General features: G+C 59.3%; 52 protein-coding genes and 1 tRNA gene (2 of these 53 cut by a window edge). 23 read left to right on the top strand and 30 right to left on the bottom strand.

Going from position 1 to position 57671, the window contains the following annotated elements; all coding sequences use genetic code 11:
- Together PMA3_RS00520 and PMA3_RS00525 are read left to right on the top strand one after the other, a co-directional pair.
- A protein-coding gene (locus PMA3_RS00520) for a response regulator (protein ID WP_064675338.1) crosses the window boundary here: on the top strand, positions 1-351 show its 3' portion. It extends 642 nt beyond the left edge of the window; only the last 351 of its 993 coding nucleotides appear in the window; the start codon falls outside the window, past its left edge; it ends in the stop codon at positions 349-351.
- Between the two features lie 3 nt (positions 352-354).
- Entirely contained in the window at positions 355-1335 is a 981-nt protein-coding gene (locus tag PMA3_RS00525) for a sensor domain-containing diguanylate cyclase (protein ID WP_064675339.1), read from the top strand.
- Positions 1336-1356: 21 nt separating this feature from the next.
- Here the strand turns inward: PMA3_RS00525 and PMA3_RS00530 are convergent.
- Positions 1357-1433 (bottom strand) — tRNA-Arg (locus PMA3_RS00530).
- Positions 1434-1782: 349 nt separating this feature from the next.
- Here PMA3_RS00530 and gabD point away from each other — a divergent pair.
- The 3 genes from gabD to PMA3_RS00545 all read left to right on the top strand — a co-directional run bounded on the left by gabD (position 1783) and on the right by PMA3_RS00545 (position 6049).
- On the top strand, positions 1783-3225 hold the full coding sequence (gene gabD, locus PMA3_RS00535; RefSeq protein WP_064675340.1) for an NADP-dependent succinate-semialdehyde dehydrogenase: 1443 nt from the start codon (positions 1783-1785) through the stop codon (positions 3223-3225).
- Positions 3226-3408: 183 nt separating this feature from the next.
- Positions 3409-4686, top strand: a complete 1278-nt coding sequence (gabT, locus tag PMA3_RS00540; protein ID WP_064675341.1) for a 4-aminobutyrate--2-oxoglutarate transaminase — start codon at positions 3409-3411, stop codon at positions 4684-4686.
- A gap of 142 nt (positions 4687-4828) precedes the next feature.
- A complete protein-coding gene (locus tag PMA3_RS00545) occupies positions 4829-6049 on the top strand; it encodes an HDOD domain-containing protein (RefSeq protein WP_064675342.1) in 1221 nt (406 codons plus the stop codon).
- A 124-nt stretch (positions 6050-6173) separates the two neighbouring features.
- Here the strand turns inward: PMA3_RS00545 and PMA3_RS00550 are convergent, their stop codons facing one another.
- Positions 6174-7163 (bottom strand): GGDEF domain-containing protein, encoded by a 990-nt coding sequence (locus tag PMA3_RS00550; protein WP_064675343.1) that lies wholly within the window; start codon positions 7161-7163, stop codon positions 6174-6176.
- Between the two features lie 151 nt (positions 7164-7314).
- Entirely contained in the window at positions 7315-8502 is a 1188-nt protein-coding gene (gene desA, locus PMA3_RS00555) for a delta-9 fatty acid desaturase DesA (protein WP_064675344.1), read from the bottom strand.
- 147 nt (positions 8503-8649) lie between these two features.
- Here desA and dibA point away from each other — a divergent pair, with 147 nt between their 5' ends.
- From dibA to PMA3_RS00585, 6 genes are all read left to right on the top strand, one after another.
- Complete coding sequence (gene dibA / locus PMA3_RS00560; RefSeq protein ID WP_064675345.1) at positions 8650-10569, top strand: phosphodiesterase DibA; 1920 nt, start codon at positions 8650-8652, stop codon at positions 10567-10569.
- A 259-nt stretch (positions 10570-10828) separates the two neighbouring features.
- Positions 10829-11011, top strand: a complete 183-nt coding sequence (gene oscA, locus PMA3_RS00565) for a sulfur starvation response protein OscA (RefSeq protein WP_007941032.1) — start codon at positions 10829-10831, stop codon at positions 11009-11011.
- Between the two features lie 148 nt (positions 11012-11159).
- Entirely contained in the window at positions 11160-12173 is a 1014-nt protein-coding gene (locus tag PMA3_RS00570; RefSeq protein ID WP_064675346.1) for a sulfate ABC transporter substrate-binding protein, read from the top strand.
- Between the two features lie 171 nt (positions 12174-12344).
- Positions 12345-13163 (top strand): sulfate ABC transporter permease subunit CysT, encoded by an 819-nt coding sequence (gene cysT / locus PMA3_RS00575; protein ID WP_064675347.1) that lies wholly within the window; start codon positions 12345-12347, stop codon positions 13161-13163.
- Positions 13164-13174: 11 nt separating this feature from the next.
- Complete coding sequence (gene cysW / locus PMA3_RS00580) at positions 13175-14044, top strand: sulfate ABC transporter permease subunit CysW (protein WP_064675348.1); 870 nt, start codon at positions 13175-13177, stop codon at positions 14042-14044.
- A gap of 3 nt (positions 14045-14047) precedes the next feature.
- Positions 14048-15037, top strand: coding sequence for a sulfate/molybdate ABC transporter ATP-binding protein (locus tag PMA3_RS00585; protein ID WP_064675349.1), 990 nt, complete (start codon positions 14048-14050; stop codon positions 15035-15037).
- A 122-nt stretch (positions 15038-15159) separates the two neighbouring features.
- On the opposite strand, the gene PMA3_RS00590 is transcribed toward PMA3_RS00585, so the two are convergent.
- The gene (locus PMA3_RS00590) at positions 15160-15678 is read right to left on the bottom strand and encodes an Mpo1 family 2-hydroxy fatty acid dioxygenase (protein WP_064675350.1); all 519 of its coding nucleotides are present in this window, start codon (positions 15676-15678) and stop codon (positions 15160-15162) included.
- 84 nt (positions 15679-15762) lie between these two features.
- Between PMA3_RS00590 and PMA3_RS00595 the strand changes: the two genes are divergently transcribed.
- Together PMA3_RS00595 and PMA3_RS00600 are read left to right on the top strand one after the other, a co-directional pair.
- The gene (locus PMA3_RS00595) at positions 15763-16449 is read left to right on the top strand and encodes a Crp/Fnr family transcriptional regulator (RefSeq protein WP_064675351.1); all 687 of its coding nucleotides are present in this window, start codon (positions 15763-15765) and stop codon (positions 16447-16449) included.
- A 70-nt stretch (positions 16450-16519) separates the two neighbouring features.
- Positions 16520-16885, top strand: a complete 366-nt coding sequence (locus tag PMA3_RS00600; RefSeq protein ID WP_064675352.1) for a response regulator — start codon at positions 16520-16522, stop codon at positions 16883-16885.
- 157 nt (positions 16886-17042) lie between these two features.
- Here the strand turns inward: PMA3_RS00600 and PMA3_RS00605 are convergent, their stop codons facing one another.
- The gene (locus PMA3_RS00605; RefSeq protein WP_064675353.1) at positions 17043-18047 is read right to left on the bottom strand and encodes an AraC family transcriptional regulator; all 1005 of its coding nucleotides are present in this window, start codon (positions 18045-18047) and stop codon (positions 17043-17045) included.
- A 720-nt stretch (positions 18048-18767) separates the two neighbouring features.
- Here PMA3_RS00605 and PMA3_RS00610 point away from each other — a divergent pair.
- From PMA3_RS00610 to PMA3_RS30380, 4 genes are all read left to right on the top strand, one after another.
- Positions 18768-19349: an alpha/beta hydrolase gene (locus tag PMA3_RS00610; protein ID WP_064675354.1), complete on the top strand. Its 582-nt coding sequence runs from the start codon at positions 18768-18770 to the stop codon at positions 19347-19349.
- A gap of 56 nt (positions 19350-19405) precedes the next feature.
- On the top strand, positions 19406-20335 hold the full coding sequence (locus PMA3_RS00615; RefSeq protein ID WP_064675355.1) for a sigma 54-interacting transcriptional regulator: 930 nt from the start codon (positions 19406-19408) through the stop codon (positions 20333-20335).
- Between the two features lie 252 nt (positions 20336-20587).
- Positions 20588-21370 carry a MetQ/NlpA family ABC transporter substrate-binding protein gene (locus PMA3_RS00620; protein ID WP_064675356.1) on the top strand — a complete coding sequence of 261 codons (783 nt, stop codon included), beginning with the start codon at positions 20588-20590 and terminating at the stop codon, positions 21368-21370.
- Between the two features lie 238 nt (positions 21371-21608).
- Positions 21609-22706, top strand: coding sequence for an RHS repeat-associated core domain-containing protein (locus PMA3_RS30380; protein WP_082930238.1), 1098 nt, complete (start codon positions 21609-21611; stop codon positions 22704-22706).
- 15 nt (positions 22707-22721) lie between these two features.
- On the opposite strand, the gene PMA3_RS00630 is transcribed toward PMA3_RS30380, so the two are convergent.
- Positions 22722-23882 (bottom strand): AAA family ATPase, encoded by a 1161-nt coding sequence (locus tag PMA3_RS00630; RefSeq protein ID WP_064675358.1) that lies wholly within the window; start codon positions 23880-23882, stop codon positions 22722-22724.
- Between the two features lie 183 nt (positions 23883-24065).
- On the opposite strand from PMA3_RS00630, the gene PMA3_RS00635 reads away from it, so the two are divergent.
- The 3 genes from PMA3_RS00635 to PMA3_RS00645 are packed head-to-tail and all read left to right on the top strand — an operon-like array spanning position 24066 to position 29283.
- Positions 24066-25169, top strand: a complete 1104-nt coding sequence (locus PMA3_RS00635; RefSeq protein ID WP_064675359.1) for an efflux RND transporter periplasmic adaptor subunit — start codon at positions 24066-24068, stop codon at positions 25167-25169.
- Positions 25166-26233, top strand: coding sequence for an efflux RND transporter periplasmic adaptor subunit (locus tag PMA3_RS00640; protein ID WP_064675360.1), 1068 nt, complete (start codon positions 25166-25168; stop codon positions 26231-26233). Before PMA3_RS00635 ends, PMA3_RS00640 begins: the two co-directional genes overlap by 4 nt.
- Entirely contained in the window at positions 26230-29283 is a 3054-nt protein-coding gene (locus PMA3_RS00645; RefSeq protein WP_064675361.1) for an efflux RND transporter permease subunit, read from the top strand. The genes PMA3_RS00640 and PMA3_RS00645 overlap by 4 nt, the downstream gene beginning before the upstream one ends.
- A 15-nt stretch (positions 29284-29298) precedes the next feature.
- On the opposite strand, the gene PMA3_RS00650 is transcribed toward PMA3_RS00645, so the two are convergent.
- The 16 genes from PMA3_RS00650 to PMA3_RS00725 form a co-directional block, all read right to left on the bottom strand.
- Positions 29299-29928: a class I SAM-dependent methyltransferase gene (locus PMA3_RS00650; RefSeq protein WP_064680590.1), complete on the bottom strand. Its 630-nt coding sequence runs from the start codon at positions 29926-29928 to the stop codon at positions 29299-29301.
- Between the two features lie 127 nt (positions 29929-30055).
- Entirely contained in the window at positions 30056-31123 is a 1068-nt protein-coding gene (locus PMA3_RS00655) for a methyltransferase (RefSeq protein ID WP_064675362.1), read from the bottom strand.
- A gap of 46 nt (positions 31124-31169) precedes the next feature.
- Positions 31170-31553, bottom strand: a complete 384-nt coding sequence (locus PMA3_RS00660; RefSeq protein WP_064675363.1) for a nuclear transport factor 2 family protein — start codon at positions 31551-31553, stop codon at positions 31170-31172.
- Between the two features lie 39 nt (positions 31554-31592).
- Positions 31593-32528, bottom strand: a complete 936-nt coding sequence (locus tag PMA3_RS00665; RefSeq protein ID WP_064675364.1) for an aldo/keto reductase — start codon at positions 32526-32528, stop codon at positions 31593-31595.
- An 18-nt stretch (positions 32529-32546) separates the two neighbouring features.
- Positions 32547-33605 (bottom strand): type III polyketide synthase, encoded by a 1059-nt coding sequence (locus PMA3_RS00670; protein ID WP_064675365.1) that lies wholly within the window; start codon positions 33603-33605, stop codon positions 32547-32549.
- A gap of 448 nt (positions 33606-34053) precedes the next feature.
- Positions 34054-34698 (bottom strand): methionine ABC transporter permease, encoded by a 645-nt coding sequence (locus PMA3_RS00675; RefSeq protein WP_064675366.1) that lies wholly within the window; start codon positions 34696-34698, stop codon positions 34054-34056.
- Positions 34688-35821: a methionine ABC transporter ATP-binding protein gene (locus tag PMA3_RS00680; RefSeq protein ID WP_064675367.1), complete on the bottom strand. Its 1134-nt coding sequence runs from the start codon at positions 35819-35821 to the stop codon at positions 34688-34690. The genes PMA3_RS00675 and PMA3_RS00680 overlap by 11 nt, the downstream gene beginning before the upstream one ends.
- 2 nt (positions 35822-35823) lie before the next feature.
- Positions 35824-36633 (bottom strand): MetQ/NlpA family ABC transporter substrate-binding protein, encoded by an 810-nt coding sequence (locus tag PMA3_RS00685; RefSeq protein WP_064675368.1) that lies wholly within the window; start codon positions 36631-36633, stop codon positions 35824-35826.
- A 128-nt stretch (positions 36634-36761) separates the two neighbouring features.
- Entirely contained in the window at positions 36762-38129 is a 1368-nt protein-coding gene (locus PMA3_RS00690) for an LLM class flavin-dependent oxidoreductase (RefSeq protein WP_064675369.1), read from the bottom strand.
- Complete coding sequence (locus PMA3_RS00695; RefSeq protein ID WP_064675370.1) at positions 38129-39322, bottom strand: SfnB family sulfur acquisition oxidoreductase; 1194 nt, start codon at positions 39320-39322, stop codon at positions 38129-38131. Before PMA3_RS00695 ends, PMA3_RS00690 begins: the two co-directional genes overlap by 1 nt.
- 38 nt (positions 39323-39360) lie before the next feature.
- Entirely contained in the window at positions 39361-40602 is a 1242-nt protein-coding gene (locus PMA3_RS00700) for an SfnB family sulfur acquisition oxidoreductase (RefSeq protein WP_064675371.1), read from the bottom strand.
- A 325-nt stretch (positions 40603-40927) separates the two neighbouring features.
- On the bottom strand, positions 40928-41692 hold the full coding sequence (locus PMA3_RS00705; RefSeq protein ID WP_064675372.1) for a hypothetical protein: 765 nt from the start codon (positions 41690-41692) through the stop codon (positions 40928-40930).
- A 477-nt stretch (positions 41693-42169) separates the two neighbouring features.
- Positions 42170-42925, bottom strand: a complete 756-nt coding sequence (tcyN, locus tag PMA3_RS00710; RefSeq protein WP_064675373.1) for an L-cystine ABC transporter ATP-binding protein TcyN — start codon at positions 42923-42925, stop codon at positions 42170-42172.
- Between the two features lie 4 nt (positions 42926-42929).
- Complete coding sequence (tcyL, locus tag PMA3_RS00715) at positions 42930-43595, bottom strand: cystine ABC transporter permease (protein WP_010464804.1); 666 nt, start codon at positions 43593-43595, stop codon at positions 42930-42932.
- Entirely contained in the window at positions 43595-44389 is a 795-nt protein-coding gene (tcyJ, locus tag PMA3_RS00720) for a cystine ABC transporter substrate-binding protein (protein ID WP_064675374.1), read from the bottom strand. The genes tcyL and tcyJ overlap by 1 nt, the downstream gene beginning before the upstream one ends.
- Positions 44390-44682: 293 nt before the next feature.
- Positions 44683-45675 carry a D-cysteine desulfhydrase gene (locus PMA3_RS00725; RefSeq protein ID WP_064675375.1) on the bottom strand — a complete coding sequence of 331 codons (993 nt, stop codon included), beginning with the start codon at positions 45673-45675 and terminating at the stop codon, positions 44683-44685.
- A 299-nt stretch (positions 45676-45974) separates the two neighbouring features.
- Here PMA3_RS00725 and epsC point away from each other — a divergent pair, with 299 nt between their 5' ends.
- Both epsC and betT read left to right on the top strand, forming a co-directional pair.
- Positions 45975-46901, top strand: coding sequence for a serine O-acetyltransferase EpsC (gene epsC, locus PMA3_RS00730; protein WP_064675376.1), 927 nt, complete (start codon positions 45975-45977; stop codon positions 46899-46901).
- Between the two features lie 421 nt (positions 46902-47322).
- A complete protein-coding gene (gene betT / locus PMA3_RS00735; RefSeq protein WP_167355126.1) occupies positions 47323-49278 on the top strand; it encodes a choline transporter BetT in 1956 nt (651 codons plus the stop codon).
- A 25-nt stretch (positions 49279-49303) separates the two neighbouring features.
- Here betT and PMA3_RS00740 read toward each other — a convergent pair whose 3' ends face one another.
- Positions 49304-49564: a hypothetical protein gene (locus PMA3_RS00740; protein ID WP_064675378.1), complete on the bottom strand. Its 261-nt coding sequence runs from the start codon at positions 49562-49564 to the stop codon at positions 49304-49306.
- Between the two features lie 331 nt (positions 49565-49895).
- Between PMA3_RS00740 and mgrA the strand changes: the two genes are divergently transcribed.
- Entirely contained in the window at positions 49896-50933 is a 1038-nt protein-coding gene (gene mgrA / locus PMA3_RS00750) for an L-glyceraldehyde 3-phosphate reductase (RefSeq protein WP_064675380.1), read from the top strand.
- Positions 50934-51097: 164 nt separating this feature from the next.
- Here the strand turns inward: mgrA and tauD are convergent, their stop codons facing one another.
- The 7 genes from tauD to PMA3_RS00790 form a co-directional block, all read right to left on the bottom strand.
- Positions 51098-51940 (bottom strand): taurine dioxygenase, encoded by an 843-nt coding sequence (gene tauD, locus PMA3_RS00755; RefSeq protein ID WP_064675381.1) that lies wholly within the window; start codon positions 51938-51940, stop codon positions 51098-51100.
- A 135-nt stretch (positions 51941-52075) separates the two neighbouring features.
- Complete coding sequence (gene tauC / locus PMA3_RS00760) at positions 52076-52909, bottom strand: taurine ABC transporter permease TauC (protein WP_064675382.1); 834 nt, start codon at positions 52907-52909, stop codon at positions 52076-52078.
- The gene (gene tauB, locus PMA3_RS00765; protein ID WP_064675383.1) at positions 52906-53700 is read right to left on the bottom strand and encodes a taurine ABC transporter ATP-binding subunit; all 795 of its coding nucleotides are present in this window, start codon (positions 53698-53700) and stop codon (positions 52906-52908) included. The genes tauC and tauB overlap by 4 nt, the downstream gene beginning before the upstream one ends.
- Positions 53701-53715: 15 nt before the next feature.
- Complete coding sequence (gene tauA, locus PMA3_RS00770; RefSeq protein WP_064675384.1) at positions 53716-54693, bottom strand: taurine ABC transporter substrate-binding protein; 978 nt, start codon at positions 54691-54693, stop codon at positions 53716-53718.
- A 162-nt stretch (positions 54694-54855) separates the two neighbouring features.
- Positions 54856-56439 carry a glutamate--cysteine ligase gene (gshA, locus tag PMA3_RS00775; protein ID WP_064675385.1) on the bottom strand — a complete coding sequence of 528 codons (1584 nt, stop codon included), beginning with the start codon at positions 56437-56439 and terminating at the stop codon, positions 54856-54858.
- Positions 56440-56694: 255 nt separating this feature from the next.
- Positions 56695-57078 (bottom strand): PaaI family thioesterase, encoded by a 384-nt coding sequence (locus tag PMA3_RS00785; RefSeq protein WP_064675387.1) that lies wholly within the window; start codon positions 57076-57078, stop codon positions 56695-56697.
- A protein-coding gene (locus tag PMA3_RS00790; RefSeq protein ID WP_064675388.1) for a Tex family protein crosses the window boundary here: on the bottom strand, positions 57078-57671 show its end. The gene runs 1731 nt beyond the window's last position; 594 of the gene's 2325 nt are visible here — the last part of the coding sequence; its start codon lies off the right edge, out of view; the stop codon is at positions 57078-57080. Before PMA3_RS00790 ends, PMA3_RS00785 begins: the two co-directional genes overlap by 1 nt.

Consider the following 57671-nt stretch of genomic DNA (forward strand, 5'->3'; position numbering starts at 1 on the left):
TTTCACGACTCGGAAATCGCCGACATCGCGCAATTGATGCAGCGTCAAAGCCCCGATTATTCGGACCTGGAAATGCTGCTGGACCTCTCCAGCGTGCTGATCGGTGCTTGCTTGAGCAGCATTGCCGAACAGATCGATGTGGTGTTTTCGCAAGGCCACCCGCAGATCCTCGGCCAGCACGCGGCCATCGATGAGCTGATCCGGGTCAACAGCAAGCGCTGGAAAAAGACCCTGGCGGTGGAAATCAGCTACAGCCTGGAAGGGCACGATATTCGTTTCGACCTATTGTTGCTGTTCACGGAAGACTCCATCGAGCGGTTGACCCATAAACTCGCCTACTTGATGAACTGAGCCATGAACGAACCTATCGATCTGAACGAGTTTCACTGGTTGCTGGCGATCGCCCAGAGCATTGACGTCGGTGTGGTGGTGCTCGACCGCGACTACCGCGTGCAGGTCTGGAACACCTTTATGGAGAACCGCTCCGGGGTGCAGCCCAAGGACGCCCACAATCAGAATTTCTTCAGTCTGTTTCCCGAAATCGACCGCCAATGGTTCAGCCGCAAGGTGGAAAGCGTCGCTGCCCTGGGCACGCCAGCGTTCACCGTCTGGGAGCAGCGTCCGTATCTGGTGCGGTTCAAGAACTACCAGCCGATCACCGGCCAGGAAGAGTTCATGTACCAGAACACCACGCTGTTACCGTTGCGCTCCACCGACAGCAAAATCAATCATATCTGCCTGGTGATCTATGACGTCACCGACGTCGCCACCAACCGGCATCAGCTCCAGGCCGCCAATGCGCAATTGCAGCAACTCTCCAGAACCGATCGGCTGACGGGCTTGTACAACCGCGGTTATTGGGAGGAAAGCCTGAAAGTCGCCTATGCCCGGCACCAGCGTTATGGCAATGCCACCAGCCTGGTGATGCTGGATATCGACCACTTCAAGCAGGTCAACGACACCTACGGTCACCAAGCGGGTGACAAGGTCATCGAGCAAGTCGCCAGGCTGATCCGCGAGCATGAGCGCGAAACCGATGTGGCTGGGCGCTACGGCGGTGAAGAGTTCGGCGTGGTGCTTTCGGACACTGACAAGATCGGTGGAAAGGTTTTCGCCGAGCGTCTGCGTAAGGCAGTCGAAGGGCTGGAAGTAGTGCACAACGGCCAGAGCATCCGCTTCACCATCAGCCTGGGGGTGGCCGACCTGAGCCAGCCCTCGATCAACCACGCCGACCTGATCGCCTGGGCGGACCATGCGCTGTTTGCGTCGAAGAAGGCCGGGCGCAATCGGGTGACGGTGTATGACCACAAAAAAGCCCCAGACCCTAAGATCTGAGGCTTTCTCGTTTCTACTATATGGTGCACCAGGCGGGATTCGAACCCACGACCCCTGCCTTCGGAGGGCAGTACTCTATCCAGCTGAGCTACTGGTGCGATGCGGGCGCCATGATACTCATAAGCGGTGCGGGCGTCCATGCTGCTGAATCGCCTGTGTTTTTCGAGCCTGTAACGACTGTTTACTACGCTGATCTGAAAAAACACGCAAATACGCCGTTTTCGTTCTTTTTTTCGAACAGGCTATTGTCCTTTACCCCCTTTGATCCTAGGATTCGTTTGAGATTTCAAACGCTCTTGTCTGGGTGCTGAACCGCACGAGTCCACTCCGTGCGCTATTTATGTGCTTCAGCCCGGTGAATGATTTCCCTGACGGCAGCCTTCGAGGCGCCTTTCTACAATCATAATTCGCTCCGCGCTGGTCGCGGTGCTGTTAAGGAAAGCCGACATGCAGCTTAAAGACACCCAATTGTTCCGCCAACAAGCCTTTATCGATGGCGCTTGGGTCGATGCGGACAACGGTCAGACGATCAAGGTCACCAACCCGGCAACGGGTGAAACGCTGGGCACCGTGCCGAAAATGGGCGCTGCCGAAACCCGCCGTGCGATCGAAGCCGCCGACAAGGCGCTGCCGGCCTGGCGTGCACTGACCGCCAAGGACCGCGCGAACAAGCTGCGTCGCTGGTTCGAACTGATCATCGAGAACCAGGACGATCTGGCTCGCCTGATGACCCTGGAACAGGGCAAGCCGTTGGCCGAAGCCAAGGGCGAGATCGTTTATGCCGCTTCTTTTATCGAGTGGTTTGCCGAAGAAGCCAAGCGCATCTACGGTGATGTAATTCCGGGTCACCAGCCAGACAAGCGCCTGATCGTGATCAAGCAGCCGATCGGCGTGACCGCGGCCATTACCCCGTGGAACTTCCCGGCGGCGATGATCACCCGTAAAGCCGGCCCGGCCCTGGCTGCCGGTTGCACCATGGTGCTCAAGCCTGCTTCGCAAACTCCATTCTCCGCTTTCGCTCTGGCCGAACTGGCCCAGCGCGCAGGTATTCCAGCTGGCGTGTTCAGCGTTGTTTCCGGCAGCGCTGGCGACATCGGCAGCGAGCTGACCAGCAACCCGATCGTGCGCAAATTGTCCTTCACCGGTTCGACCGAAATCGGTCGTCAACTGATGGCCGAATGTGCCAAGGACATCAAGAAAGTCTCGCTGGAACTGGGCGGCAACGCGCCGTTCATCGTGTTCGACGACGCGGACCTGGATAAGGCCGTGGAAGGCGCGATCATTTCCAAGTACCGCAACAACGGCCAGACCTGCGTCTGCGCCAACCGTCTGTACATTCAGGATTCGGTCTACGACGCGTTCGCCGAGAAGCTGAAAGTGGCCGTGGCCAAGCTCAAGATCGGTAACGGTCTGGAAGACGGCACCACCACTGGCCCGCTGATCGATGAAAAAGCCGTGGCCAAGGTTCAAGAGCACATCGCTGACGCCGTCAGCAAAGGCGCAACCGTTCTGGCCGGAGGCAAGGTCATGGAAGGTAACTTCTTCGAGCCGACCATTCTGACCAACGTGCCGAAGAACGCTGCGGTGGCCAAGGAAGAAACCTTTGGTCCATTGGCGCCGCTGTTCCGCTTCAAAGATGAAGCCGAAGTGATCGCGATGTCCAACGACACCGAGTTCGGCCTGGCTTCGTACTTCTATGCCCGCGACCTGGGTCGTGTGTTCCGTGTGGCGGAAGCCCTGGAATATGGCATGGTCGGCGTCAACACCGGGTTGATCTCCAACGAAGTCGCGCCGTTCGGCGGCATCAAGGCGTCGGGCCTGGGCCGTGAAGGCTCCAAGTACGGCATCGAAGATTACCTGGAAATCAAATACCTCTGCCTGGGCATCTAAGTCCGGCTGGTTATTGCTGCAAACGCAAAGGGCACGAGAGCGCTGTCCCTTTGCGCGCTTCAACCGGAAATTTCTCTGTAGCCGGGAACGCTGTGGCAGTCGATCATCGCATGCTGCCGCAGTTGCCTCCCCGCCGCATTTTCCTTGAGCCACGCCGCCCGATGAGCGGCGAATGAGGACTGTATGAGCAAGACTAACGCATCCCTGATGAAACGCCGCGAAGCCGCAGTACCACGCGGTGTTGGCCAGATTCACCCGATTTTCGCCGAGTCCGCGAAGAACGCCACCGTGACCGACGTCGAAGGTCGCGAGTTCATCGACTTCGCCGGCGGTATCGCCGTGCTGAACACCGGTCACGTGCACCCGAAAATCATCGCCGCGGTGACCGAGCAGCTGAACAAGCTGACCCACACTTGCTTCCAGGTCCTGGCTTACGAGCCGTACGTAGAAGTGTGCGAGAAAATCAACGCCAAGGTGCCAGGTGATTTCGCCAAGAAAACCCTGCTGGTGACCACCGGTTCCGAAGCTGTGGAAAACTCGATCAAGATCGCCCGTGCCGCCACCGGCCGTGCCGGCGTGATTGCGTTCACCGGCGCTTATCACGGTCGCACCATGATGACTCTGGGCCTGACCGGTAAAGTCGTGCCTTACTCGGCCGGCATGGGCCTGATGCCAGGCGGCATCTTCCGCGCGCTGTACCCGAACGAACTGCACGGTGTGAGCATCGACGATTCGATCGCCAGCATCGAACGCATCTTCAAGAACGACGCCGAGCCGCGTGACATCGCGGCCATCATCATCGAGCCGGTACAGGGCGAAGGTGGTTTCTACGTCGCGCCTAAAGAATTCATGAAGCGCCTGCGCGCCCTGTGCGACCAGCACGGCATCCTGTTGATCGCTGACGAAGTGCAGACTGGCGCTGGCCGTACCGGCACCTTCTTCGCCATGGAACAGATGGGCGTTGCCGCCGACCTGACCACCTTCGCCAAATCCATCGCTGGCGGCTTCCCGCTGGCCGGTGTCTGCGGCAAGGCCGAATACATGGACGCCATTGCGCCAGGCGGCCTGGGTGGCACCTATGCCGGTAGCCCGATCGCTTGCGCCGCGGCCCTGGCCGTGATGGAAGTGTTCGAAGAAGAACACCTGCTGGACCGCTGCAAGGCTGTTGGCGAGCGTCTGGTCACCGGCCTCAAGGCCATGCAGGCCAAGTACCCGGTGATCGGCGAAGTCCGTGCCTTGGGCGCCATGATCGCGGTTGAGCTGTTCGTCGACGGCGACAGCCACAAGCCGAATGCTCCAGCGGTAGCCGCTGTCGTGGCCAAGGCTCGCGACAAGGGCCTGATCCTGCTGTCTTGCGGCACCTACGGCAACGTTCTGCGTGTGCTGGTACCACTGACTTCGCCGGATGAGCAACTGGACAAAGGTCTGGCCATCATTGAAGAGTGCTTCGCTGAGCTTTGATTTAAAGTGCTCGATGAAAGTGTGAGCTGATCGACAAAAAACCCGCTTCGGCGGGTTTTTTTTTGGTCCCCCGAAATCCTCCGCATTGTTTCGAATGTCCCACCTTGAGTAAGGTGCACGCATTTGCCAATGGAGTGTGCAGATGACCGCTGTGGTGTTACCTGCTGTACCGCGTGTGTTGATCGCCGAGGCCGACCCCTGGTCTCGTGACCTGCTCAAGCAAGTGCTGTTGAGCGTGCGCTGCGATGCGCGGCTGGATCTGTGTGCCGATGGTCAGGAAGCACTGCGCTTGCTGGCGGAATATCCCTACGACCTGGTGATCGTTGACTGGGAGTTGCCAGGCATCGATGGCTTGAACGTATTGCGCAGTGTTCGCCAGCGCAAACGCAATCCGCCACTGCCGTTCATACTGATGAGCAGCCGCAACGACAGTGCCAGCGTGCGCCAAGCCTTGCCCTTGGCGCCTGCGGCCTATCTGACCAAACCCCTGAACATGGAGAGCCTGACCCGGCGTCTGCAGGGTTTGCTGCTCACTGCTGGCGAGCAAGTGTTGTGCGATGAGCCGACGCTGGCGCCGGGCATGACCTTGGCGGTTTTCCTGGAGCGCCGACGCGAACTGGCTGATGGCGCATCCCTGATGACCGACGTGCAGTTGGCGCTCAAGCGCAGCCTCAATCCCGACAGCATCGATCTGACGCTGCTGCATGACGAGATCCGTACCGATCCGCAGATCACCGCCGTACTGATCGCCGCCGCCAACAGCGCGGCCCAATATCAGGGTGTTGCCGTACAAACCTTGTCCCAGGCGCTGCACCGTCTCGGCATTGAACAAAGCATGAACCTGGTTCTGGGGTTGGCCCTCAAGCGCAGTGCGCGGTTCAGCGATCCATGCCTGGCGGACTACGCCGAGCGTTATAGTGAGCTGTCGCGGCAAACCGCCGACTATGCGCGGTCGCTGGCGCGCTTGCTGGATCTGGATCAGGAGCGCTGTTATTGCGCCGGTATGCTGCATCGACTGGGCGAACTGGCGTTGTTGCGGTCTTTGCAGGAATGGAAGCAAGCCGGGGGTGAGCTGGATGAGCGGGAGGCGGTGGGTGATGCGCTGGCGGCATTCGGCGCGGCCTATGGTTCGGCATTGCGCACTCGCTGGCGTTTACCGCTGGAGTTGCGAGGCTTGATTGCGGCGGTCTACGAGCTCGGTGGCGGTGTTTACTCCCGTGAGGCGCTGGTGATGAACATGGCTGCTCAGCTGGCGCGTCTGCCCGGGCAGGAGGGTATTGAGGTGCTGGCGAAGAGCCGGGCGGCGCGGTTGCTGAAGATCGGAGTGCCGGAATTGACGCGTCTGCGCCAAAGGCAAGCCTGATACAAATCCACCCTGTAGGAGCGAGCTTGCTCGCGATGGTCGTCAACGATAACGCTGCAAGCCTGACACCCCGAGGTGCTCTCGGGTTCATCGCGAGCAAGCTCGCTCCTACAGGGGGGGGCCGCTAGCCGCAGATGATCCGGTTCTTGCCCTGGCGCTTCGCCTCGTACATCGCCGCATCGGCGCGGGCGAACAAGGCGTCGATGTTTGCATCCTCGGCAGTGAGGCTGGTCAAGCCCTGACTGATGGTGATGCCAAACGTCTGGTCGTCATGGCAAAAGCCCAATCGCTGAATCTCCCGCTGCAGGCGCTCGGCCACTTGCATGGCCATGTCCGGTGCGCAGCCGGGGAATACCGCCGCGAACTCCTCTCCGCCGATCCGTCCGAAGACATCACCGCGGCGCAACGAAGCGCGACCGCTCTCGGCGATCCGTTGCAGCACGCTATCGCCCACCTGGTGGCCATAGGTGTCATTGATCACTTTGAAATCATCGATATCCAGCAGCAGGAACGATAGCGGCTCGTCCTGTTTGCGCGCCTGTTCGAATTCGCGGTGGGCGCAGTCGAAGAAGTGCCGACGGTTGCTGCTCTGGGTCAGACCGTCTGTGGTAGCCAGGCGCTGCAGTTCGGTTTCGATGTGCTTCTTGTCGGTGATGTCTTCGGCAATGCCGACGATGATCATCGGCTGTCCCGGCTCGGCCAGACGATTGATGAAGCACTTGTCACTCAGCCAGCGCACCTGGCCGTCGGCGGCGATGATGCGGTACTCACGGTCTTCCACGGCGCCATTGATTAATACTTCGGCCATGCTGCGCTCGGCATAGTCCAGGTCGTCGGGGTAAATACTGTCGCGCCACTGGTTGTAGTCGGACAGTAAAAGTTCTGCGGAACGGCCGAAGATCCGCTCATAGGCAGGGCTCACATAGAGCATCTGGCGGGTTTCCCAGTTGAATGCCCAAAGCACCGCGTTGACGCTCACCAGCAGGGTATTGAACAGCTGTTCGCGTTCGCTCAGGCGCGTCACTTCGCCTTGGGCGTGGAACAGCGCCGTTAGTGTTACTGCGGCCTCGGGCCACTGCGGGAGGGATGAGTCTTGTAGGTTTCTATTGACCATCGGTACAAAATCTCAAAGGGCGTGTGCCGCTCGAGGTTCGAAAGCGGCCACCACAAAGCCCGCCTGGATGGCGAAGTGTCTTTGAGATAGGGGATTTGGAGCTAAGTTCCGAAGAGGTGCGCCCGCGAACGGGGCGCACCGATCAACGGTGTCAGACGGAAGCAGCAGGACGCAGGGAGTAGGTTTTCAACTGGTCGGCGAAGTCGCGCAGCGATTGAATTCCGCTGGCTTCGGCTTCGTGTACCCAATCCTTGATGGCGGCCAGCATGTCGTGACCATTCGAACTGGTCTTGACCCAGATCTGCTGCAAGGCCAGGCGTTTCTCGTAGATGACCTTCAGCGCCTGACTGTGCTCGAGCATGGTCTGAATGCGCATGTGGTGCTTTTCATCCAGCAGGCTGGTTTCCCGCGAGAGCAGGCGTTTGGCCCGGTGGAACTGGTGACGGACCGAGTGATCGACCTTTTCCAGCTCCTGCTTTACCAGCGGGGCGATCACCAGCTTGCGGTACTGGGCCATGATCTGGAAGCGGTTGTTGAGGATGGCCATGGCGGTGTCCATGTCCAGATTGCCTTTGCCTTCGACCCGATGGGCAATCGGCGCGACGCGCTGGACCTTGGCCAGACGGAAGAAACTGAAGACTTGTATCCATGCCCAGCCGAGATCGAACTCCCACTTCTTCACCGACAACTTCGCCGAGTTCGGGTAGGTGTGATGGTTGTTATGCAGTTCTTCGCCGCCGATCAGGATGCCCCAAGGCACCAGATTGGTCGCCGCATCGCGGCATTCGAAGTTGCGGTAGCCGATGGCATGGCCCAGGCCATTGACCACGCCGGCAGCCCAGACAGGGATCCACATCATCTGGATCGCCCAGATGGTGATGCCGATGGTGCCGAACAGCAGCAGGTCGATAACGCCCATGATCGCCACGCCCAGCAGCGGGAAACGGGTGTACAGGTTGCGTTCGATCCAGTCGTCCGGGCAGTTCTTGCCGTAGATGCGCAAGGTCTCGGGGTTTTCCGCTTCGGCGCGGTACAGCTCGGCACCTTTGCGCAGAACGGTGGACAAACCTTTGACGACCGGGCTGTGCGGGTCATCTTCGGTTTCGCATTTGGCGTGATGCTTGCGGTGGATAGCGGTCCACTCGCGGGTGTTCTGGGCGGTGGTCAACCACAGCCAGAAGCGGAAGAAATGTTTCAGGCCGGCATTGAGCTCAAGCGAGCGATGGGCTGAATAACGATGCAGATAGACCGTGACGCCAATAATCGTCACGTGGGTCATCAGCAGGGTGACTGCCACCATTGACCAGGGCGACAAGCCGAGAAAACCTTCGTACCACATAGGCTATTGGGCCCTCGATAAAGAAAAAAACAGCCGTTGCATTATCACTGAGCCTACAGATAAAACCAGTCACCCTTTCAGATAAGAGTGGCTGGATGTTTCTTTGCCCTATAATCCCATCGATTTCTAAGGGACATGGACGGCCGAATGTCTGCTACCTATCGCGCTGCTCTGCGCGCATCGCTGCTTTACCTTCTGGTTTCAATAGCCTGGCTGCAATTGAGTGCTCATTTATTGAGCAGTTTCTTCGATAGCTCCGAGGCATTGCAGCGATGGCAACTGATCAACGGTTACGCGTGGGTCGTGTTTAGCGCCGGGTTGATCTTCCTGGCTCGGGCGCGTTTGTTCCATAGCGTGGGGATCGGTGCCAGGTTGCGTGAGCGCAGCGAAGACCGGCAACGCTTGCGTCAGGCGGCTGCGGTGTTCGATTGCACCCGTGAAGGGGTGCTGGTCACCGACAGCAATGGACTGATTGTCCATGTGAATCGGGCGTTCATGGAAATCACCGGGTACCCGTGTGAGGAAGTGCTGGGCCAGCGACCGAACATGTTCAAGTCGGGCCATCACCCACCAGACTTTTACCAGGCGATGTTCGCGACACTCAATAGCGTCGGCGAGTGGAGCGGGGAAATCTGGAACCGGCGCAAATGCGGCGAGATCTACCCGCAATGGCAGACGATCCGCATCATTCACGACGATCAGGGACGGCTCAGCCAATACGTGGCAGTGTTTTCCGACATCAGCGCGATCAAGAACTCTGAACATGAACTCAAGCACCTTGCTCACCATGACCCGCTGACCGATCTGCCCAACCGCTTGCTGTTCACCGACCGCACCGAACAGGCGCTGGCTTCGGCGCAGATTCACAAGCGGGGTTGTGCGTTACTGCTGATCGATCTGGATCATTTCAAGATGATCAACGACAGCCTCGGGCACACGATCGGTGATCAGTTGCTCAAAGCTGTGGCCGAGCGTTTGCAAGCCCTGTTCGGCCAGGAAATTACCCTGGCGCGGCTGGGCGGCGATGAATTCGCCGTGCTGGCCGAAAACTGTCCACAGTTGATGCAGGCCGCAGCGCTGGCGCAGCGGATTATCGATGATTTCAGGCAGCCGTTCCTGATCGACGGGCATCAGCTGTTTATCAATACCAGCATCGGTATCAGTCTGTTTCCCGGCGACGCCTTGAGTGCCGAACAGCTGTTGCGCAACGCCGACTCGGCGCTGTTCAAGGCCAAAGGTGCGGGTCGCGATGGCTACGCCCTTTACACCGAAGAGCTGACCGCCCACGCCCAGCAACGGGTCGCGACTGCGGTTGAGCTGCGCCGTGCGCTGGAGCAGCAGGAACTGCGCGTGTATTACCAGCCGGTTCACGACCTCAGGACCCGTCGCCTGGTTGGTGTTGAGGCGCTGGTGCGCTGGGAGCATCCGCAGCGTGGGCTGGTGTCGCCGGCGGAATTCATTCCCATTGCCGAACGCACCGGATTGATCGCCCAAATCGATGCCTGGGTGATGCAACAGGCTTGTCAGCAAATGTGCCAGTGGCTGCAGGCCGGTGTGGCGTTGTCGTTTGTCGCGGTGAATGTTTCCTCGCGGTTGTTCGCTCGCCGTGAGCTGTTTCAGCAGGTGGCAAAAATACTGCACGAAACCGGGCTCGATCCGGCCTGCCTGGAACTGGAAGTCACCGAAAGTGCGGTGATGGAAGACCCTGAAGTGGCCTTGGAGCAGATGCATCGAATGCGCGAACTGGGTGTGCGGCTGGCCATCGATGACTTTGGTACCGGGTATTCGTCGTTACTGCGTCTTAAACGATTGCCGGTGCAGAAGCTGAAGATCGATCAGGGATTTGTCGCCGGGTTGCCGTGGGATGAGGATGACGCGGCGATTGTGCGGGTGATCATTGCCTTGGCGCAGAGCATGGGGATGCAGGTGCACGCCGAAGGGATTGAACAGGTCGAGCAGGCGGGGTTCCTGCTTGAGCACGGTTGCGATCTGGGGCAGGGGTATTGGTTCGGCAGACCGGTGCCGGCTGGGCAGCTGGACTGGATGCGGATGCCGGAAATCCGCTAGACACCAAAAACTTCCCGGATGCACGCCCCTGTTGTGGGAGCCGGCTTGCCGGCGAAGGCGACTTCATTGGCAATGCAAGGCTCGAGGCTGCCTTCGCCGGCAAGCCGGCTCCTACAGGGGGCGTGCAGGCAATCAATTTGGTTATATAAACATTCTTAAATAGTCTTTTTAAGAATATCCGCGCTTATCTACTATTGGTCTCACGCCGCAAGCAGTGCCGCCCGCTGCCAGGCAACCTCTCAGTCGAAGGAGCAGCACCATGAGCGCATCCCTGCGTAGCGTTGACGGACAAGACGAAGCCACCATCTTGCGTGAGATCCAGAGTGCCTTGCGCGACCTGCGGTTCGGCGCCGTGGAAATCACCGTGCACAACGCACAGGTGGTCCAGATCGAACGCAAGGAAAAATTCCGTTTGCAGAACCCGGGCAACAAGCCGAGCTGAAACAAAAGATCAAAAGATCGCCGCCTGCGGTAGCTCCTACGGGGGACAACGGCAGGAGCGGCCTCGGGCTGCGATTTTTTAACCGGCAACCGCGATCCTGAAACCCATAAGAAAAGCCATCACTTACAGAATTCCAGGAGCTTTCACCATGTCGTCGATTCGTCATTTCGCTTTGGCCGCCTTGGCCAGTGCTCTATTTGCTGGCTCCGCAGTTGCCAAGGATTACGAACTGCTCAACGTGTCGTACGACCCGACTCGAGAGCTGTATCAGGACTACAACGCCGAATTCAGCAGTTTCTGGAAGAAAGCGCATCCGGACGACAACGTGAAAATCCAGCAATCCCATGGTGGCTCGGGCAAGCAGGGTCGGGCAGTGATCGACGGTCTGCGCGCCGATGTGGTGACGCTGGCCTTGGCCGGTGACATCGATGAAATCGCCAAGCTCGGCAAGACTCTGCCGGCCGACTGGCAGAAGCGTCTGCCGGAGGCGAGCACGCCGTACACCTCGACCATCGTGTTCCTGGTGCGCAAGGGCAATCCCAAGGGCATCAAGGATTGGGGCGATTTGACCAAGAGCGGAGTGGAAGTCATCACGCCGAACCCGAAAACCTCCGGCGGCGCGCGCTGGAACTTCCTGGCAGCCTGGGCCTATGGCCTGAAAGCCAACGGCGGTGACGAAACCAAGGCCAAGGAATACGTACAGACCCTGTTCAAGCACGTTCCTGTCCTGGACACCGGTGCTCGCGGTTCGACCATCACTTTCGTCAACAACGGCCAGGGCGATGTGCTGCTGGCTTGGGAAAACGAAGCCTTCCTGGCGCTTAAAGAAGATGGCGGTGCCGACAAGTTCGACATCGTGGTGCCTTCGCTGTCGATTCTCGCCGAACCTCCGGTGGCTGTGATCGACAAAAACGCCGAGAAAAAGGGCAATACCGAGATCGCCGAGGCGTATCTCAAGCACCTGTACAGCCCGGCGGGCCAGGAAATCGCGGCGAAAAACTTTTATCGTCCACGTGACAAGGATGTCGCAGCCAAGTACGCCAAACAGTTCCCGACCCTGGAACTGGTGACGATTGACAAGGACTTCGGCGGCTGGAAAACCGCGCAACCGAAATTCTTCAATGACGGCGGCGTGTTCGACCAGATTTACCAGGCGCAGTAATCTGATTTGCCACACACGAGCCTGATGCTTGGGCGCGTACTTTGTGGGAGCGGGCTTGCTCGCGAAGGCGGTGTGTCATGCGACGTAAGAGTTGACTGGTACGCCCCTTCGCGAGCAAGCCCGCTCCCACATTGATGCGTTTAGCGAATAGTTTTTTAACCAAGGACTTTTATGTCGCGTCGTATCTCCCCCGTCATACCCGGCTTCGGGCTGACGCTGGGCTACACCTTGGTGTACCTCAGCCTGATTGTGCTCATTCCACTGGCGGCGATGTTCGTGCATGCCGCTCAACTCACCTGGGAACAGTTCTGGGCGATTATCTCGGCACCGCGGGTGCTGGCGGCGTTGAAGCTGAGCTTCGGCACCGCCCTCTACGCTGCGATCATCAACGGCATCATCGGCACGCTGCTGGCCTGGGTGCTGGTGCGCTACACCTTCCCGGGACGAAAAATCATCGACGCGATGATCGATCTTCCGTTCGCATTGCCCACTGCCGTTGCCGGTATCGCCTTGACCGCGCTCTACGCGCCGAACGGCTGGGTGGGGCAATTCGCGGCCGACCTGGGGTTCAAGATCGCGTATACCCCCCTCGGCATCACCCTGGCGCTGACTTTTGTAACGCTTCCATTCGTGGTACGTACAGTACAGCCAGTATTGGCCGATATCCCCCGTGAAGTGGAGGAAGCGGCGGCGTGCCTCGGTGCGAAACCCCTGCAGGTTTTCCGCCATATCCTGGTACCTGCCTTGCTGCCCGCCTGGTTGACTGGCTTCGCCTTGGCCTTTGCCCGTGGGGTTGGCGAGTATGGATCGGTGATATTCATCGCCGGCAACATGCCGATGAAAACCGAGATTCTCCCGCTGCTGATCATGGTCAAACTCGACCAGTACGATTACACCGGCGCTACCTCCATTGGTGTACTGATGCTGGTGGTTTCCTTCATCCTGTTGCTGCTGATCAACTTGCTGCAGCGGCGCATCGAAACCCCATAAGGAGGCGCAAAATGTCCCAATCGTCTATTGCTGCTGCTTCCTCGAACGCCTCCCGTCGTGGCAGCGCCTCATCGCGGCGGCTGCTGATCGGCCTGGGCTGGCTGGTTTTTGCGCTGTTCCTGTTGTTGCCGCTGGTGATCGTGGTGTCCCAGGGCCTCAAGCTCGGAATCGGTGCGTTCTTTACTGCGATCTTTGAACCGGATGCACTGTCGGCCCTGAAACTCACGGTGATCGCCGTGTTGATTTCGGTGCCGTTGAACCTGGTATTCGGCGTCAGTGCGGCGTGGTGCGTGAGCAAGTATTCGTTCCGCGGCAAAAGTATCCTCGTGACCCTGATCGACCTGCCGTTCTCGGTGTCGCCGGTGATCGCCGGCCTGGTCTACGTGCTGATGTTCGGCGCCCAGGGTTTGTTCGGGCCATGGTTGCAGGACCACGACATTCAGATCGTCTTCGCTTTGCCGGGCATCGTGCTGGCGACGATTTTCGTCACCGTGCCGTTCGTGGCCCGCGAGCTGATTCCGCTGATGCAGGAGCAAGGCACCCAGGAAGAGGAGGCCGCGCGCCTGCTCGGGGCCAATGGCTGGCAGATGTTCTGGCATGTCACCGTGCCCAACATCAAATGGGGCCTGATCTACGGCGTGGTGCTGTGTACGGCGCGGGCCATGGGTGAGTTCGGTGCGGTGTCGGTGGTTTCCGGGCACATTCGCGGGGTGACCAATACCTTGCCGTTGCACGTCGAGATCCTCTACAACGAATACAACCACGTGGCCGCGTTCGCCGTGGCGAGCCTGTTGCTGATCCTGGCGCTCTTCATCCTGCTGCTCAAGCAGTGGAGCGAAAACCGTATTAACCGCCTGCGCGCCAGCGCCGCGGAGGAATAAGTCATGTCGATCGAAGTGCGTAACGTCAGCAAGAATTTCAACGCGTTCAAGGCGCTGGACAACATCAGCCTGGACATCCAGAGCGGCGAGCTAGTCGCGCTGCTCGGCCCCTCCGGTTGCGGCAAAACCACGCTGTTGCGGATCATCGCCGGCCTGGAAACGCCGGATCAGGGCAACATCGTATTTCACGGCGAAGACGTTTCCGGCCACGACGTACGTGATCGCAACGTCGGCTTCGTATTCCAGCACTACGCCCTGTTCCGCCACATGACCGTGTTCGACAACGTCGCGTTCGGCCTGCGCATGAAACCGAAAAACCAGCGCCCCAGCGAGAGCCAGATCGCGGTGAAGGTCCACGAACTGCTGAACATGGTGCAACTGGACTGGTTGGCGGATCGCTATCCGGAACAGCTGTCCGGCGGTCAGCGTCAGCGTATTGCCTTGGCCCGGGCCCTGGCGGTGGAGCCGAAGGTGCTGCTGCTCGATGAGCCGTTTGGCGCCCTTGACGCCAAGGTCCGTAAAGAACTGCGACGCTGGCTCGCTCGGCTGCACGAAGACATCAACCTGACCTCGGTCTTCGTGACCCACGACCAGGAAGAAGCCATGGAAGTCGCCGACCGCATCGTGGTGATGAACAAGGGGGTGATCGAGCAGATCGGTTCACCGGGCGACGTCTACGAAAATCCGGCCAGCGATTTCGTCTATCACTTCCTCGGCGACTCGAACCGTCTGCATCTGGGTGAAGACAAACATGTGCTGTTCCGTCCTCACGAAGTGTCGCTGTCGCGCCATGAACTGGAAGATCATCACGCGGCCGAGGTGCGGGATATCCGTCCATTGGGCGCGACGACCCGGGTCACGTTGAAGGTCGAAGGCCAGAGCGATTTGATCGAAGCGGAAGTGGTGAAGGATCACGACAGCCTGACTGGCCTGGTGAAGGGTGAGACGCTGTTCTTCAAGCCGAAGGTCTGGCAGAAAGTCGCCAACCTCTAAAAGCAAAAATCAAAAGCAAAAGCTTCGCGAGCAAGCCCGCTCCCACATTTCATCCATGGTGTTCACCAATAATGTGTTCACTGGAGATCCAATGTGGGAGCGGGCTTGCTCGCGAAAGCGATTTACGCCGCAGCGTTATCCTGGCGCAAACGCACACCACCCGCCCGCGCCTCGATCTGCGCTTTCAGCTCCCGCCGCAGCCCCAGCAAAAACGCCAGCTCCACCACCACAAACAGCGGCCCGACAATCAACCCCGTCACATCATCGACAAACGCCGGCTTGCGTCCTTCATAGTGATGACCGACAAACTGAATCACCCAACCGATCACAAACATCCCGACGCCGCTCGCCAGCCAGACCAGGGTGCTTTGCTGCGCCAACACCTGACCTGCCCAAAGGCACATCCCGAGCAGCACGCTCATCAACACCCCGAGGCGCAGCTCCAGGCGCAGGTAAAACCACGCCGACGCCAGCGTTACCAACACCGCCGGTGACAGCCAGCCCCCCGCCCATTGCGGACGGGACAGCAACACCGCCACCGCCACGACAATCAGCGGAATGCCGACAAAGTGGGTGGCAATATTGCGTGGGTCGCGATGGTAGGTAGCGTATTGACTGAGATGGTCGACGAGGCTTTTCATTGTTGTTCCTCCTGTAGGGTGCTGGATCATGCCCCGGGTACACCATTCGCTCTGTCAGCCAGGCGACAATCTCAAGGAGTTTTCATGGATATGCAGGTCTGGCGTCCACGCCTGATGAGCGGCCAGTGGTTCAGCCATTTACCTGTTTCCTTACAGGATAGCCTGCTGGCAGCCGCCCATATCCGGCGTCTGCTACCGGGGCAGCGGCTGTTCCAGCGCGGCGATCCACCGTGCGGGGTGTACGCGGTGCTCGAAGGCTCGGTGCGCATCGGCGCGGTGAACGAGGAGGGCAAAGAGGCGTTGCTGAGCCTGATCGAGCAGCCCCATTGGTTCGGCGAAATCTGCCTGTTCGACAGTCAGCCCCGGACTCACGATGCGTTCGGCCAGGGGCATTGCGTGCTATTGCACATTCCGCAGGCCGTAATGTTGGCGTTGCTCGACGATCAACCGGTGTACTGGCGGCAACTGGCATTGCTGATGAGCCACAAACTGCGCCTGACCTTCATCAATCTCGAACAGTTGAGCCTGATGCCGGCCCCCGCCCGCCTGGCCCACCGCTTGCTGATGATTGCCCAAGGTTACGGCGAAACCGAATCGCCACGGCGTTTACTGCAACTGCCACAGGAGCAGCTTGCTTCGATGTTGTCGCTCTCACGCCAGACCACCAACCAGATCCTCAAGGATTTGCAGGGGCAGGGGATTGTGAATTTGCGGTACGGCGAAATCGAGATAGTGGATGCCGCGCGACTGCGGGCGTTGGCAATTATCTGAAACCTGTCGGTAGTAGTGGGCTTTGGGCGCGAACACGCCTAGCCTGTGATGACGACAATCGAGGTGTGCCATGCGTGTGCTGTTAGTGGAAGACGAGCCTGAACTCGCCAGGCTTTTAGCCAAAGGGTTGAGCGAGGCGAGTTATGCGGTGGATGTGGCCGTCAACGGGATGGCGGGCCGTCGTTTTATCGAGTCCGGCGAGTACGAGCTGATCATCCTCGACGTGATGCTGCCGGGGCTCAACGGCTGGCAGTTACTGCAACAGATCCGCAAGCTGGGCGATACGCCGGTGCTGCTCCTGACGACAAAAGATGGAATCGAAGATCGCCTGCGCGGGCTGGAGCTGCATGAAGATGATTACCTGCTCAAGCCGTTTGCGGTGAGTGAGTTGGTGAAGCGGGTGCGCAAGGTGTTGCGGCGGGATCGGGGGCGCTGAGGCGTTTCTGTGGTGTCTGATCCGGCCTCATCGCGAGCAAGCTCGCTCCCACAGTTGATCTCCAGCGGATACGAGAATCGGTGAACACCACAGAACCCATGTGGGAGCGAGCTTGCTCGCGATGAGGCCAGATCAGACACCACACCTTCCAGAGCTGTCACTGCAACCCCTCCCGAAACTGCCCCGGCGTCATCCCCGTCCAGCGCTTGAACGCGCGACTGAAGCTGCTGGTATCGGCAAACCCCAGCAAATAGCTGATCTCACTCAACGAACACTGCGGGTCACGCAGGTGCAGCAGCGCCAGGTTTTCACGACTTTCATTGAGCAGCGTATCGAACCGACAGCCTTCGTCCGCCAGATGCCGTTGCAGGCTGCGCAAGCTCAGGTGCAGGGCCTGGGCGATGCGTTCGGCGCTGGGTTCGCCTTCGGGCAATTGCTCTTCAATGGCGTCGCGCACCTTGCGCTCCCAGGTCAGGGGCTTGAGTTGCGCGAGGGTGCGCTTGAGCACCGCTTCGTTATGCTCGGCCAGTTCCGGGTTGGCATCGTCGAGGTGGCTGTCGAAATCCAGCAGGGCAAACTCCAGGCGGTCTTCATCGGCGGCGAAGTACACCGGCGAGCGAAAGACCTTGTGCCATTGATGTGAGTCGCTGGGTTCCGGGCGCCGCAGATACACCGCCAGCGGCGCGTAGTCGCGCCCGAGACGGTTGCGACAGGTGCGCACGTAAATCGCCGCGAAGGCATCGATGGCTTCGAACGCCGGGGCCGGATTGCCAGGCGGTATTTTCAGACTGAAGCGGTAGCGGTCTTCGGCGCGGATCAGTTCCAGTTCCAGGGCATCGCTGACCACCTGGTGATAACGCACGATGCGCTCGAATACTTCCCTAAGGCTGCCGCTGGCTACCAGCGCATAACCGAGCGCGTGAAACGTGGTCGGGCTGACAAAGCGCGACACCCGCAAGCCGATCGCCGGATCACCGCTGACCTGCACCGCGATTTCCCACAGGCGCGTCGTTCCGGACAACGGGTAACGGGCGTTCGGGTCGTCCATCAGTTGCGGGTCAAGCCCCGCCTGCTGGCACAGGGCGGTGCTGTCGAGGCCAAGCGCATCGAGTTGCTTGCGCAGGGCGCGGGTCCAGCTGGCGAGGGAGGTCGGTTCAGTCATGCTGATTGGCGCTTCCGGTCAACAGGTTGGCGTTCACGACTACCACATTGCAGGTGTTCACAAGGCAGGATGCGAACATCAATAACCAGAGGATGGAAGCATGGACGGTACTTCTGCAAGTCCCCTGCGACTGAATGCAGCACAGCGATCGGCGCATATCCGTCAGGAATGTTGGTTTCCCCGATTTTGTTCCTTTTGCTTGAGCGTCTGCTCGACCGAGCATCAACATGGCTGAGGAGGTCGGTTTGGCTTGGATCGAATATGCAGTATTGATCTATAAATAACTCTAAATATTCTTTTAAAGAATAAGAGGTTTGAGCAATGATGGGTTCAACGAAGCCAGGCACCAAACAGAGAGTTCATCAAACCGAAACCTTTGCACGCTAAACATTACTGGAGGCTCACCTCGCGACGTTGCAGGTGTTCTTCGCTGGATTATCAGTTTCCGGGACCGTCTCCTTGGCAGGGTGCGGTCCCTTTTTTATTCCGGGCATAAAGACCCTGGAGGAGCAGGCTTGTCAGATCGCCGCGGCGCAGCGAATGCTTTCTGTCAGGCGATAATGCTTTGCCAGAAATACCGCTTTCGCCGGCAAGCCAGCGCCTACAGGTTTTTCACTTTATATTCCGTTTTGGTCTTAACAAATAGCTTCTTATTCCTTAACGAATATAACTCTCCTCCTTATACTGACCGGGAACAGACACGCAGCAGGAGAGCTCCCCATGCGCAACGAATCCATTCGCTACCTGATTGTGCCGGGCTGGCAAGGATCGTCAGAAGATCATTGGCAAAGCCACTGGCAGAACAGCCTGCCGAATAGCGCACGGGTGGAGCAGGCCGACTGGCTGACGCCGCGTCGTGAAGACTGGGTCGCTGCGCTTGCCGAGGCAATTGCTGTGGACAGTACCCCCGTGATCCTGATCGCCCATAGCCTGGGTTGCATTACGGTTGCCCATTGGGCCGCCACTGCGCCTGTGCAGTATTTACGTCAGGTTCGCGGTGCCTTGCTGGTGGCGCCTGCGGACGTCGAGCGTCCGGCATGTGCGCCAGCCTTGCGCAATTTCGCTCCGATCCCGACCCACCTTTTGCCGTTTCCCAGCCAGGTCGTCAGCTCGGACAATGACAGCGCCGTGAGTGCGCCCCGTGCATTGGAGCTGGCCCGCAACTGGGGCGCCGAGGCGGGAATTTTGTCGGGGGCCGGACACATCAACGTGAAGTCCGGTCATCAGCGCTGGGAGCAGGGTTTTGCCTATCTCTATCGTCTGCAAAATCGTATGGAGCACCACGCGCTGCGTCGCGCTTGAACCTGATTTTTTAAAAATCGCCCCCGTCTCCTGACGGTTTTGGGCGGGAGTCTGCCATGAGTTTCGAAGCCTTCGGTCAGCCGCTGCTGACCTTTCCCGATGCAGAAAAAAGTCCCCTTAGCATTCGCGCCAAGGCGCTGGTATTTGTCGATCCGCGCTCGCGCCAGTTGCGCCAGGAGCTGGAGCAACTGGCGCCGCGTTCGATTTCCGTGTTGATCCGTGGCGAAACGGGTAGCGGTAAGGAATTGTTGGCGCGGCACATCCACCGCGCCAGTGATCGTGGGGGCTTGTTCGTTTCGGTGAATTGCGGCGCGATCAGCCCCACTTACGCCGATGCCGAATTGTTCGGTTACGCTGCCGGCAGCTTCAGCGGTTCGGCCAGCAGTCGCGCCGGCTGGTTCGGTTCGGCCAACGGCGGGACGCTCTATCTGGACGAGATCGGCGACCTGCCGTTGCCGATCCAGGTCAAACTGCTTGCCGCCCTGGAAAACCACGAAGTCACCCGCGTCGGCGCCCAGCAACCGAGTCCGGTGGATGTGCGCCTGGTGGCCGCCACCAGCATCGATCTGGCCCAGGCGGTTGCTGCCGGGAAATTCCATGAGCGGCTTTATCACTATCTCCGCGAAGGTCAACTCGAACTGCCCGCCTTACGCGAACGGGTGGGCGATATCCTGTCGCTGGCCGAGTACTTTCTCGGCATCTATAGCCAGCGTCTGGACTTGGCAGTGCCGCTGATCAGCGAGGCTGCGCAGCATGTGCTGGAACAGCACAGTTGGCCGGGCAACACTCGAGAGCTGGAAAACGTCATTCACTTTGCGTTGTTGGTGAGTACGGGCGATGAGATTTTGCCCGAGCATTTGAATTTGTCTGAAGTGCCTGCCTCGCTGGTGGCGATCGAACGGCAACTGAAGCAGATCCTCACCAGAGGCACTGCCAGCGAACAAGCAGCACTGAAACAACTCTTGAAAGACGCCGCGCTCGTGTAGGAGCGAAGCTTGCTCGCGAACCAGACAACGCGGTGTATCAGGAAGGACGCCTTCGCGGGCAAGCCTCGCTCCTACAGGGAATGAGCCAGCCAGCGCTGTATGAACAAAATGGAATATGAAAGTGAATAAAAGATATTGTTCGGGAATAAAAAATCCCGGTATTGTCCGCGTCACGCCAGCGATAGCACTTCACTGGCACCTGTATTAATAGCCGTCGTTGATGACGACCGCGATTTTCGATAAGGACACTGCATGAAAAAGGTTCTGTTGTTCACCGCACTGGCGGCTGCCCTGACGGCGGGCCTGGCCCAGGCTGGCGAGAAACTGGTGGTGGCGGCGACCCCGGTCCCGCACGCCGAAATTCTGGAACTGATCAAGCCGACCCTCGCCAAAGAAGGCGTGGACCTGGAGATCAAAGTCTTCACCGACTACGTTCAGCCGAACGTGCAGGTCGATCAGAAGCGTCTGGACGCCAACTACTTCCAGACCCTGCCGTACCTGAAAAGCTTCAACGAAGGCAAAGGCACTAACCTGGTGACCGTGATCGGCGTGCACGTCGAACCGTTCGGTGGCTACTCGAAGAAAGTCAAAAGCCTGGCTGAATTGAAAGACGGCGCAACCATCGCCATTCCGAACGAAGGCAGCAACAGTGGCCGTGCCCTGATCCTGCTGCAGAAGGCTGGCCTGATCGAGTTGAAAGACCCGAAAAATGCCCTGGCGACCCCGAAAGACATCGCCAAGAACCCGCACAACTTCAAGTTCAAGGAGTTGGAGTCAGCCATGCTGCCGCGTGTACTGGATCAGGTCGACCTGGACATGATCAACACCAACTACGCACTGGAAGCGGGTCTGAACCCGGCTAAAGACGCGCTGGTGATCGAAGGCGCCGATTCGCCTTACGTGAACTTCCTGGTGGCGCGCCCGGACAACAAGGACAGCGTCGCCATCCAGAAACTGGCCAAGGCCTTGACCAGTCCTGAAGTGAAGGCATTCATCGAGAAGAAATACAGCGGCGCGGTACTGCCGGCGTTCTGATTCGCGAGGTAAACCCCTTCAAGGTTTCAACGCCGACGGCTTTCAGTAGCGTCGGCGTTTTTTATGCAGAAGGCGAATTGCGCGATGAACCAAGCCGCAAGGCGTGATTGTCGAGAGTGGGAGCGGGTGATTGATCTGACTACCCGATGATTCCTCTGCTGGCTACCTAGCAGTTCTGCTAGGTGGCGGGGTGCCGTCGTTGGTGCACACTGACTGCCTGACGGTGAGGGGTTCTGTAATGGAAACGTTCAATTCCGGCTCGTGTCGTTATCGCTACAACGCACTGGATCAGCTGACCGGGCTTGAGCCTGTCGGGCAAGCGACGTCGCAAAGGTTTTATCGTCTTGAGCATCTGGCAACCGAGGTTCAAGGTCCCACCAGCCAGAGCGTATTGCAGCACGGCACTCAACTGCTGGCGCTGCAAACGCGCGAAGGCGACGACTTCCACAGCCAGTTGCTGGCCACCGATCAACAACGTTCCGTGTTGCGTGTCACCGACCCTGTCGGACCTGTGCAGCAGGTATACACGGCTTACGGTCATCGCCGGGTCGATCGCGGTCTTGGCAGTCTTCTGGGTTTCAACGGCGAAGCGGTCGATCCGGTCACCGGCCATTACTTGCTGGGCAACGGCCATCGGGCCTTCAATCCGGTGCTGATGCGTTTCAATAGCCCTGACAAACTGAGCCCATTCGGTCGCGGTGGGCTCAACGCGTATGCTTATTGCCTTGGCAATCCGGTGAGCTTCAGAGATCCGACAGGGCAAGCAACCGAGCAAACCTGGCAACCCTGGTTGATAGTGGCGCTGGGTGCTCTGGGCCTGGTTTCAGCGGGGGTCGGATTGTTCTCGACGGGACTCGCATTCAAGAATTTGAAGGTTACGAGCGTCCCCGCTTCTGCTGCGGCCTCGAAAAAAGCCGTCCAAGCAGGTGCCGTAGCAACCGTTGCAGGTGTTGTTGGAGCCGGAGTGGGAATGGCAAGAGCAAGTATCAACGCGGCTGATCCAAGTAGTAGCGCTCAAGATGCTCTAATCATTGCTGCCGTGGCACTGAGCGTTATCTCGCTAGCAGGCACAATCAGCTCGGTGGGTTTCAGCTTACAGGGGCACAGATTGAACAAGGCCGCAGCACTGAGTGCCGCGACCAGCGAGCCTATAGTTGCTGCGCGTAGAATACCTCGTGCGCAGCTTCTTCAGGTGGGTCCTTCAGCTCCTCCCCTAACGCCTCGCGCTGTCCCCTCAACGCTGCCCCCCATCGGTTTTGAACGATTCAGGTCTGGTCAACATGGCACTATTGGGCCGCAGCAAGCCCTGAATATTCGGCGTAATCATCAGTTCTAGCCACGCACCGATAATTTAATCCGGCCAATACCAAGCCGGCTCATCCAGCATCCGCTGCCCGACAATCCCGGTCTGGCCCAATGTCTTCTCCAGCACGATGCAATTGCATTCCTCATCCTCCTGCAACGCCGAAATCAGTCGCCGGGCATGGGACACCACCCACACCTGGCTCTGCGCCGACGCCCGGATAATCAACCGCGCCAGCGCCGGCAACAGGTCCGGGTGCAGGCTGGTTTCCGGCTCGTTCAGCACCATCAGCGACGGGGGGCGGGGCGTCAGCAGCGCGGCGACCAGCAGCAAGTAGCGCAAGGTCCCATCGGACAACTCGGCCGCCGATAACGGTCGCAACAACCCTTCCTGATAAAACTCAATGGCAAACCGTCCGCCCTGTAACGGCGCGATGCTCAATCGCGCGCCCGGGAACGCGTCACTGATCGCCGTCTGCAAAGCCTCTGGATCGCCGATTTCCCGGATGGTCTGCAACGCGGCAGCCAGATCACGACCATCGTGGTGCAGCACCGGCGTGCGGGTGCCCAACTGCGGTTGACGCACGGGCGCGTCGGCGTCGCTGCGAAAGTGATCGTAGAAACGCCAGCGGCGGATGAATTCCCGCAACTGCATGACTTCCGGCGAGGTACGAAAGCTGCCGACCTGATCGAACAGGCTGTCGAAATTCGGCGTGTGCCGGGCCAGGACTTCCCAGCTGCGACCTTCACGCGCACGAATCATCGGGCCATCGCGGTCCACCAGCAGGCTGGCCGGGCGATAGAAAGGCCCGGCCCAGATGCATTCCTTTTTGATTTCCGGGTCCAGGGAAAAACAGGAAAGGGTCTTTTCCGGCAAACCCAGCGCGATGCAATAGCTGAAATCTTCCCCGGCAAACCCCAAACGCAGGCGTTTGACCCCCTGTCGAACAGTCGCCTCTATCGGCACTTCGCCGTTGCGCATGCGCCGGCTGATGTGTTCCGGGCCGGCCCAGAAGGTTGAATCCAGTCCGCCCTCGCGAGCCAAGGCATTGACCACGCCTCCCTGGGCGGTTTCCGCCAACAGGCGCAACGCGCGGTAGAGGTTGGATTTACCACTGCCGTTGGGGCCGGTGATCAGGTTCAGCCGGCCCAGGGGGATTACCAGTTTATTGATCGAACGGTAATTGGCGACCGCGAGGGTTTTGAGCATAAAAGGACGTTCTCTGTTGCCCCGAAACGGCATCAGGATAACCCTGTTGGCGAAGTTGACGTGTAGGACCTATATGCAACTCTTGTAGGAGGAAATGCATGTCAGCGTAGGCGAAGGTGGAACCCTGTTATAAGCTCACAGTCGTATCGAACTGGCACGCCCGTACAACGCAAAGGAGTCTGCATGGCTGGTCCCGGATTGAAAAGAGTGGTCGGCCTGAGTGTCCTGGCTTTGCTGACCGCCTGCGGCGAGAAGCCCCAGGTTGAAAAGGAACGTCCGCGGGTTTTCGTGCAGGAGGTCAAGTCGGCTGACTACGCGGCCTCGGTGACCCTCACGGGGGATGTCCAGGCGCGAGTGCAGACCGAACTGTCATTTCGCGTCGCCGGCAAAATCATCCAGCGCACGGTCGATGTCGGTGATCGGGTGACGGCCAGACAGGTGCTGGCCAGGCTCGATCCGAAGGACCTGCAAACCAGCGTCGATTCGGCCCAGGCGCAGGTGGTTGCCGAACAGGCACGGGTCAAGCAGACCGCCGCCGCTTTCGTGCGCCAGCAAAAACTGCTGCCCAAGGGCTACACCAGCCAGAGCGAATACGATTCCGCCCAAGCCGCCTTGCGCAGCAGTCAAAGCGCCCTGGCGGCCGCCCAGGCACAATTGGCCAATGCCCGTGAACAACTGAGCTATACCGCCTTGATTGCCGACGCGCCGGGGGTGATTACCGCCCGCCAGGCCGAAGTCGGCCAAGTGGTACAGGCCACGGTGCCGATTTTCAGCCTGGCCCGGGACGGTGAGCGCGACGCGGTGTTCAACGTCTATGAATCGCTGTTGGCCGAACCGCCGACGGATAAATCGGTGGTGGTCAGCCTGCTCGAAAACCCGGCGATCAAGACCACTGGCACCGTGCGTGAAGTCACCCCGGCAGTGTCTGCGCAGACCGGTACCGTGCAGGTCAAGGTCAGCCTCAACGGCCTGCCGGAAGGCATGCAGCTTGGCTCGGTAGTGAGTGCCACGGCCAAGACGCCGGGCAAATCCGCCGTGGAATTGCCCTGGTCGGCACTGACCAAAAACCTCAGCGACCCGGCCGTGTGGCTGGTGGACGACGAAGGCAAGGCGCAGCTGCACACCGTCACCGTCGGCCGTTACCTCATCGGCAATGTCGTCATCAGCGCTGGCCTCAAGGGTGGCGAAAAAGTCGTCATCGCTGGCGGCCAGTTGCTGCATCCCGGCGTGAAGGTGGAGATTGCCGAAAACACGTATAAGGACTTAGGCGCGGGAGCCCAGCCATGAAGCGTCTGATGCTGGTGCTCTGCGTTGGAATGCTGGTGGCCTGTTCGAAAGAAGAACCGCCACCGGAACCGGTACGCCCGGTGTTGTCGATCAAGGTCCAGGCACTGGACGAGGAAAGTCTCGGCCGCTTTGCCGGCAGTATCCAGGCCCGCTATGAAAGTAATATCGGTTTCCGCGTGCCGGGTCGCATCGCCAGCCGTAACGTCGATGTCGGCGCCGAAGTCGAGAAGGGTGCCTTGCTCGCAACGCTTGACCCCACTGACCAGCAAAACCAGTTGCGCTCGGCCCAGGGCGATCTGGCACGGGTCCAGGCGCAGTTGATCAACGCTCAGGCCAACGCCCGCCGCCAGCAGGAATTGTTCGATCGCGGCGTCGGTGCGCAAGCCCAACTGGACATCGCCCAGACCGACCTCAAGACCACTCAGGCCTCCCTCGACCAGGCCAAGGCGGCGGTCGATCAGGCCAAGGATCAACTCGACTACGTCGAACTGCGCGCCGACCACAAAGCCATCGTCACTGCCTGGAACGCCGAAGCCGGGCAAGTGGTGACGGCCGGCCAGCAAGTGGTGACCCTGGCGCAGCCGGATATCAAGGAAGCGGTGATTGACCTGCCCGACACCCTGGTCGACCAATTGCCGGCGGACGTGGTGTTTCAAGTCGCCGCGCAACTGGACCCAAGGATCACCACCACTGCCATTGTTCGCGAAATCGAACCCCAGGCGCAAAGTGCGACCCGTACCCGTCGCGCCCGCCTGAGCCTGACTGACACGCCACCCGGTTTTCGCCTGGGCACGGCGATCAGCGTGACCCTCAGCTCCGCGATCAAACCGCGCATCGAGTTGCCGGTGAGCGTGCTGCAAGAGGTGGATGGCAAATCGCGGATCTGGGTGGTCGATCCACAGACGCAAACCGTTTCGCCGCGGGACGTCAGCCTCATCAGCCGCACGGACAGCACGGTGGTCCTGACCAACAGCGTGAAGTCCGGTGAGCGGGTCGTCAGTGCGGGGGTAAACAGCCTCAAACCGGGGCAGAAAGTGAAAATCGACGAGGACAGCCCGCAATGAAAGGGAGTTTCAACTTATCCGAATGGGCCCTCAAGCATCAGTCGTTCGTCTGGTACTTGATGTTCGTCGCGCTGCTGATGGGTGTGTTCTCGTACATGAACCTCGGTCGCGAAGAAGACCCGTCGTTCACCATCAAGACCATGGTGATCCAGACTCGCTGGCCGGGTGCGACCCAGGAAGAAACCCTCAAGCAGGTCACGGACCGGATCGAGAAAAAGCTCGAAGAACTCGACTCGCTCGACTATGTGAAAAGCTACACGCGGCCCGGCGAATCGACGGTCTTCGTGTACCTGCGCGACACCACCAGTGCCAAGGACATTCCGCAAATCTGGTACCAGGTGCGCAAGAAGATCGACGACATCCGCGGGCAGTTCCCCCAGGGCTTGCAAGGGCCGGGGTTCAACGACGAATTCGGTGATGTGTTCGGCTCGGTCTACGCCTTCACCGCCGACGGCTTGTCGATGCGCCAGTTGCGCGATTACGTCGAACAGGTCCGTGCCGAGATTCGCGAAGTGCCGGGGCTGGGCAAGGTCGAGATGGTCGGTGAGCAGGACGAAGTGCTCTATCTGAATTTCTCCACCCGCAAACTGGCGGCGCTGGGCATTGATCAGCGCCAGGTGGTGCAAAGCCTGCAATCGCAAAACGCGGTGACGCCGGCCGGGGTGATCGAGGCTGGGCCGGAGCGGATCTCGGTGCGCACGTCCGGTCAATTCGAGTCCGAGAAAGACCTGGCCAACGTCAACCTGAGGCTCAACGATCGCTTCTATCGTCTGGCCGACATCGCTGAAATAAGCCGGGGTTACGTCGACCCGGCCACGCCGCAATTTCGCTTCAATGGTCAGCCCGCCATTGGCCTGGCCATCGCCATGAAAAAAGGCGGCAACATTCAGGCGTTCGGCAAGGCCCTGCACCAGCGCATGAATGACCTGACCGCCGACCTGCCGGTGGGCGTCGGCGTGCATACCGTTTCCGACCAGGCGGACGTGGTGGAAAAAGCCGTCGGCGGCTTCACCAGCGCCTTGTTCGAGGCGGTGGTCATCGTGCTGGTCGTCAGCTTCGTCAGCCTCGGGGTACGTGCCGGGCTGGTGGTGGCGTGCTCGATTCCGCTGGTGTTGGCGATGGTCTTCATCTTCATGGAATACAGCGGCATCACCATGCAGCGGATTTCCCTCGGCGCGCTGATCATCGCCCTCGGCCTGCTGGTGGACGACGCGATGATCACGGTGGAGATGATGGTCACCCGGCTGGAGATGGGCGAAACCAAGGAGCAGGCAGCCACGTTCGCCTACACCTCGACCGCATTCCCGATGCTTACCGGCACCTTGGTGACAGTGGCCGGGTTTGTGCCTATCGGTCTGAATGCCAGTTCGGCGGGCGAGTACACCTTCACCCTGTTTGCAGTGATCGCCGTGGCGATGCTGGTGTCTTGGGTGGTGGCGGTGTTGTTTGCGCCGGTGATAGGCGTGCACATCCTCAGTGCCAACGTGAAACCCCATGATGCGGAACCCGGTCGTATCGGCCGCACATTCAATTACGGCATGCTCTGGGCCATGCGCAACCGCTGGTGGGCCATCGGCATCACCATTGCACTGTTCGCGGCGTCGGTGTTCTCCATGCAGTTCGTGCAGAACCAGTTCTTCCCGTCCTCCGACAGGCCGGAAATCCTCGTCGACCTCAACCTGCCGCAAAACGCCTCGATCGCTGAAACCCGCAAGGCGGTGGACAAGCTCGAAGCGACCCTCAAGGACGATCCGGACATCGTGCGCTGGAGCACCTACATCGGCGAAGGTGCGATCCGTTTCTACCTGCCACTGGACCAGCAATTGCAAAACCCGTACTACGCGCAGTTGGTGATCGTCAGCAAAGGCCTGGAGTCGCGCACAGCCTTGAGCCAGCGCTTGCGTGAACGGCTGCGCAAAGACTTCGTCGGCATCGGCAGTTACGTCCAGGCACTGGAAATGGGCCCGCCGGTGGGGCGGCCGATTCAGTACCGGGTCAGCGGCAAGGACATCGATCAGGTGCGCAGGCACGCGATCGCGCTGGCCACCGAACTGGATAAGAACTCGCACATCGGCGAGATCATTTTCGACTGGAACGAGCCGGGCAAAGTCCTGCGCATCGACATCGCCCAGGACAAGGCGCGGCAACTGGGGCTATCGTCGGAAGATGTGGCCAACCTGATGAACAGCATCGTCGTCGGTGCGCCCGTGACCCAGGTCGATGACGATATCTACCTGATCAATGTCGTGGGTCGCGCGATCGACGCGGAACGCGGTACACCGGAAACCCTGCAGAATCTGCAGATCGTCACACCGGGCGGCACCTCCATCCCGCTGCTGGCGTTCGCCACCGTACGCTATGAGCTGGAGCAACCGTTGGTGTGGCGCCGCGACCGCAAACCGACCATCACCATCAAGGCCGCGGTGCGAGACGAGATCCAGCCGACCGATCTGGTGAAACAGCTGAAACCGGACATCGAGAAATTCGCCGCCACTTTGCCGGTGGGCTACAAGGTCGCTACCGGCGGTACGGTCGAGGAAAGCGGCAAGGCCCAGGGGCCGATCGCCAAGGTGGTGCCGTTGATGCTGTTCCTGATGGCGACCTTCCTGATGATCCAGTTGCACAGCGTGCAGAAGCTGTTCCTGGTGGCCAGCGTCGCACCCCTGGGCTTGATCGGCGTGGTGCTGGCGCTGATCCCGACCGGCACGCCCATGGGCTTCGTGGCGATCCTGGGGATTCTGGCGCTGATCGGTATCATCATCCGCAACTCGGTGATCCTGGTGACCCAGATCGAGTCGTTCGAGAAAGACGGCTACGCACCGTGGGACGCGGTGCTGCAAGCGACCGAGCATCGGCGTCGACCGATTCTGCTGACGGCGGCAGCGGCGAGCCTGGGGATGATCCCGATCGCCCGGGAAGTGTTCTGGGGGCCGATGGCCTACGCGATGATTGGCGGGATCATCATCGCCACCTTGCTGACGCTGCTGTTTTTGCCGGCACTGTATGTGGCCTGGTACAAGATTCGCGAGCCGAAGAAAGAGGCGGCATAAAGGCGTCAGAACTGACTACACAGATCTACGCCAAACACTCGCCAACCAAGGCTGCTGCTCCCGCGGCAGCCCCGCCGGCCGGTAGTAATGCTCCAGCTCGACAAACCCCGCCTCGGTCAGCAATTGCTGCCACGCGTGAAGATCGTGATACGCCCCATAACGCGGCCCGTTCCACCCCTCCTGATTCTCCCCGCGCGGATTGGAACTGAACAACACGCCGCCCGGCTTCAGCGCCCCACGCAGTTCCTTCAACACCCGCGGCAACTCCTGCCGCGGAATGTGGAACAGCACTGCATTGGCAAAAATCCCGTCGAAACGTTCAGCCGGCAAATCGAGTTTCAGAAAGTCCTGCTGCCAGACCTCGCAACCGCTGTCCTCGCGGGCCATCTGCGCGAACTTCTCCGAACCATCGAGGCCGACAGCGGTATGACCCATGCGCGTGAACGTCTGCAAATCACGCCCCGGCCCACAGCCAAAATCAAGAATGTCGAACGGCGCCTCACCCTGGATATGCCGCAACAGGGCATCGATGTTCTGGCTGACATCGTGATCGCGGGTGCCCTCGCGAAACCCTTCGGCCACCGAGTTGTAATGGCCCAGGGTGGTGGCGGTGATCTGCTCGAGGTCGGCGGGAGTCTGTTTCATGGCAGCCATTCACAATAGAAAAATCAAGTGACCACTATAGGGCTTTCATAGATCCTTGCACCTTTTGCCGCGCGCTGGAAATCCCGATGTCATTGCCGCATGAATCGGCACGCATGGCTGATCAGGCCTAAGGAAAGGTCTGGGACGCGGGGATTTCGGGGGCAGTTTTGTAACCGATAACCGCACCGTTCGCTGCAGGGGCATCGAACCGGATTGTCTCGAGGCGAGTAAAACCGGTTTTCTTCAACCAGACGCTGTATTCGGCAGCGGTGTAGTTGCGTCCCCAGGTTTCAATCAGCATGTTAAGGCTCATCAGTGCGGCGCCTGCAGGCCCGTCCTTGCGGTCGTTCACAAACTGGTCACAGATGATCAATCTTCCGCCCGGCGGCAAGGCGGAGAAACATTTTGCGATGATCATCTGGCAATCCTCTTCATTCCAGTCAAGCAGTATTCTGGACAGTAAAATGACCTCATGCCCACAAGGCAGGCAGGGATCAGCGAAGAAGTCTCCTTCGATCAGGGCGATACGGTTTGCAAGGCCCGCCCTATCGATTTTCGGGCGGGTCAATGTGCAGACAAAGGGTAAGTCATAAACAGCCGCCTTCAATTGGGGATATCGATTGCAAAAAATAATGTCGAAGGCGGCACCGCCTCCACCCACATCGAGAAGGCGTCGGGTTGTGGAAAAATCGATTACATCCAGAAGTTTTTGGGCCGTCGTGACCGACAACGCATACATCGCTTCCCAGAAATCATGCACAAGGTCGGGATCTTCACCATCAAAGAGACTGGTTTGATTGTTCGGATCCCAGGTTTGCGGACAATTGTCATGCAATGCCTGCCTTAACTGCATCCACGCCGGATATTCACGTCGGTCGGCCATTTGAATCCAGCCACCGAAATACATCGGCTTGTCGCGAACGAGGTAGCAATCGGACAGTCGCGAGTTTGCGTAGCGGTCATCGAGTTTTTCCAGTAGTCCCAGGGCGGCGCAGGCGGTCAATAGCATTTCGGCTGGGCGTGGTTGAATCCTGTAGTGTCGGGAAAATTCAACAACAGTGATGCCCCCGGACCTGGAAAGATCAGTAAACAGATTTAGTTCATTGGCAACCGCCAGAACTTTTGACGCCCAAAACCCTGTCACAAGTGCCATGAGAGGTTGGGCGCTTGGCGTGAGTGAGGTATCTGCCGGCATTTATCAACTCTCTTGCGGTTTACTGAAATCAAGTCCGACAGCGACCTCAAAAATAACGGTTAAGCTTGGCTGCGTCATAGGCGTTTTCCCAATGTTCCACAATTCGGCCGTTGCGGAACCGCCATAGTCCGCAGAAAGGCATCTCGTGATGTTGGCCTTTTATAAAGATACGTAACATGCCGAAGACTGCCCCGAAGTGATCATTCGCGGTGATATCTTTCACGTCCATGATCAGCGTATTGTTGGTCAACTCAATCAGTTCGAGTTCTTTTTCCAGAACCGCTTTTTTCCCGACTACGTTTCTTGCGTGTCCCGGTATTTCCCGGCTAGCGGTATGCAGGATGACATCATCATCGACATACTGATCGATGCAGCTTAGATCCGCATAGATTTTATGCAGCATTATTGCATTGGGGTGCGAGCCAGACATACTGATGCTCCTGCTATCATTTTTTTGAAAAGGTACTGTTTAATGTTCAGGTCGCCAGGTTGGCGGATGTGCTTCGTCAACGGCGCTGGCAATGGCCGCCAGGTCGGCAGTACTCAATTGAATATCAGTTGCCTTTATATTTTCTTCCAGATGTTTGATGGTAGTCGTTCCTGGAATGAGCACAGTCGCCGGCGATTTATGAAGCAGCCATGCCAAGGCAAGTTGCGAGGGTGATGCGCCGAAGCGCTCTGCAATCGGAGCAAGTACGTTATCCGGACCGACGAGACCGCCATGCCCTAGTGGAAACCAGGGGATGTAGGCGACGTTATTTTTCTGCGCGTGTTTTAGCGTTGCTTCGTCAGTTCGATCCGCAATGTTGTACAGGTTCTCTATCGCGACGATGTCGACTATCCGTTGAGCTTCCTGCAGTTGAGCAATGGACACTCCGGGTTGCCCGGACAAGCCGATGTGGCGGATTTTTCCCTGTTTCTGCAGGGCGGCGAGTTCACCTAGTTGATCCTCCAGCGGCACGCAAGGGTCGATGCTATGGAGCTGGTACAGCGGAATACGCTCCATACCCAGATTTCGCAGGCTCAGTTCTACCTGTTGACGCAAATAGGCAGGTCGTCCGCAGGGAACAATGTACGGGGCTCCTGGTTCGCCGTGAATCCAGTCTTTTGGACCGGAACGAAGCAACCCCCCTTTGGTGCATATCACCAGGTCTTCTGCATAAGGATGCAAGGCGCGACGAATGATCTGTTCATTGTTTCCTGGCCCATAGCAGTCCGCCGTATCAATGAAGTTGACCCCAAGTTCGACGGCTCGCCGGAGCAACCTGACCGCTTTTTCCGGGTCGTCGGGATCGCCCCACATGCCGTAGCCGGTCAGGTGCATGGCGCCATATCCAAGACGGTTGACGATCATGTCGCCGCCAATGGTTAACTGATAAGCAGTTTGTTTTTGTTGATAGCTCATGATGTTCTCCTCGGTGTTTTATTGGGAGAGGCCATTGCCCTGCCATGTGCCCAGGACAATTTCGGCGGTTATGCCGGGCCCGAATCCAGCGATAATTCCGCGTGATCCATCGGGCAGACCCGCAACGAATTGACGACGCAACGCATCAAGAACAACAACGGAAGCGACGTTGCCGTACTCGGTGAGCGTGGCTTGACTGTGTTCGAATAAATCGAGGTCGACCTGCAAAAAGTGCGACAGGTCGGAAAGTATTCGGGGGCCGCCAGCGTGAATAATATAAAAGTCCAGTTGCTCAACGTCCCAGTCGTGAACAGAGGCCATGGCACGCAATTGGGGGGCTAACTGCTCCATGGTTCCTGGTACTCGACGGTCCAGCTGGAAGTGAAAGCCGGTGTTCTTGACCGCATAACTGATCCAGTCTTCTGTACCCAGCACCAAGCGCGATCCGTTGTGTTCAAGTCGCATTCCCCGCCCCCCTTGGCCGCGCACTACAGCAGCACCCAAGGCGTCGCCAAACAAACCGTTCGACAACAGATTGCCGATATTCAGGTCGGAAGGTTGGTAGCATAAGGAGCAAAGTTCGCAGGCTACAATCAGTACATTCGCTTCGGGATAGGCTTGGCAAAAGTTATGGGCGTGACTGATTGCTGCGCCTCCTGCGGCGCATCCAAGTTGTGCGATAGGCAGCTGTCGAGTGTCATTGCGAAAGCCCAGATTATTGATGATCCAGGCAGTAAGTGATGGCATGGTGAAACCTGTGCATGACACAAAAATGATTGCATTGATTTGTTCAGCGGTTACTTGTGCATTTTTTAATGCTGTTTCAATCACCGCCGGCAGTCGTTTTTTGGCTTCGTGGACGTAAGTGAGATTGCGCTCCTCGAAGCCTGGGTGATGCAGCGTTTTTTCGATTGACTGCACCAGGTGTCGCTTCTTGACTCCGGTATTTTTTATCAGGCGCAAGATGAGCGATAAGTTTGTATGGTGGGGATGAAGTTGACGCGCAAGCTCCAGTGTCTGCTCCATGTCGATAGTGTGCTCCGGAACGGAGATGGCTGGGCAACAGAGTACTGACATGACACGATCCCTCGTGTGGATGAATGCTGATGATCAAGTTGGTTTTTAGTTGATGCGCTGGATTATATTTTCATGGCCGTCGATACCCGGTGGTCTCCAATACAATCGCTGTTCTCATCGTTAATTTGGTTTCTTTTTGCGATAGTATCAACTGTCAAAAATGACAGCGGGTTAGTTTGATTTGGACTTATCGAGCATCGGATTAATTATAGATTCCGGATCCGGGCTACTAAACCCGATCAGTGATGAGCAGTGACGGACGAAGACCAGGCACGGAAATCTGTCGGCGCAAGCGTGCGGAATAATCTAGGAAACGTCCTGCAATTGGAAGGAATTGGCCCTGTAGGAAGCCCGTTTTTACTGTAGGAAAACTTACCTTTCGACCGTGAATGACTTGTGACGAGGGAGCAAGCTCCCTCGCCACAAAAGCCTCGCAACGCCATCAGCCTCAGCGTTTGTTAAGACTTCGCGCCAACCGATCCCCGCCTAACTGAATCACCGCCACCAACACCACCAACAACACAATCACCGTCAACATGATCTGGCTGTCAAACCGCTGGTAGCCATACCGATAGGCAATATCCCCCAGCCCACCAGCACCTATCGCCCCGGCCATGGCCGAGGAGTTGATCATCGTCACCAAGGTGATGGTGAACCCCCCGACAATCCCCGGCAACGCTTCAGGCAGCAGTACATGCCAGACGATGTGCCAACGCCGACACCCCATCGCCTGCGCCGCTTCTATCAACCCATGATCAACCTCACGCAAGCTGACTTCCGCGATGCGCGCAAAGAACGGCGTGGCGGCGATGGTCAGCGGCACTACGGCGGCCCAGACACCGTAAGTGGTGCCGACAATCAACCGGGTAAACGGAATCAGCGCCACCATCAAAATCAGGAACGGAATCGAGCGAAACAGGTTCACGAACGCGCCTAATGCGCGATTCAGTGCCGGCGCTTCGTAGATGCTACCCTTGGCGCTCGTCACCAGGATCACCGCCAAGGGAATGCCCGCCAGCAGCGCAATCAACGACGACACACCGACCATCAGGAAGGTGTCGATGAAACCTTGCAGCAAGCGATCAAACCACATAGCCCAATACCTCCACCTGTTGCGCCCAACTGCCGGCGCGTTGACGCAATGCTTCGGCTCCGAGGGACGAACCGGTTACCGCCAGCAGCAGTTGCCCGAGCGCATGGCCCTGAATCCGTTCGATGCCACCTTGCAGCAAGCGCACGCGACCGCCCAGGGCAGCGAACAGCGCCGCCAGATCCGGCTCATCCGTGGCGCTGCCGGTGAATTGCAAGCGCAGCACAACAGCGTCATCCGAAGATTGCGGCTGCGAGCGCAAACGGTTTTGCAATTCTTCCGGCAACGCGTGTTGCAACGGCGCCAGCAAGGTCTTGCTGACCTCATGCTGCGGGTTGCCGAACACCTCCCACACCGGTCCTTGCTCGACGATGCGTCCGTGCTCCAGCACCACGACCCGGTCGCAGATATCGCGAATCACCGCCATCTCATGCGTGATCAACACAATGGTCAGACCCAGACGCTGATTGATCTCGCGCAGCAGGCCGAGGATCGATTGCGTGGTCTCCGGATCCAGCGCTGAAGTCGCTTCGTCGCACAGCAAAATAGCCGGGTCGTGCACCAGCGCCCGGGCGATGCCGACACGCTGTTTCTGCCCGCCGGACAGCTGCGCCGGATAGGCTTTGTGTTTCTCTTGCAGGCCTACCAGTTCCAGTAATTCACGGACTTTCCGCTCGCGTTTTTCCTTCGGCACTCCGGCGACCTTCAGCGGCAACTCAACGTTCTGCCAAACGGTCTTGGCCGACATCAGGTTGAAGTGCTGGAAGATCATGCCAATGCGCCGACGCAGCGTTACCAGGCGGTCTTCATCGAACTCGCCGATATCGACCTGGTCGATCAGCACGCGTCCGGTGCTCGGTTGTTCAAGGCGGTTGATGGTGCGGATCAGCGACGATTTGCCGGCGCCGCTGCGACCGATGATGCCGAACACTTCACCGCGCTGGATCGCCAGGTCGATGCCGTGCAATGCCGCCACTGGACCTTGCTGGCCGTTGTAGGTTTTGCCCAGGCCGATGAAGCGCACGTGGGCGCGATTAAGGTCCGGGTGCAGTTCGGTCTGTTCGACATGCTCGGGGATAGGGCGGGGCTCTGGAGTTTCCAGTCGCCGTTGGATGGCGGCCGTCATGCTCAGCTTTCCCAGCCGGCTTGGTAGAGCTTGCCATGGGCTTTATCCAGGGCTGCGCGAACGGCGGGTGAGTGCTGATAGATGTCGACGAACTTGATCAGGCGCGGGTCGGTTTTGCTTGTCGGCTGGATCACGAACTGAATCACGTATTCCTTGTGATCGAGGCCGTCGAACAGCAGGGCCGAGCCGGCATCGAAAGTCTTCGCCAGGCGGATGTAGGCCGGGTAGCCCTGGACCAGGTCGGCGTCGTCATAGGCCCGCACCAGTTGCACGGCCTCGACCTGCAGAATTTTTATTTTCTTCGGGTTGGCGATGATGTCTTCTTCGGTGGCCTTGTAGCCGACCCCCGGCTTAAGGGTGATCAGCCCGGCCTTGGCCAGCAGTTGCAGACCACGCCCGCTGTTGATCGGGTCGTTGGCGATCGCCACGCTGGCGCCTTCGGGCAGCTCGTCGAAACTTTTGTATTTTTTCGAGTACAGGCCGACGTTATTGATGATCCCCGGGGCGAAGGGCACCAGGTCAAAACCGGCGGCGGCCTTGGCGTTTTCCAGGAACGGGATGTGCTGGAAGTAGTTCACGTCGATGTCGCCTGCGGCGAGGCTGACGTTGGGGGCGATCCAGTCGCTGAATTCCACCAGGTCGACTTGCAGGCCTTGTTTTTTGGCTTCTTCGACGGCGGCCTCCAGGGGGATGGCGAAGGCGGCGGTGGTGCCGACTTTCAGCGGTGCGTCGGCGGCGAAGAGGGTGGAGCTGAAGAGGCCGAGGGCCAGGGCCAGTGCTTTGACTGGGTGAGAGAGGTGGTTCTTTTTCATGATGGGGTTTCCAGTCAGTGCATTAAATTTTTGGTGTCTGTTCGGGCCTCATCGCTGGCAAGCCAGCTCCCACAGGGATTGTGTGAACACCCGAGAACACTGTGGGAGCGGGCTTGCCCGCGATGCTTTTAACGGCGAAACGCCGATCCCGTATGTTGCGCAGGCAAATGCGCCCCTTCGTGAAACAGCTTTTCGCGCAAAGAGCCATTGTCGTAAGCCGTCTTGTACGACCCCCGACGCTGCAATTCCGGAACCACCAGCTCAATGAAATCCACATAGCTTTCCGGAGTGACAATCCGTGTCAGGTTGAAGCCATCGAGCCCGGTTTCGGCAATCCATGATTCCAGCTCATCAGCCACTTGCCCTGGCGAGCCAACCACCGTGATGTAGCGTCCGCCAAGAGCGTGTTGCTCGAGCAATTTGCGTCGGGTCCAGTCGTTGTTTTGCAGGTTTTTGGTGGCGGACTGAATCGCGTTGCTCTTCACGTACTGGATCGGTTCGTCGATGTCGTACTCGGAAAAATCGATCCCGGTGGACGCCGAAAAATGCGCCACCCCGGCTTCGGCACTGGCATAGCTCAGGTACTCGGCATGCTTGGCCCAGGCTTGTTCTTCAGTGGCGCCGACAATCACATTCAGCCCCATGAACACCTTGATGTCCTCGGGGTTGCGACCGGCTTCGACCGCACTGGCGCGAACCTTGTCCACCTGAGCCTTGGTCGACGGTTTGTTCTGGCCGCTGATGAAGACGCATTCGGCATGGCGCCCGGCGAACTGCAAACCACGATCGGAACTGCCCGCCTGGAACAGCACCGGCGTGCGTTGCGGCGACGGCTCGCAGAGGTGATAGCCCTCGACCTGATAGAACTCGCCCTTGTGCTCGACCTTGTGCACTTTCTCCGGTTGGGCGTAGATCCGTTGCTTTGGATCGTTGAGCACCGCGCCGTCTTCCCAGCTGCCTTCCCAGAGTTTGTAGAGCACTTGCAGGTATTCGTCGGCCTGGTCGTAACGACGGTCGTGCTCGACCTGTTCGCTCAGGCCCATGGCCTTGGCGGCGCTGTCGAGGTAGCCGGTGACGATGTTCCAGCCGACCCGGCCGCGGCTCAGGTGATCGAGTGTCGACAGGCGTCGGGCGAACAGGTAGGGCGGTTCGTAGGTCAGGTTGGCGGTCAGGCCGAAGCCGAGGTTTTTGGTGACGGCGGCCATGGCCGAGACCAGGAGCAGCGGATCGTTGACCGGCAACTGAATCGACTCTTTCAGCGGTACGTCCACCGAGTTCTGGTAAACGTCGTACACCCCGACGATGTCGGCGATGAACAGTCCATCGAACAGCCCGCGCTCCAACAGTTGCGCCAGTTCGGTCCAGTATTCGATGGTTTTGTACTGAGTGGAGTTGTCCCGTGGATGCGTCCACAGGCCGTGGTTGATGTGGCCGATGCAATTCATGTTGAAGGCGTTGAGCAGGATCTTTTTTTTGCTCGTTTGAGGCGTCGCCATTAGAGGGTCCCCCGCAACGGCGGGTTTTCATCGTTGAGGTAGTAGTTGCCGACGGCGTGATACTTCCAGCGCACCGGGTCGTGCAGGGTATGCACCCGAGCGTTGCGCCAGTGACGATCCAGACCATGTTCGGCCAGCGTGGCCTGACTGCCGGCCAGTTCGAACAGCGTGCTGCCGGCGGCAAGAGAAATTTCGGTGCTGATGGCCCGGGCTTCGGCGACGGCAATCGACGCGGCGGCGACGGTCTGTGCGTCAGTCTGGGCCTGGGCCTTGTCGAGGAATTCGCCGGCGCGTTCCAGCAGCGCTTCGGTGGCGTGCAGGCGAATGCTCAAGTGACCGAAGCTCTTGATGGTCAGGGGGTCTTCGGTGGCTTTGTCGTTGCCGGAATCGATCCACGGCCGGGTCTTGGTGCGCACGAAGTGCAACGCATCTTCATAGGCGGCGCGAGCGATGCCGGTGTCGATGGCGGCATGAAGAATCTGTGCCAGCGGGCCGACGGTGGTCGGACGTTCGAAAGCGCTCTGGAACGGGATCACGTCTTCGGCGGCGACAAAGACGTCTTCGAATACCACCGAACCGCTGCCGGTGGTGCGCTGGCCGAAACCGCTCCAGTCGTCGATGACCGTCAGGCCCTTGCTGTTGCGGGGCACGAAGGCCAATTGCTGCACGCCGTGTTCATCCACCACCGAGGTCGGGATGCGTTGGGCGTAGATGGCGCCAGTGGCGTAGAACTTGCGGCCGTTGATGCGGTAACCCTCACCGTCGCGAGTCAGGCTTGTGACGCGATCGTGGGCGGTTTTTGTGCCGAGTTCGGCCAGTGCGTTGCCGAAGCGCTGACCGGCCAACACTTCTGCGTACAGACGTTTTTTCTGTTCGGCGCTGCCATTCACCCGAAGCACTTCGAGGGCATAGAAATGGTTCTGCGGAATCTGTCCAAGCGAGCCGTCAGCCTGGGCAATCAGTGCGATCACCTTGGCCAGCGTGACATTGGAAACACCGGCACCGCCGTACTCCTTGGGCACGCTGATGCCCCATAGGCCCGAGCGGGAAAACACTTCGAGTTCCGGGTGTGGCAAACGCCGTTCGCGGTCGCGCAGGGCGCTGTCGCGTTTGAAATCCTCGGCCAGGTCACTGGCGACAATCAGGGCTTGCTCATCGCTGGTTATGACCGCGACGTGGTGAGAAAAAGTCATGTGTTTCTCCAGAGATCTGGTCAAAAGGGTTCTGGTCGTCAAATCCAGGAGTGGCGAGCGGGCAGCGTGCCGTTCAGGTGATAGGTGCCAACGGCGTGGTATTTCCAGCGAACGGGATCGTGCAGGGTGTGCACGCGAGCATTGCGCCAGTGACGGTCGAGGTTGAATTCGGCGAGGGTGGCGCGGCTGCCGGCCAGCTCGAAGAGTTTTTCGCTGGCCAGCAGCGAGATCTCGGTGGTCAGCACCTTCGCTTCGGCCACGGCAATCGATGCGCGCGCAGCGGACTCGGCAGTGAGCGGTGCGGCATGGACCTGATCGAGCACCTGCCCGGCCTTGCGCAACAAGGCTTCGGCGGCGTGCAGCTCGATTTTCAGTTTGCCGATGTCGGCGATCACGTAGAGGTCATCGCTGGCCCTGTCGACCTTGGCATCGATCCATGGCCGGGCCCGGGTTTTCACGAACTCAATGGCGTCGTCGATGGCGCCCCGGGCGATACCGGCGTCGATGGCCGCTTGAATCAATTGCGATACCGCCCCCTGGGTATTCGGCTTGTCGTTGAGCTTCCAGGTATCCACCACCAGCTCGGCGTCGACCCGCACGTTGTTGAGCAAAATCGTGCCGCTGGCGGTGGTGCGCTGACCGAAACCGGACCAGTCATCCACGATGCGCAGACCGGGCGTGCCGCGCCGGACGAAGGCCAGCACTTGCCTGCCATCGTCGTTCAGCGCCTTGACCGCGACCCAGTGGGCGAACAGGGCGCCGGTCGAATAGAACTTCTGGCCGTTGATGACGAAGCCATCGCCTTCGGCGGTGATCCGCGCTTTGAGTTCAAGGGTGTTTTTGGTGCCGCGTTCCGGTCCGGCATTCCCGATCCGCCAGCCTTCGAGTACGCTTTTGAACAGCTGCTTTTTCTGTGCTTCAGTGGCGCTGCCGAGCACCAGGTTGAGAATGCCGAACTGGTTCTGCGGAATTTGCCCGAGGGCCGGGTCGGCTGCGGAAATGATCGCGAACACCTCGGCCAGGGTGACGAATGAAACCTGTGGGCCACCGTACTCGCGCGCAATGGCGATGCTGCCCAGCCCGCAGCGGGTGAACTGTTCGATTTCCGACCACGGCAGCTTGCGCTGGCGGTCACGTTTGGCCGCTTGCAGGCGGGCGACTTGCGCCAGCTCATGGGCGGCTTTGATGGCTTGGGCGTCATTGCGCAAGACTTGCGCGGGCAACAACAAGGGGGCGATGTCCAGATCACTCTGAACGATTGCATCGGCCAGACTGGACATCAGTGCCGCTCCTTGGCTGCACGCAATGCCCTGGCGATCTGCACTTGGGTGATTGTGTTCCGGACCATACCTACCTCACATCTCATGAAAACGCCGCGATCAGTGCGGCGAACGAAAACAAGAATGTCCGGTGGTCCGGTGCATATACCCTAAGCGTGTATAAAAATAAAATAAACTAACTTTAAGGAATATAGATAGAAGAGGTGGCACATATCCCTGTAGGAGCGAAGCTTGCTCGCGATGATCGTTAACGATAACGCGTGCTTACTGGCTAAACGCGGCGCTCTTGGGTCCATCGCGAGCAAGCTTCGCTCCTACAGGGATCTCAGTGTTTGCGGGCTTCGGCCGCCATGAGCAGTTCCTTCGGCCGGGCCTTCAAGTACGGGTTCGCACAACCAATCTTCAACCGGCGCGGCGGTGCCCAGCGCGAGTTGTTACCGACCCGATCGAGGATGCAGTACGTCACTTCCAGCCGAAGGTCTTCCCCGGCCTCGAGAATGATTGCCGGTGGCACCCAGACCTGGATCGGCCGGCCGACGTCGCAAGCCTTGAGAATGGGCAGGTCCATGCGCACATCGCCCCAGCGCAGGGTGATTTCGTCGTCGGCGGCCATGTTCAGGTACGGCTCGATGGTCACCGGAACGCCGCGCTTGATCTGATTCGGATTGACCCCCTGGCGGCGAATCGTCTCGGGGAGGCTCACTGGCGCCAGGCTCTGGTTTTCGTCGTCGAACATCGCGGACGGTTGGCCCCCGGGACAGTCGAGTTTGATCTGGACGCGTACGGCGGGTGACAGGGCTGCACCCTGCCCGACTTGCATGATCCGGTAGTGGATGCGGGAAGCGCCGTTGGCGATAAAGCTTTCCGGTACCCGCAGGCTGACCGTGTTGCCGACATCATGGGTACTCAGTACCCGGGAGGCCACGTAGCAGTTGTCCCAGAACAGTTCGATCAGGTCGCCTTCATCCATGCCGGGATAGGGCGCCACGTCGACCAGCAGGTGAGCCGCCGAGGTGATGTTGATACCGTTCTTGTGTGATTGCGCCAGAGAGGGCGCGGCCAGTTCGGGTTTGTTCGAGGTGCTTTTCATGGGTTCTCCTTGAAGTCGTGCAACGAAGTCCATTTCTGAAATAAAAATGCGAATTCCAAACAACAACATCGCTCATTACTTGAATTGAATAATGATTGAACGCGATGAGAATCAATTGCTGGAAGCTAGATAAGAGTGAACTTGAATAGGTGTCAATAGAACGGAATAGTCAAATACAACATCCGGCATAATTCAGAAAGTTCCTACGCGTTGAGGTTAAGAAGCCCTCTCGACCTGTCGAAGATTACCGTTAAATCTCGCGGTTTTCTGCAGATGAGGCGGTGGTTGCACGTCTGTCACCAAATGTCAGGCTCCAGAGTATTGGTTGTGGTCAATCTGTGACAGGGCCTGTAAATGTATCGCGCGCGCTGACAAGAAGTTATGCGTTGTACGCAAACATCAACTAAGTGCAGGGAGATTGATTGAAGGGAGGAGGGACTTCCATCCATGGAAGTTGACCCGTATTGCGCGGGTGGTTCAGGAGTGGGCGTTATTCAGAAATTTGCTGAGAAACTGTTTCGTCCGTTCTTCTTTCGGGTTGGCAAACAATGCCTTGGCTTCGCCTTGCTCGACGATCACCCCTTTATCGAAAAAGACCACACGGTTGGCCACGTCCCGGGCGAACCCCATTTCGTGGGTGACGATGACCATGGTGCGTCTTTCTTCAGCCAGGCTGCGGATGGTCGCCAGTACTTCGCCGACCAACTCGGGGTCGAGGGCCGAGGTTGGTTCGTCGAACAGAATCACTTCCGGCTCCATCGCCAGCGCACGGGCAATGGCCACACGCTGTTGCTGGCCACCGGACAAGCGACGCGGATAAGCGTCTTCCTTGCCCGCCAGACCGACCCTGGCCATCAGTTTTTTACCCAAGGCAATGGCTTCGGCCTGGGGCATTTTTTTCACGATGATCGGGCCTTCGATGACGTTTTCCAGCGCGGTCCGATGGGGGAACAGGTTGAAGTTCTGGAACACGAAGCCCACGTGCTGCCGCAGGCGACGCACCAGGCTCTGCTGCTGGTTCAAGGGGCGGCTGCCATCGATCTCGATGTCACCGACCTTGATCCGGCCGCTGGTGGGTTCCTCCAGGAAGTTCAGGCAACGCAGGAAGGTGGTTTTACCCGAGCCGCTAGGCCCGATGATCGCCACCACCTCGCCTTCCTTCACTTGCAGATCGATGCCGTTGAGCACCACTTGACCCTTGAACTGCTTTGTCAGTTTTTCCACGACAATCATTGGGTCAGGACTCCTGGTCGTGCCGGTTGACCCGCTCTTCCAACTTGTTCTGCAGGTGCGAGAGCACCGTGGCCAGAATCCAGTAGATCAGTGCGGCGGCAAGGTACATGGTGAACACTTCGAAGGTGCGTGCTGTGATCAGCTGCGCCTGGCGGAACAGCTCCGGCACCTGGATGGTGGCGGCCAGCGCAGTGTCCTTGACCAGCGAAATGAAGCTGTTGCCCAGCGGCGGCAATGCGGTGCGCATCGCTTGCGGGATGATGGCCCGGCGCAGGGTCTGCGCACGGGTCATGCCGATGCTGGCGGCAGCTTCCCACTGACCGCGCTCGATGGAGCTGATCGCGGAACGCAGGATTTCACAGGCGTAAGCGGCCATGTTCAGCGAGAAGCCGATCAGGGCCGCCGGCAGCGGATCGAGTTCCATGCCCAACTGCGGCAAGCCGTAATAGATCACGAACAGTTGTACCAGCAACGGCGTACCGCGAAAGAACGACACGTAGATGCGGGCGATCCAGCTCACCAGCTTGAAGCGCGACAGTCGCATCAGTGCCAGGCCGAAGCCCAGCATGAGGCCGAAGAACATCCCGCCCAGGCTCAAGATGACCGTGTAGTAGGCCCCTTTGAGCAGGAAGGGCAAGGAGTCCAGTGCGAGTTGGAAAGCTTCTTCCATTATTGAGTGACGTCAGCGCTGAAGTACTTTTCCGAAAGCTTTTTCAGCGTACCGTCGGCCCGCAGCTTGTCGATGGCTTTGTTCACCGCAGCCAACAACTCAGGCTCGCCTTTGCGCAGGGCAATACCGGCTTCCTGACGGGAGAACGCTTCGCCGGCGGCGACAGTGTCCTTGGCCTTCTTGGCGTATTCCAGTGCGGCGAGGCGGTCGATCAGAATGGCGTCGATGCGGCCGACGCGCAGATCCTGGAACTTGGTCGGATCATCGTCATAGGTCTTGATGATGGCTTTCGGTTGGTTGTCCTTGAGCCATTGTTCGTAGTTGGTGCCCAGGCCTACACCGACTTTCTTGCCGGCGAGATCGGCGGCGGTCTTGATGGTGTCTTTGTTCTTGGTCAGAACCAGCGCCTGTATCCCGGAAACGGTGTACGGCTCGGAGAAGTCATACTTCTTCTTGCGCTCTTCGGAAATGGTCACCTGGTTGACCACAGCGTCCAGACGCTTGGATTCCAGAGCTGCAAGAATGCCGTCCCATTTGGTCGGTTGCAGTTTGACCTTCACGCCCAGCTCTTTGGCCAGGGCTTCGGAGAACTCGACTTCGAAGCCGGCCAGTTTGCCGTCGGCGTCGACGAAACTGAACGGAGGGTAAGTGCCTTCCAGACCCACGTTGATCACGCCGGCGTCCTTGATTTTTTGCAGCTGCTCACCGGCAACCGCTTGCCCCAACAGGCCGGCGCTGAGCGCCAGGCCGAGCGAACCGACCAGCAGGTTTCGACGTAGTGCGGAAAAATTCATGACAAGCCCCTGTGTTTTCTTATGAAGACGCTTTTAGGAAAGTTGGCAAATTCGGGATGTGAACGACTGCGATATCCTGCCCTAAAGCAGTCTATGCGTCTTGTTTCAAATTCGCCTGCGGCGCGACTATATGACTAAGTATTTAGAATGGAAAATAATAAATATAAATTTTGTTATTCTTTTTTAGAATATGAGTTTGTCTGTTTTCAAGATCGTTCCAACGCTCCGCTTCCAGTGAGGCGGAGCGTCACGGGCTGCATTCCCTGGCGCAAGCGTGGGAACGATCAATCAACTTACAGAAAGTCTTTATAGGCAAACAACGCCGGCGCCCCACCGGTGTGCAGGAAGATAATCGGCCCCTCATCGAAACGCTGACGCCCAATTCCGTCCAATAACCCGGCCATGGCCTTGCCGGTATAAACGGGGTCGAGCAGCAAACCTTCCTGACTCGCCACCAGTTTCACCGCCGCCAGTGTTCCGGCATTTGGCTCGCCATAGCGCGGGCCGAAATATTCGTCCCACAGTTCGACTTTGAAACTTGCAGGCAGTCTCACATCCAGCAATTTCGCCGTCCGCTCGGCGAGGCCCTGGACCTTCGGTCGCTGATCTTCATCGCTGCGCGAAACCGTGACGCCAATCACCGGCAATTGCGGCAGCGCTTCGCTCAATGCCAGCGCCAGGCCACTGTGCGTGCCGGCGCTGCCAGAGGCCAGAACCACCGCGGCGAAGGTGATGCCGGTGTCCTTGATCTGCTCGGCCAGTTCCAACCCGGCGCGTACATAACCCAACGCGCCCAACGCATTCGAGCCGCCAATCGGAACCAGATACGGCTTTTTGCCGTTGCTGCGCAGTCGTGCGGCCAACGCCTCCAATTGTTCGTCGGCGTTATCCAGGTTCTCTACCAACTCTACCTTGGCATCGAACAGGTCCAGCAACAGCCGATTGCCATTGCCCACATAGTTGGCGTCTTCAGTGCCAAGGGGATTTTCCAGCAGTGCCACACAGCCCAGACCAAGCCTGGCCGCCACGGCGGCGGTTTGGCGCACGTGGTTGGATTGAAGCGCCCCTGCAGTAATCAGCGTGTCTGCGCCTTGCGCCAGGGCATCGGCCGCCAGGTATTCGAGCTTGCGCAGCTTGTTGCCACCCATGGCCAGCGGCGTCAGGTCATCGCGTTTGACATAGAGGTCGCGACCCAGCCAGGTCGACAGGCGTTCGAGTTTTTCCAGTGGCGTAGGGTGGCCGAGCAGATCGAGGCGGTCAAAACGGGCGAGCTGTTGTTTGATCATGGTTTCCGTACTGGCGCAATAAAGGTAGGAGCGAGCTCGCTCGCGATGGTCGCTAACGATAACGCGATAAACCTGACACCCCGCGTCGGGTTTGAATTTTTCGCGAGCAAGCTCGCTCCTACAGGGAGGAGATGTCAGGACTATAGGCACGCCTATTTATCGGGGCAACCGCCAATCGCTTATAGCCAAAAGTGTGTGAGTCAGCACTATTGGTTCTTAATTCGCCGTCCAGACCTTGCCGTAAAGTAATCGCCGTCAGCGCGGCCAGACAGTCCGGCCGCCCATGAGGAGTTTTTACCGTGAGCGAGCGTTCCAGCCATTGGCAATTGCAGACCATCGTCAGTCAGCTGCGTTCGGCGCGTGACGAATGGCGTGCTCAAAACGGCCGCGCCAGCGGTGAGCAGGGCGGTCGCGAGTTGCCTTCCCGAGCGGCCATGGCCGAGATTCTTGAAGCCTTGTGCGGCGCGTTGTTTCCGATGCGCCTGGGCCCGGTGGACCTGCGCGAAGAGAGTGAAGACTTCTATGTCGGCCACACGCTGGACGTGGCATTGAATGCGTTGCTGGCCCAGGCGCGACTGGAACTGCGCTACGCCGCCCGCCACGGCGCCCGGGGCGAGACCGAAGTCGAAGCCAGGACCATTCAAATCATTCAAGACTTCGCCCTCGCCCTGCCAGGCTTGCGCAGTCTGTTGGATACCGACGTGCTGGCGGCCTATCACGGCGACCCGGCAGCGCGCAGCGTCGATGAAGTGTTGCTCTGCTACCCGGGAATCCTGGCGGTGATTCACCATCGCCTCGCCCATCACTTGTATCGCGCCGGGCTGCCGCTGCTGGCGCGGATCAGCGCGGAAATCGCTCACTCGGCCACCGGTATCGACATTCATCCCGGGGCGCAGATCGGGCGCAGCTTCTTTATCGATCATGGAACGGGCGTGGTGATCGGCGAAACCGCGATCATCGGCGAGCGGGTACGGATTTATCAGGCCGTGACCCTGGGTGCCAAACGCTTCCCGGCGGATGAGGACGGTCAGTTGCAGAAGGGGCAGCCGCGACATCCGATTGTCGAGGATGATGTGGTGATCTATGCCGGAGCGACCATCCTGGGCCGGATCACCATCGGCAAGGGCTCGACCATTGGCGGCAACGTCTGGCTGACTCGTAGCGTGCCGGCGGGGAGCAATTTGACTCAGGCGAATCTGCAGCATGATGACGGGACGCAGAAGTAGGGCCCGACATCTCGGTTAACTGACCCGGCCTCTTCGCCGGCAAGCCGGTCTCGCTCCCACAGTTGAACACGTGTTTCAGACAAGCACGGCCTAATGTGGGAGCGAGCCTGCTCGCGAATGGTTTCAAGCCGAACCGGGATAAAGGCATTTAGCTGATTTTCCGCCGAACGAATCCCCCAATCCCCGCGTCATACCCTTCCTTGAGCTAGCGTACAGACACCACCGCCGAGCCCTGCGATTAGTCCTTAGCAACCTATTTATGTTTAACTTGAACGCTCATTCAAGTTAAACCGTCGGTTTGCTGCCCGCTCACAACAGGAGGCTTGCCTTTGCCGAGTCCGTTACTGATTGCCTTGCTCCACCCCCGAGAGGTGCATCTTTCATGAGTGCATCGTCCCTTCCTCCAAGCGGCCAGGTCCGCATGAATCCGCCGGTGTTTTACTTTTCGGCGAGTTTCATTCTGTTGTTCGGCATCGTCGTGATTGTCATGCCCGAACAAGCCGGTGCCTGGTTGCTGGCAGCGCAAAACTGGGCGGCCAATACGGTCGGCTGGTACTACATGCTCGCGATGACCCTGTATCTGGTCTTCGTGGTGGTCACCGCCTTGTCCGGCTACGGCAAGATCAAGCTCGGTGCCGACCACGACGAACCCGAATTCAGTTACCTGTCCTGGGCCGGCATGTTGTTCGCCGCCGGGATCAGCATCACGCTGTTTTTCTTTTGTGTGTCCGAACCGCTGACCCACCTGGCGCAACCGCCTCAGGGTGAGGCGGGTACCGCGGACGCGGCGCGTCAGGCGATGCAGATTCTGTTTCTGCACTGGGGCCTGCACGGCTGGGGCGTGTTCGCCTTCGTCGGCATGGCGCTGGCTTACTTCGCCTATCGCCATAACCTGCCGCTGGCGCTGCGCTCGGCGCTCTATCCGCTGATCGGCAAGCGCATCAACGGTCCGATCGGTTACGCGGTGGATGGCTTCGGCATCATTGCCACGGTGTTCGGCCTCGGCGCGGACATGGGCTTTGGCGTATTGCACCTCAACTCGGGGCTGGACTACCTGTTTGGCATCGCTCATACCCAGTGGATTCAGGTCGGCCTGATCACGCTGATGATGGGCGCGGCGATCCTGGTGGCCGTGTCCGGGGTCGATAAAGGCGTGCGGGTGATGTCCGACATCAACATGCTGCTGGCCTGTGCCCTGCTGTTGTTCGTGCTGTTCGCCGGGCCCACCCAGCACTTGCTCAACACCCTGATCCAGAACATCGGTGATTACCTCGGCGCCTTGCCGATGAAGAGTTTCGACCTCTACGCCTACGACAAACCCAGTGACTGGCTGGGCGGCTGGACAGTGTTCTACTGGGCCTGGTGGATCGCATGGTCGCCGTTCGTGGGCCTGTTTATCGCGCGGATTTCCCGTGGCCGGACCATCCGTGAATTCGTCTTCGGCGTGCTGCTGATTCCGCTGGGCTTTACCCTGGCCTGGATGTCGATCTTCGGCAACAGCGCCATCGATCAAGTGCTCAATCACGGGATGAGCGCGCTGGGCATGTCGGCCATCGAGAATCCGTCGATGACCCTTTACCTGCTGCTGGAAACCTACCCGTGGAGCAAAACCGTGATCGCGGTCACGGTGTTCATCAGCTTCGTGTTCTTCGTCACCTCGGCCGACTCCGGCACCGTGGTGCTGTCGACGCTGTCAGCCAAGGGCGGCAATCCGGATGAAGACGGGCCGAAATGGTTACGGGTGTTCTGGGGCGCAATGACCGCACTGGTGACCAGTGCGCTGCTGTTCTCCGGCAGCATCGATGCACTGAAGTCAGCGGTGGTGCTGACCTCCTTGCCGTTCTCGTTGATTCTGCTGCTGATGATGTGGGGGCTGCACAAGGCGTTCTATCTGGAATCTCAGAAGCAGATCGCGCAGCTGCATTCCCTGGCTCCGGTATCCGGCTCGCGCCGTGGCGGTTGGCGTCAGCGCTTGAGTCAGGCGGTGCATTTCCCGTCGCGGGATGAGGTTTACCGCTTCCTTGAAACCACGGTGCGTCCGGCGATTGAAGAGGTGACGGCGGTATTCGCCGAGAAGGGTTTGCACGTGGTTGCGCAGCCCGATCCGGCCAATGACAGCGTCAGCCTGGAAATCGGCCATGGCGAGCAGCATCCGTTCATCTATCAGGTGCAGATGCGTGGTTATTTCACGCCGTCCTTCGCCCGTGGCGGCATGGGTTCCAAGGAACTCAACAACCGTCGTTACTACCGGGCTGAAGTGCATTTGAGCGAGGGCAGTCAGGACTACGATCTGGTGGGTTACACCAAAGAGCAGGTCATCAACGACATCCTCGACCAGTACGAGCGGCACATGCAGTTTTTGCATTTGGTACGTTGAACCGCAGGCGGCGGAGCTGGAGTGTTCAGGTCTCAGTGCTTAACACCATGAACAACACCAGCGCCGCCACCGGCACGCCAAACACAATGCTGCCGACCACCATTTCTGTCGTGACGGACTGGCCGGCGGTGACCACGCCGACGGCGCCGTTGATCATCGTCAGCGCCAGCCATAGCACGATGAAGCTGTAGGTCAGCGTCTGGCGGCTGAAGCCGATTTTTTCGCCGATGAACAGCATCAGCGCCAGCAGGACCAGGCCGAAGAAAATGATGATGGTGGTGTGCATGGTGTGTTGTCCCCTCAGATGTGTTCCGCCATTGAGGCCGCTTTCGCGAACAGTCTCGCTCCCACGACGATTACCGCGATCCCTGTGGGAGCGAGCTTGCTCGCGATGAGGTCACTGCGGTGCCGGCAAGCGCACGTTATCAATACCGCCTCCCTAACCAGCGTGGTTCCTAGAGCATAGGCGCCGTGAGGCGTGGCGTTTGCGCTCTGACCGGATGTGAAACGTTTCAGCTTTTTCTCGAATCCTGGGTTTATCGGCCTTTGTCCGGGCGTATGCTGGGCCACTTGCGAAGCAATCGATACCAACTTCAAGTCACACAAGAGAGGATTCGATGACCTACACAGCTGCCGAAAACCGCTACGACTCCATCCCTTACCGCCGCGTGGGTCGCAGCGGGCTGGTGCTGCCGGCACTGTCCCTGGGCCTGTGGCACAACTTCGGCGACAGCACGCCGATCGATACCCAGCGCGCCCTGTTGCGCACAGCGTTCGACCTGGGCATCAACCACTTCGACCTGGCCAACAACTATGGACCGCCGTACGGCAGCGCCGAGATCAACTTCGGTCGCTTGTTACGCGAAGACTTCAAGCAGTACCGTGACGAGTTGATCATCTCGAGCAAGGCCGGTTGGGACATGTGGGCCGGCCCCTATGGCCAGGGCGGCGGTTCGCGCAAGTACGTGCTGGCCAGCCTGGATCAGAGCCTGCAGCGCCTGGGCCTGGACTACGTGGACATCTTCTATTCCCACCGCTTCGACCCGGATACCCCGCTGGAAGAAACCGCCAGCGCACTGGCTAGCGCGGTGCAGCAGGGCAAGGCGCTGTACATCGGCATCTCGTCGTATTCCGGGGTGAAAACCCGTGAGATGGCGACGTTGCTCAAAGAGTGGAAAGTACCGTTGCTGATTCACCAGCCTGCTTACAATCTGCTTAACCGTTGGGTAGAAAAGGACCTGTTGGACACCACCGACGAACTCGGCACTGGCGTCATTGCCTTCACGCCGCTGGCGCAGGGATTGCTGACCGACAAATACCTCAATGGCGTGCCGGCGGATGCGCGGGTCAATCGTCCGGGCGGTGGTTCGTTGCAGGCGTCTCATCTGTCTGAAGCCAACATCGCGCATGTGCGTGCATTGAATGAAATCGCCCTGCGTCGCGGTCAGAGCCTGGCGCAGTTGGCATTGGCCTGGACGCTGCGAGACCCACGGGTGACTTCGGCGCTGATCGGCGCGAGCCGGCCGGAGCAGATTATCGAGAATGTCGGGGCGTTGCAGAATCTGAGCTTCAGTTCGCAGGAGTTGGCGGAGATTGACCGGTTTGCCCAGGAGGGCGGGGTTAATCTTTGGGAGAAGCCTTCGACGGCTGAATAAGTGTTCGGCGCCGGGTTTTCCGGCGCCTGAAATACCGCTATCGCGGGCAAGCCCGCTCCCACAGTAGACCTGGTTGATCATAAATCTTTGGCCAAACTACAGCGGGCTTGCCCCGGGCGGCGCTCCGACGATGGGGCCGTCAGATTCAGTAAAGCGCTGGGTCTTCACCTGAAAAACGGCACATCCCCCAACACCGTCGCCCGCTGCATCACCCGTCGCGCCGGCCGGTAATCATCGACCGCGAAATGCTGGGTTACGCGGTTGTCCCAGAACGCCACGTCATCCTTCTGCCAGCGCCAGCGAATGGTGAATTCCGGGCGTGTTGCATGGGCAAACAGAAACTTCAGAATCACCTCGCTTTCGGTGTCCGACAGCTCATTGATCTTCGACGTGAACCCTTCGTTGACGAAGAGCGAGCGGCGCCCGCTCACCGGGTGCGTGCGAATCACCGGGTGCGACAACGGCGGATTTTTCCTGCGCGCGTCCTCCCACTGGGCCAGCGCTTCGGCCGTATCGCCAAAACGTTCCAGCGGGAACGAGCGGGTGAAGTCGTGAGTGGCCGTCAGCCCTTCAAGCAAGGTCTTCATTGGCGCGGACAACGCTTCATATGCGGCAATGCCGCTGGCCCACAGCGTGTCGCCACCAAACGCCGGCAGCAATTTGGCGCTGAGCACCGCGCCCATGGCCGGGGTCGGCAGGAAGGTCACGTCGGTGTGCCAGATCGCGTTGTCACGCACGTCGGTGACGGCGGTATCGAGGATCAGCACTTCCGGCTGTTCCGGCACGTTCGGGTAGATCGGATGTATGTGCAGGTCGCCGAAACAGGCTGCAAAACGCGCCTGTTGCTGCGGCTCGATCGGCTGGTCGCGGAAAAACAGCACCTGATGTCTGAGCAGCGCCTGCTCGATGGCTTCGCGCTGCTCCAGGTTCAGTGGCTGGCTGATGTCGACGCCGCTGATTTGCGCGCCGAGGGCCGAGCTGAGGGGGACAATCGTCAAGTTGCTCATGGTCGTTCTCTTCAATCCGGGACGCCGATCTTTTTGTGGGAGCGAGCTTGCTCGCGATTGTGTCAGTCAACTTCGCGGTAACTGACACACCGCTATCGCGATCAAGCTCGCTCCCACATTAAGGTCCAAAAATATTCAGTGAGCCTGGCCATGCCACGGCACCAGTTTGCGTTGCAGGGCGCGCAGGCCCATTTCCATGGCGAAGGCGATCAGGGCGATGACCAGAATCCCCAGCACCACCACATCGGTGACCAGGAACTGCGCAGCTGACTGCACCATGAAGCCCAGGCCGCTGGTGGCGGCGATCAACTCGGCGGCGACCAGCGTCGACCAACCCACGCCGAGACCAATGCGCACTCCGGTCAAAATGTCCGGCAAGGCACTCGGCAAAATCACATGGCGAATCAACTGCGCCCGGGTTGCGCCCAGCGACTGCGCAGCGCGCAACCTGGCCGGGTCGACGGTGCGCACACCGGTCGCGGTCGCGATGGCGATCGGGGCGAAAATCGCCAGGTAGATCAACAACACCTTCGACAACTCACCGATGCCGCACCAGATCACGATCAGCGGCAGGTAGGCCAATGGCGGGATAGGGCGGTAGAACTCGATCAGCGGATCGAGAATGCCGCGGGCGATACGATTGTGGCCAATGGCGATACCGACCGGGACCGCGGTCAATATCGCGAAGCCCAGCCCCAGACCGATCCGGCCCAGGCTTGCGCCCAGGTGTTGCCACAGGGTCGAGTCCATGTAGCCGGTGGTCACCAGCAGCCAGCCTTTTTGCAGCACGGTGGAGGGTGGCGGCAGGAACAGCGGTTCGATCATTCCAGTGGCGGTGACGGCCCACCAGATGGCAATGAGCGCGACCAGTGTCAGCACACTGATCCAGCGCGTGCTCAAGCTGCGACGGACTGCCGTCACCCTGGCGCCCGGTTTCACCGCCGCGGCGGGAATTTCATAGCTGCTCATGCGCGCTCCTGCCGCTGGGTGGTGCTGCGTTGGGAGAACACTTTGGCCAGCACATGTTCACGGGTTTCAATAAAGCGCGGGTCGGACTTGATTGCCCGTGCCGATTCACCGGCGGCATAACGCTGGCCGAAATCCAGGCACAGGCGCTCGACGATTTGCCCGGGGTTTGGCGCCAGCAGAATCAGGTCGGTGGCGAGGAACACCGCTTCTTCAATGTCGTGGGTAATCAGGAACACCGGTTTGGCGGTGCGCTGCCAGACTTGCAGCAGCAGCTCCTGCATCTGTTCACGGGTGAAGGCATCCAGGGCGCCGAAGGGTTCGTCCATCAGCAGCACGCGAGGATCGGCGGCGAGCGCGCGGGCGAGGCCGACACGTTGCTTCTGGCCGCCCGAGAGTTGCCAGATTCGACGGCTCTCGAAACCGGAAAGATCCACCAGCGCAAGCATTTCCCGGGCGCGGATTTCGCGTTTGTCCCGGGAAGCACCGGCCAGTTCCAGGCCGAATCCGACGTTGGCCAGCACGTCCTGCCAAGGCAGGAGGGCATCGTCCTGGAACACTACGCCACGTTCGGCGCTCGGGCCTTTGACGGGCACGCCATCAAGCGTGATGCGTCCGGCGCTGGGTTCGACGAAACCGGCAATCAGGTTCAACAGCGAAGTCTTGCCACTGCCGGAGGGGCCGAGGGCGACCAGCAATTGCTGGGGCCCAAGGCTCAAGGATATATCCGCCAGCACAGGTTCCGGGCTACCTGGGTACTGTGCGCTGATGCGCTCCAGCTGAAGCAAAGCCATCGCGGTTAACTCCGATCAGTTGGTGATGTATTTGGCGCTGACGTAGGGGGCGTAGTCCGGCAGTACGGCTTCGACCTTGCCTTGTTCCTTGAGAAATGTGGCGGTGTCGGTGATGGCCTTGGTGGTCGGCGCGCCGAGGCTGATCACCTGATCCGCCGCCAGCGGGTAGACGTTGCCTTGCAGCAGCAATGGAATATCACTGGCCTTGGCGCCAGACAGTTTTACCAGCTTGTCGACGTTGCTTTGGTTGGCGAGCCAGGCTTGCGGGTCTTTGCGGTAATCGGCGTAGGCATCGAGGGTCACTTTGGCGAATGCGGTGACGATTTCCGGGTGCTTCTCGGCGAAGTCCTTGCGCACGATCCAGGCATCGAATGTTGGTGCGCCGAACTTGGCTAGCTCGCCGGAGGTGATCAGCACTTTGCCATTTTCCTTGGCCACACCGAGCGCGGGGTCCCAGACGTAGGTGGCGTCGATGTCACCACGTTTCCATGCCGCGATGATTGCCGGCGGTGCGAGATTGAGCACGGTGACTTTCGAGGGATCGATGTTCCAGTGCTTGAGCGCGGCGAGCAGGCTGTAGTGGCCGGTGGAAACGAATGGCACGGCGATTTTCTTGCCGATCAGGTCCTGCGGGGTCTTGATCCCGGAACCGTCGCGGGCGACCAGGGCTTCGGCGGCGCCGATCTGGGTGGCGATGAGGAAGGTTTCCACCGGGACTTTGCGGGTAATTGCTGCCGTCAGGGGGCTCGAGCCGAGGTAGCCGATCTGGACGTCGCCGGAAGCGATGGCGGCGATAATGTCGGCCCCGTTGTCGAATTTGCGCCAATCGATTTCGGCGTTGGTGGCTTTTTCGTAGGCGCCGTCGGCCTGGGCGACTTTGGCCGGGTCAACGGTGGTCTGGTAGGCGACGGTGACGTCGGCGGCCTGGGTGAAGAAACTCGCCGCAGCCACGGATGCGGCCGCCAGGAGGCGAAGGGGGAAATTCAGTTTCATCGAGAAGCTCCTTGTCAGGCGACCGAGTGTCGGCGTGAAAGGAGACTAAATGATCTAAGAACTCGAAAATAAATAACTTTTTCGAATGAGCTTATGAGCGGAAAATTCTAAGGGACACCGTTCCGGCAAGCCCCCTCGCCACAGGGGACCTGCTCTGGCAGGTTAGTTGCTAATCGCCAGAATGCTCGCCTGATACGACCCGACAAACACATCGAAATCGCCGACTTCGTTCTGCTCCAGCTCCACCTGCTGAGCCAGCGACGAACGCGCCCGCTCTTCAAACTTCGCCTGCTCCTCGGTATTCAACGGCTCGCTGCGGAAGTACTCCGCATGCACCTGGCTCTGACGCAGGGAGAACTGAGCAAAACTTTCCTTGTGCTCAGCCATCGCCGCCAGCACTTGGGCCGATGGCGTCAGGGACGGGTCCCGGACCTTGGCCAGTTGCGCATCCAATGCCTTGCTGTGAGCCTCGCCACCGTGGCTCTGATCCAGCAGCGCGGCCAGCGGCGCAATGTTCTCCAGCAGTTCGCTGGCCCACTCTTTCATGTCCACTGGCTGGCCATCGCGTTGCAGTTGCAGGCCCGGACGGCGACCTTCCTTGACCACGCTGAGGAAGTTCGAGGTCGCGTTACCGCATGAGGTATTGGTCAGCAGCGGGCTGTCGTTCAGCGCGCAGTACAGCAGGAATGCGTCGAGGAACCGCGACTCCGGCAGGTCGATGCCCATCGGCAGGAACGGGTTGATGTCCAGGCAGCGCACCTCGACGTACTGAATTCCACGGGCCACCAGCGCCTGGATCGGCCGTTCGCCGGTGTAGGTCACGCGTTTCGGGCGGATGTTGGAGTAGTACTCGTTTTCGATCTGCAGGATGTTGGTGTTGAGCTGGACCCACTCACCATCCTTGTGCGTGCCGATCTCGACATAGGGGGCATAGGGCGTGGCCACCGCTTTGCGCAGGCTGTCGGTGTAGCTGGCCAGATCGTTGTAGCAGGGCGTCAGACCGGCCTGGGCGTTGCTCTGGTAGCCCAGGTCGCTCATGCGCAAGCTGGTGGCGTACGGCAGATACAGGGTCTCCGGGTCCAGTTGTTCCAGCTGGTGCGAACGGCCGCGCAGGAAGCCGGCGTCCAGCGCTGGCGACGCGCCGAACAAGTACATCAACAACCAGCTATAGCGACGGAAGTTACGAATCAGCGCGATATAGGCCGACGACTGATAGTCGCGGTCGGTGCCGACAAAGCCTTCGGACGCCTTGAGCAGCGGCCAGAGCTTCTCCGGCAGGGAAAAGTTGTAATGGATCCCGGCGATGCACTGCATGGTCTTGCCGTAGCGCAGGGCCAGGCCCTTGCGGTAGACGTACTTGAGCTGACCGATGTTGGAGGTGCCGTAATAGGCGATCGGGATATCTTCCTCGGCCGGCAACGGGCACGGCATCGATGGACTCCACAGGTACTCGTTGCCGAGCTTGCTGTAGGCAAAACGGTGAATGCTGTCCAGACTCGCCAGGGTGTCTGCCGGGTCGGGCAGGGCCGGGGTGATGAACTCCAGCAGCGACTCGGAATAGTCGGTGGTGATTTGTTCGTTGGTCAGCGCGGAACCCAATTCTTCCGGGTGCGGCGTTTGCGCCAGGCGACCTTCGCCGGTCACGCGCAGGCATTCACGTTCGATGCCGTGAAGGCACTGCTCGAGCAGAGAGAGGTTAGCGCGCTCGCCGAGCAGAGCCAGGCGGCGGTTGAGAAGTTCGCTCAAGTTGGATTCCTTCACGCGTCAGTCGCCCCAATATGGGGGTGGGCAAGACGGTCTACAAGGGTGAAGTTGAAACTGGCGTTTTCGCCTGGTTTTGGATCGCACAAACCTTCCCCTGTAGGAGCGAGCTTGCTCGCGAAGAGCCTGAGGGCGGCGCGTTCATTCAGAAAGCACGCGTCATCGTTAACGCCCATCGCGAGCAAGCTCGCTCCTACAGGATTCGTAGCGCTGAAATTAACTCAAATCGATGAGATCTAGCTACAGGACAGCGAACGTGCCCTGCGCTTTTGCGACAAGTTTTTCGCCCTGCATCACGTCAGCTTCGACCACCAACGTGCGGCGGCCCGGGTGAATGACCCGCGCCGTGCACATCACTTCACCGTCAGAAACGGCGCGAATGTAGTTGATCTTGCATTCGATGGTCACGCTCTGCTGGTCAAAGCCGTGGCAGCTGGAACAGGCCAGCCCCATGGCAATGTCCGCCAGACTGAACAAGGCCCCGCCGTGCAGCTTGCCACCGCGATTGCGCAGCTGTGGCTCAAGCGCCAGGGCGACTTGCGCCACCCCGTTTTCCAGGCTGTGCAAGCGACAGCCCAGCAGCTTGAAAAACGCGCTTTCAGTCAGTCCGGCAGGAATCTCCATCAGCGTTTCTTCAACTGCTTGGCGTTGGCGAACAGCGAAGCCATGGCGTTGTTGGCCGGAGCCGCTGCCGTGGTTTCCTTTCGCGGTGCGTTGTTCTGGGACTGGCGCGGAGCCGAACCAGGACGCGCGCCACGGGCACCGTCGATTTTCTCGCCCGGGGTGTCGCTCATGCGCATCGACAGGCCCACGCGTTTACGCGGGATGTCGACTTCCATGACCTTCACTTTCACCACGTCACCGGCTTTCACCGCTTCGCGGGGATCCTTGATGAACTTCTCCGAAAGCGCAGAGATATGCACCAAACCGTCCTGATGCACGCCGATGTCGACGAACGCGCCGAAGTTGGTCACGTTGGTCACCACGCCTTCGAGGATCATGCCCGGTTGCAGGTCCTTGAGGTCTTCGACGCCTTCCTGGAACTCGGCGGTCTTGAACTCGGGACGCGGGTCGCGGCCGGGTTTTTCCAGCTCCTGCAGGATGTCGGTAACCGTCGGCAGGCCGAAGGTTTCGTCGGTGTACTTCTTCGGGTCAAGACGCTTGAGGAATGTGGCGTCGCCGATCAGCGAACGGATGTCGCGGTCGGTCTCGGCGGC

It is taken from the genome of Pseudomonas silesiensis, from assembly GCF_001661075.1.
Classification (GTDB): Bacteria; Pseudomonadota; Gammaproteobacteria; order Pseudomonadales; family Pseudomonadaceae; genus Aquipseudomonas; species Aquipseudomonas silesiensis.

Coding starts and splice junctions, on each gene's coding strand:
- PMA3_RS00525 (WP_064675339.1), top strand. CDS start 355: ATGAACGAACCTATCGATCTGAACGAGTTTCACTGGTTGCTGGCGATC.
- gabD (WP_064675340.1), top strand. CDS start 1,783: ATGCAGCTTAAAGACACCCAATTGTTCCGCCAACAAGCCTTTATCGAT.
- gabT (WP_064675341.1), top strand. CDS start 3,409: ATGAGCAAGACTAACGCATCCCTGATGAAACGCCGCGAAGCCGCAGTA.
- PMA3_RS00545 (WP_064675342.1), top strand. CDS start 4,829: ATGACCGCTGTGGTGTTACCTGCTGTACCGCGTGTGTTGATCGCCGAG.
- PMA3_RS00550 (WP_064675343.1), bottom strand. CDS start 7,163: ATGGTCAATAGAAACCTACAAGACTCATCCCTCCCGCAGTGGCCCGAG.
- desA (WP_064675344.1), bottom strand. CDS start 8,502: ATGTGGTACGAAGGTTTTCTCGGCTTGTCGCCCTGGTCAATGGTGGCA.
- dibA (WP_064675345.1), top strand. CDS start 8,650: ATGTCTGCTACCTATCGCGCTGCTCTGCGCGCATCGCTGCTTTACCTT.
- oscA (WP_007941032.1), top strand. CDS start 10,829: ATGAGCGCATCCCTGCGTAGCGTTGACGGACAAGACGAAGCCACCATC.
- PMA3_RS00570 (WP_064675346.1), top strand. CDS start 11,160: ATGTCGTCGATTCGTCATTTCGCTTTGGCCGCCTTGGCCAGTGCTCTA.
- cysT (WP_064675347.1), top strand. CDS start 12,345: ATGTCGCGTCGTATCTCCCCCGTCATACCCGGCTTCGGGCTGACGCTG.
- cysW (WP_064675348.1), top strand. CDS start 13,175: ATGTCCCAATCGTCTATTGCTGCTGCTTCCTCGAACGCCTCCCGTCGT.
- PMA3_RS00585 (WP_064675349.1), top strand. CDS start 14,048: ATGTCGATCGAAGTGCGTAACGTCAGCAAGAATTTCAACGCGTTCAAG.
- PMA3_RS00590 (WP_064675350.1), bottom strand. CDS start 15,678: ATGAAAAGCCTCGTCGACCATCTCAGTCAATACGCTACCTACCATCGC.
- PMA3_RS00595 (WP_064675351.1), top strand. CDS start 15,763: ATGGATATGCAGGTCTGGCGTCCACGCCTGATGAGCGGCCAGTGGTTC.
- PMA3_RS00600 (WP_064675352.1), top strand. CDS start 16,520: ATGCGTGTGCTGTTAGTGGAAGACGAGCCTGAACTCGCCAGGCTTTTA.
- PMA3_RS00605 (WP_064675353.1), bottom strand. CDS start 18,047: ATGACTGAACCGACCTCCCTCGCCAGCTGGACCCGCGCCCTGCGCAAG.
- PMA3_RS00610 (WP_064675354.1), top strand. CDS start 18,768: ATGCGCAACGAATCCATTCGCTACCTGATTGTGCCGGGCTGGCAAGGA.
- PMA3_RS00615 (WP_064675355.1), top strand. CDS start 19,406: ATGAGTTTCGAAGCCTTCGGTCAGCCGCTGCTGACCTTTCCCGATGCA.
- PMA3_RS00620 (WP_064675356.1), top strand. CDS start 20,588: ATGAAAAAGGTTCTGTTGTTCACCGCACTGGCGGCTGCCCTGACGGCG.
- PMA3_RS30380 (WP_082930238.1), top strand. CDS start 21,609: ATGGAAACGTTCAATTCCGGCTCGTGTCGTTATCGCTACAACGCACTG.
- PMA3_RS00630 (WP_064675358.1), bottom strand. CDS start 23,882: ATGCTCAAAACCCTCGCGGTCGCCAATTACCGTTCGATCAATAAACTG.
- PMA3_RS00635 (WP_064675359.1), top strand. CDS start 24,066: ATGGCTGGTCCCGGATTGAAAAGAGTGGTCGGCCTGAGTGTCCTGGCT.
- PMA3_RS00640 (WP_064675360.1), top strand. CDS start 25,166: ATGAAGCGTCTGATGCTGGTGCTCTGCGTTGGAATGCTGGTGGCCTGT.
- PMA3_RS00645 (WP_064675361.1), top strand. CDS start 26,230: ATGAAAGGGAGTTTCAACTTATCCGAATGGGCCCTCAAGCATCAGTCG.
- PMA3_RS00650 (WP_064680590.1), bottom strand. CDS start 29,928: ATGAAACAGACTCCCGCCGACCTCGAGCAGATCACCGCCACCACCCTG.
- PMA3_RS00655 (WP_064675362.1), bottom strand. CDS start 31,123: ATGCCGGCAGATACCTCACTCACGCCAAGCGCCCAACCTCTCATGGCA.
- PMA3_RS00660 (WP_064675363.1), bottom strand. CDS start 31,553: ATGTCTGGCTCGCACCCCAATGCAATAATGCTGCATAAAATCTATGCG.
- PMA3_RS00665 (WP_064675364.1), bottom strand. CDS start 32,528: ATGAGCTATCAACAAAAACAAACTGCTTATCAGTTAACCATTGGCGGC.
- PMA3_RS00670 (WP_064675365.1), bottom strand. CDS start 33,605: ATGTCAGTACTCTGTTGCCCAGCCATCTCCGTTCCGGAGCACACTATC.
- PMA3_RS00675 (WP_064675366.1), bottom strand. CDS start 34,698: ATGTGGTTTGATCGCTTGCTGCAAGGTTTCATCGACACCTTCCTGATG.
- PMA3_RS00680 (WP_064675367.1), bottom strand. CDS start 35,821: ATGACGGCCGCCATCCAACGGCGACTGGAAACTCCAGAGCCCCGCCCT.
- PMA3_RS00685 (WP_064675368.1), bottom strand. CDS start 36,633: ATGAAAAAGAACCACCTCTCTCACCCAGTCAAAGCACTGGCCCTGGCC.
- PMA3_RS00690 (WP_064675369.1), bottom strand. CDS start 38,129: ATGGCGACGCCTCAAACGAGCAAAAAAAAGATCCTGCTCAACGCCTTC.
- PMA3_RS00695 (WP_064675370.1), bottom strand. CDS start 39,322: ATGACTTTTTCTCACCACGTCGCGGTCATAACCAGCGATGAGCAAGCC.
- PMA3_RS00700 (WP_064675371.1), bottom strand. CDS start 40,602: ATGTCCAGTCTGGCCGATGCAATCGTTCAGAGTGATCTGGACATCGCC.
- PMA3_RS00705 (WP_064675372.1), bottom strand. CDS start 41,692: ATGAAAAGCACCTCGAACAAACCCGAACTGGCCGCGCCCTCTCTGGCG.
- tcyN (WP_064675373.1), bottom strand. CDS start 42,925: ATGATTGTCGTGGAAAAACTGACAAAGCAGTTCAAGGGTCAAGTGGTG.
- tcyL (WP_010464804.1), bottom strand. CDS start 43,595: ATGGAAGAAGCTTTCCAACTCGCACTGGACTCCTTGCCCTTCCTGCTC.
- tcyJ (WP_064675374.1), bottom strand. CDS start 44,389: ATGAATTTTTCCGCACTACGTCGAAACCTGCTGGTCGGTTCGCTCGGC.
- PMA3_RS00725 (WP_064675375.1), bottom strand. CDS start 45,675: ATGATCAAACAACAGCTCGCCCGTTTTGACCGCCTCGATCTGCTCGGC.
- betT (WP_167355126.1), top strand. CDS start 47,323: ATGAATCCGCCGGTGTTTTACTTTTCGGCGAGTTTCATTCTGTTGTTC.
- PMA3_RS00740 (WP_064675378.1), bottom strand. CDS start 49,564: ATGCACACCACCATCATCATTTTCTTCGGCCTGGTCCTGCTGGCGCTG.
- mgrA (WP_064675380.1), top strand. CDS start 49,896: ATGACCTACACAGCTGCCGAAAACCGCTACGACTCCATCCCTTACCGC.
- tauD (WP_064675381.1), bottom strand. CDS start 51,940: ATGAGCAACTTGACGATTGTCCCCCTCAGCTCGGCCCTCGGCGCGCAA.
- tauC (WP_064675382.1), bottom strand. CDS start 52,909: ATGAGCAGCTATGAAATTCCCGCCGCGGCGGTGAAACCGGGCGCCAGG.
- tauB (WP_064675383.1), bottom strand. CDS start 53,700: ATGGCTTTGCTTCAGCTGGAGCGCATCAGCGCACAGTACCCAGGTAGC.
- tauA (WP_064675384.1), bottom strand. CDS start 54,693: ATGAAACTGAATTTCCCCCTTCGCCTCCTGGCGGCCGCATCCGTGGCT.
- PMA3_RS00785 (WP_064675387.1), bottom strand. CDS start 57,078: ATGGAGATTCCTGCCGGACTGACTGAAAGCGCGTTTTTCAAGCTGCTG.